This window comes from Vibrio sp. 14G-20 (genome assembly GCF_026241515.1).
Lineage (GTDB): Bacteria > Pseudomonadota > Gammaproteobacteria > Enterobacterales > Vibrionaceae > Vibrio.
Genome location: NZ_JAPHPW010000033.1, coordinates 1 through 42,178, shown reverse-complemented (window position 1 = coordinate 42,178; position 42,178 = coordinate 1). Strand labels below are relative to the sequence as shown.

Sequence of the window (42,178 nt, the reverse complement as noted above, 5' to 3'; positions counted from 1 at the left end):
ATCAGGCAGTCCATCGTTGTCATCATCCAAGTCAGCATTATTACCTTGACCATCGTGATCAGTATCAATCGTTTCGGTTTTATCTAATGGGAAAGCATCGTCCTTATCAGAGACACCATCACCATCGGTATCACTTAATAATGGGTTTGTACCGTTTTCTATTTCGACAGTATCAGGCAGTCCATCGTTGTCATCATCCAAGTCAGCATTATTACCTTGACCATCGAGATCGGTATCAATCGTTTCAGTTTTATCTAATGGGAATGCATCGTCCATATCAGAGACACCATCGCCATCGGTATCGCTTAATAATGGATTGGTGCCATTTTCTGTTTCGATTGTATCAGGCAGTCCATCGTTGTCGTCATCCAAATCAGCATTATTACCTTGACCATCGAGATCGGTATCAATCGTTTCGGTTTTATCTAATGGGAAAGCATCTACACGATCTGGCACGCCATCGTTATCATCATCATCATCCTCTGAATCCGGTTGATTATCACCATCCGTATCAACTGAACATACGCCTTCATCATCTTTAGAAAAGCCATCAGCACACGTAGACGGTACTATCGGTGTTGCATCGATTAATTCTGATTTTGTAGGATCTAATGGAAAGTCATCTTCACTATCTGGAACACCATCGTTATCATCATCGTCATCCTCAGAATCCGGTTGATTATCACCGTCCGTATCAACTGAACATACGCCTTCACCATCTTTAGCAAAGCCGTCAGCACACGTAGACGGTATTATCGGTGTTGCATCGATCAATTCTGATTTTGTAGGGTCTAATGGGAAATCATCTTCACTATCTGGTACACCATCGTTATCATCATCGTCGTCTGCATTATTACCAATATTGTCTGAATCTGTATCTAGCCATTCATTTTCATCTAATGGAAAAGCATCATTCGCATTAGTTACACCGTCGTTATCAGTATCGGCTACACATATAGTCGATCCATCAACACGAATGAAACCATCACCACAGTCTTCATTTTCATCAATAGGAATATAAACAGGCGGAAGGTCTCCAATATCTATATTGTTTTCATCTGAGTTTGCATAATCAATTGAGGTTTTTATCTCAGCATTAACTTGAATCAGTTCATCTGTAAAATCTGAATTTTCTGCAGGTTCTTGAGATATCGCTGAAGTTTCTGCCGGCGTTTCAGGTAGGACACCGGACGCAACAATATTAGTAGCTGCATATAAAGCGTCGTCATGACCACTTTCAATATAATCACCAAGAACATCTTTAGGATTAATACCTAAGGATATGGCGACTTGAACTATCGCAGTATCTAAATCATTGCCACTTGAGGATAGGCTTTTACTTTTTGCTTTAGATTGCAATAAATCTAAATGCACTAAAGTAGATAACGGAGTAATTATATGCTCACCTGCAGGTGCAGACATTACATAATCTAACGCGACTAAATCATTAGTTGATTCATCAATAGTTAAAAGCTTATCTGCCTGTACAACGACCGAAAATGAAGATGGCTCATCAATATCTGTCACATCAAGTACAGCTAAACCCGAATCACCTGAAGTCGAGATTGGTTCATCATTGTCATGTACAAAATTACCATTAACATCTAACCAAACTTTGGCATCATTAAGGTACCCATCAATAACAGTTACATTTATCTCCTGAACTTGAGGCATAGAATCGGTAGAACTACCTTCCCCCCCACAGCCGCTCAATGTAAAAGCTGACACAGCTACAGTTAAAACTTTTTTAGCAAACACAGATATACCTTTGTAAACAGACACTTAAATCCAACTTCAACATTGATAAAAAACACATGATTCACAATTAAAGAAGAATGATGTTACGAATAGAATTTAAAAGATCATAACATTAATAAGGGGTGTTGTCCTTTATTATTTAACAGGTATATTGGGCGGAGTACAATAAGGCTCTTTGTAAACGAGGTTCGGTTACGTTCTGGATAGATGCAAAACACATCATGGCAAGCGTGGGAGAGGCTTTCAGTACTCTGATACAGCGATTGAAACTGCCTTGATGATTAAGGGTATCTTCTCTCTTCCATTACGAGCTCTTCAAGGCTTTATCGACTCTATCTTTAAGTTATTGGGGGTTCCACTCACGTCCCCTGACTACACCTGTATCAGTAAACGCTCGAAGACAGTTCAAGTCAAATATCGTAATAAGTCTAGAGGGGCTATTCGCCATATAGCCATTGATTCGACTGGCTTTAAAGTCTTTGGAGAGGGTGAGTGGAAAGTGAAAAAGCATGGTGCAGAAAAACGTAGAACATGGCGCAAACTGCACTTAGCTGTAGACGTAGATACTCACGAAGCTATTAGGGCGGAAGTCAGTCTTGTAAATGTTGGAGATAGTGAAGTGTTACCGACGTTACTCAACCCACTACGCAGAAAGGTCGCTGCCGTATCTGCCAATGGGGAATATGATACAAAAAATTGCCACGATACTCTGAAAAATAAAGGCCGCACTCCGTTAATACCGCCTCGAAAAACAGCAGTTCTGTGGGAAAACGGGCATCCCAGAAACGAAGCGGTAACAGTTCTGAAAAATGGGACAATAGCGGAGTGGAAAACTGAGTCTGGTTATCACTCTCGTTCAATATCTGAAACCGCAATGTCCCGATATAAAAGACTAACAAGCGGTAAATTGAGCTTGAGATGTTACGACGCTCAAGTGGGCGAAATCATGGCGAATGTCAAAGCGATTAACAAAATCATAGGACTAGGTATGCCTGTTAGAAGCTAACGGCTAGCGATGCATGGTGTCGTTGATCTTCAAGCTGATTTGATCAACAACGCCGGTATATTGAATAAAATATCAGTTAACGACAAGTGTGGCCTAGATCAAAAGGAATACTATCTATAAACCCTCACTTATTTAAGGTTAAGTGTTTTTTATACTATCAGTCATACATTCATTAATATAGGCTTTAACAATAAGCCTCACTAACTGTATTGATAAGTAATACTGGCCACTGTTTTATATTTATACCTCACATAAGAAAATCTATAGCAAATTGATACAAGTATATTACGGCCGATAAAATGCTCTAACGCACTTTGGGGCATTTTCACGCTAGAAAATGCCATGTATTAAATTTCAGATTGTGACGCTTTTGGACAGAAATGTGTTTCGGAGAACCAAGTATTAGCAAATCACGAATTAGCATAAGTATGGAAAGTCACTAAGCTCACTGTCCTGTATTATTTTCACACAAATCTGACATTGATGAATGCCATAAGCTATCGATATAAACATCGATATATTGTATTATTACATCCGTATTTATACTTATTAGGATTTTCTATGTTGATTCACGAATTTTCGAATAAGGACGTTACCGCTGAGCATGTAATTTTAGCTCAAGCAATACTAGCAGGGACTGCTCAAGGTGATAAAAGTAAAGCACAGCGCTTTATGATTTTTGTAAATGAGATTCCCGATGCGCCGACTGTGCAAAACCTGATTCCACGCTTTGGTCAATTTATGAAGCGCTTTAAAGCCAGCTGACATTCAGAATACGTTACACAGGGATGTGTAATTAAGATCACCAATTCCCCCCTAACCACTACCTACTTTTAAACTCTATCTGGCCTTATGCTCGATCTAGATCTAGCCATTGTTGTCGGAGGACAATAGCGTTTGATCAATTTTAAAAACGTTTCTGGACAGAAATCAGTTTCGCAAATCAGAACATTAACATGTCATGAATTACGTGAAGTATGGAAAAGTCGCTTAACTTGATGTCTAGCATTGATGATGCGGATCAGTTGGATGAACGTCTATCATTCAAACAACTCATATACGTTTTTTTGCATCACGTACTCGATAGGTTTTGCTTCCCATCGGAACACCAGTACTTAATATCATCCATTTAAAAACCAATTAGTTATTCCGTAAAATTCCAAAAAAAGAGCCGCTAAAAAGCGGCTCTTGATCTTCAAATTATTCGAATCCGTTCAGATTACTCTTTACCGAATACGTTGTTCTCTTGCTCTTGTACACGGATGAAAGTCGTACGCTTAGTTAGCTCTTTAAGCTTTGCTGCGCCTACGTATGTACAAGTTGAACGTACACCACCAAGGATGTCAGAAATTGTGTTGTGAACTGAACCACGGTATGGAAGTAGAACAGTTTTACCTTCCGCTGCGCGGTACTTAGCAACACCACCTGAGTGCTTGTCCATAGCCGACTGAGACGACATTCCATAGAACTTCATGTATTGCTTACCGTCTTGCTCTACTACTTCACCGCCTGACTCAGAGTGACCAGCTAGCATGCCGCCTAGCATTACGAAGTCAGCACCGCCGCCGAACGCTTTAGAAACGTCACCCGCACATGAACAGCCACCGTCACCGATGATCATGCCGCCAAGGCCGTGTGCTGCGTCGCCACATTCGATGATCGCAGAAAGTTGAGGGTAACCTACGCCTGTTTTAACACGTGTAGTACAAACAGAACCAGGGCCGATACCAACCTTAACGATGTCTGCGCCAGCTAGGATTAGCTCTTCAACCATGTCACCTGTTACAACGTTACCCGCAGAGATAACTTTTGTCGGGAATTCAGCACGTACTTTTTGTACGAACTCAACAAGGTGCTCTGAGTAGCCGTTAGCGATATCGATACAGATGAATACGAACTCTTCGCTAAGCGCCATGATCTTCTTAACTTTCTCGAACTCAGCTTCAGACGTACCTGTTGATACAAAAACGTTGTTTAGAGTTTTCTTGTCTGCTGTTTTAGCAAACTCAGCCCACTGCTCTACTGTGTAGTGCTTGTGTACTGCAGTCATAACACCGTGCTCTGCTAGAGCAGTTGCCATTTCAAAGCTTGCTACCGAATCCATGTTAGCTGCAATTACTGGAGTACCAGACCATTGACGACCGCTATGCTTGAATGTAAAATCGCGGGTTAATTCAACTTGAGAACGGCTCTTAAGGGTAGAACGCTTCGGACGGAAGAGTACATCTTTGAAACCTAACTTAAGTTCTTGTTCGATACGCATGGTGTTTTCCTTGATTCATAAAATTATGTGTCTCTCGCGAAATGCGTAGTAAAACCGTTGGCAGACGAGTTTACTTTTCTTCGGACACAAAAAAACCGGAGCGTTGGCAGACGCTCCGGTTTTCAGCATTATAGGTCGTGATTTACTAACAGCAAGTCTGATATTTCATTTTTTTTTATGCTATCCTCTCGAAGATTCCATATCTAGTAAAACCTCCCAAGTAATACTTTCCTACTAAACTCTTACTAATTAACAACTTAGCGAACCAATCACGCAAACGCTGTCGGTTTATTGCGCAATCGTTTTCCTTTCTTGTTCACACAATATCGACTTCATTTAGCAAATATGTGAAGAAAGTGCCTCGATATCACATAAAAATCACACTTTTCTCCAACAAAAAAATGCCTTTTTTCTTAAATAAATTCGATTTTTTCCAAATTATTTCTGTTTTCGACCAAATTCAGCAAACTCATCGCGCTGTTGGCTAGCATCAAGTAGTAAAAATACACCTCAATTCGCTCTATCTTGAAGGCACGATTCATTTGGTTTTTAAAATTCAAAGTTCGCCCTCTATTAAAAGCCACCTAAAACAACAAAATTTATAAACCACTAACAGCCGAGATCATGCTTCTTTGCCACCTAGCAGTTCATTCCATCGAGATTCTAAAGGGAAAAGGTTCGAACAAAGAGAGTTCGCTGAGCTGAAAAACAGAGTAAATGGTGGGGATTTGTAGTGAGCAGACGAAAAAGATCGAAGCCTTTAAGGTCAATTGAAGAATAGAAAACAAAAAAATGACTAAGGTGATTCACCTTAGCCATTTCTATTTGATGTTTGAATTGTTGTTGCCAAGCTATTGAGTCATAGAACTAAGATAGGCTCTAGCCCTTATTAGACATCAAGGCTTCTGCCGTTGCATCCTGAATAGACAAGAACAATGAGGTAACTTGGCCTGTTGGCGAGCGCATCGGGTTAAGCGTCACGTTCTGATACATGAAATCGGCCTGTTGGGTTACAGGCCTAACGTTACGACACTTAAACAGATAAGGCCTTTGTTGCCATGTAATGAAGCTGCGACAGCCTAAATCGTAAACCGGCTTAGTCTTAAGCCTAAACCACTCTTCAGGGATTTCAGGGAACAGTTCAAAGATAGACTTACCAATCGCATCATGCGATTGCTTACCGCTATGGTGCGTCATGAAGCCATTCCAAACTTGTACCTGAAAGTCACGGTTAATGACCACCAGCCCCATATCGACGTTTTGAACCATGTCCACCATCCAGTGGAACTGTTCAAATTCAGCAGGAAGATTCAGCATATTAAAACTCCTCCATTAGGTAGGCCAATTTGTTGTCTAGAAGAGGCAAAGACTCATCAACGAACATAAATAGAAGGTCACAACGGATGGACGTGCCGTCGATGTTGTAGCTGACTTCGAACGTCATGGTCTTTTTAAATGAGCCGCTAGTATTTTCGATGACCGAGTCGATCGAGATATGTTGGCCTAGTAGAACAGGCGAACTCTGGAAGAAACGAACTTCTGATTGCTCCCCTAACCCATTCAAGAATGAGCCGACTAAGATGTTCGATACATCCATCAGCAGCTCTAGTTCTTCTAGCTGCTCGCTTTCTGTTGGCACCTTCATGAGCTTCTTAAGGTCGCTCACACTGGAATCACTCAACAAAACTAGCGCTTCACCTGCAATGCCTTCTCCGCTAAAGCCTTGGCAAACACCCGATACTTGGTCGTTGTCTGCTAGGTCACGAAGTGCCATGTGCAATTCGCTCACTTCGAAGATGTTCACATTCGGCAATGGTAAGTGAACAAATACATTAAAGTGGCGCGCTAATGCATCAGCTGCACGGCCTATCGCAACGTTCGCCACTTCCATATAGATGTCACGTCGGCGAAGTATTGGGAGCTCTAAAGGTGAAGGCGTAATGAGTTGAGGCTGTTTTGGTGGCTCAACATGCTCACGTAAAATGGCTTTTAACGCTTCTTTATCAATCGGCTTTTGCAAAAACGCTTTAGCACCAAGGTCCATGACCTTCTGCTGCGCTTTTGGTTGGATATCACCAGAAACAACCACAACAGGCGTGGTATCACCTAAACGTTGCATCTCTTCCAATGTGCCATAGCCATCTAATTCCGGCATAGTGAGGTCGAGGAACATCAGTTTGAACTGGTTTTGAGCGAGCTCTTCAAGTGCATTAAGCCCATGAACAGCAAAAGTTATATCTGCATTTAGAGAACTAGGCAGTGATCGAGCCATCTGCTTCCTTGCTAACGCAGAATCATCACATATAAGAACTGGGAACGACATAAATGCACCACCGACAAATTAAAGCTAATTCGGACGAGTGTAACAGAACATTATGGTATCAGGTACGGGGTGAATGGATTTATATGTAGATTATTAGTAAGAATGATGAAACAAGCAGGTGAGCTATTAACTCGCATTATTCTTTATGAAAAACAATATGCTACAAAGATAATAACAACTCGATATTGTGGAGTATTAACACTATTTTATTAAATCAAAGCCTTAATAAGTCGGTTTATTAAGGCTCGGTTTGCTCATACATTTATCGCTTCTATATATCCAATACAAGAGAGCGAATACAAGATGTCTTATACATCAGAGTAAATGTAAACAAGCTAGAACTGGTATGACGGCCATAGGATCAGTAATGCGAAACGTATCACCACAGCAAACACCAATAAAGCGATGCCTAAACGGTACCATTTGTATTCCGCAATATTCATTGGGATACGCTTGTAAAACATAGTAATCACGCCCTTCCAATCGCTACTGCGTCTTCCATATTGCATCATGCTCGTCAAAACAAACAGTGCGCCAAGCACTAGCATCCCTTTTTCAGCCCAGAACAATCCAACTTCCATTTGTGTAATCCTTGATAAAACGGTGAGCAACTCAAATCATTCTAGTCACCTTTGTTCGATGTTTCTGTAAGACCAAGGTCTAACTCGTTCTGTGTCCACGAGAACATATCTTTCTGAATATAGGTTTCTTAACATAACCAGTTGGACGAACTAAACTGAACAGCGTGTTCATATCGAGTTCAGCTTGCTCACCTATACTCTTGTTTCCACTAACAGGAGAAACTCAATGAAATCACTGAAAAAGTCGCTTTGTGTATTAACTGCTTCAGCTTTACTCGTTACCGCTCCGTTTGTGAGTGCGTCAACACCACAACAACCGCCACAGCCAGCGCTTAGCCCACTGCAAATGGTTATTGCTTCTTTGAATCTAACCGAAGAGCAACAAGCGGAAGTGTTCTCTCTTGTTGAAGATTATCAATCCGATCGAACAGAGATTGATATGGATAAAGCGATAGAGCTTAAGAAAAAACAGATCTCCCTAGTAACTCAGCCAGAATTCGATGAAGCTGAGATGGAAAAGGTCATTGATACGGTTCAAGCAACCGAAAGGTCGATGGTGATGCAAGAGATGCGTCTTAAGAACAACATTTACAATGTGTTGACTGAAGAGCAGAAAGAGCAATTCAAAACCATGATGAAGTCTGCGCTGTCTGGTGGAAAGTAGTTTGGTAGAGAATAGCCTGGTGATAAGTCATCTGGTAGAAACTAGCGACCCCTCATCCTGATATTGATTCACTCCCCCCAAGAATCTATTAGGGCGTGTTGATCTTTCGAGCTGATTTTTGCAGCGAGTTGCTGGGTATTTATACAAGGCAGAGACTTTGATGTGTAGCTAGCCTACATGAGAAGCCGATAACGCAGTAGAAATGACCAGCAAACGCTGCCCAGAGGGTTCGGCTAAAAGCGTTTTACTCTTTGTTGAGGGAGATTTGCTTAGAATGACTAGGCTACTTCTCCCTCGCCGCGATTAAAACGCTTTTATCTCGAACAAAATTTAACCACGAAAGATCAACACGCCCTAGATAAACTAAAGCCACATTGCTGTGGCTTTTTTGCGTTTCAATTAAGCTTAAGAGTAAGCTGAACAATCCAAACCCGACGTCTTGCTGTTCTTGTTAAGCACGACCATCAAATGGATAAGCAGCAGAATACCTGTCACACCTAAGCCAACACCAATCCCGCCCCAGATTCCGGCAAGCTCGAATTTTGGCATCAAGTACCAAGCAGCAGGCAGGCCAAACGCCCAGTAACCAATCGCTGTCATCACGGTTGGCATTGAGACAATTTTCATCCCTCTCAACAGGTTAATCGCCAGTAGTTGCCAAGCATCAACAATAAAGCACAGAGCAACGACCCAAATAACTGAAGCCAACAGTGAGGTCATCGCACCCGTGCCATCGTCTAACTTGAAGATAGAGGCGATCATCTCAGGCCATATGATAAACACAACCGACAACGCCACACTCAACACCGACACCAATATGAAGCTTTGAATCGAAGTTCTCTTTATCCCTTCGTAGTTACCCGCGCCAAAATCACGACCAACCAAAATCGCCGCAGCTTGTGAAAAACCAAAATTGAAGTTCCAAGTAAAGCTTAAGCATTGCAGCAGGATTTGGTGCAAGGCTAACGAAGCAATACTGATCGTCCCTGCCATCAAAGTGCCGCCGTAAATTAAACCGTGCTCAAGTAACGCCGCCAAACCGATAGGTAAGCCCATTAACAACAATGGGCTCATCAATCTAATAGAGTACTCTTCGGTATTGAGCCAAGGGGCGAACTGTTTGAATTCGTCACGTTTGAACACCCAAACCGTGTATCCAACCATCACGATAAATGCCGCGATAGCCGTGCCCAAGCCCAAGCCTGTTAAGCCCATATCTAACTGGAACGTGAGGAAGTAGCTCACTGGTACATTCAGAATCACAGTGATAATCGACATCACGAGAATAGAACGCACATTACCAAACGCACTGGTTAAGCCACGCAGCACCAACAAGATAAGTGAAGGCAACATCACCCATTTTAGGGCATGCACATATTCCATCGCTAAGGTGATCACTTCTTGAGGTTGTTTCGCCGCTTCCAACACCAGCGGAGCAAACCAGAAGCTCGCCATTAAGGTCACGCTGAGCACGAATGCCAACATGGTTGCGCCTTTCACCGCCAATCTAATTTGAGTATTACCAAATTCTGGACGTGCGACGCGCTGACCATAAGCAATAGCGATCAAGTTCGCGACACAACCGACTGTGCTACTCGCAATAATAAAGATGAAGAAGTAAATAGAGGCACCTAAGCCACCAGCCGCAAGGGCTGGCACGCTGATTCGCGACATCATCCAAACGTCAGTAAGGACTAAAGCCATGGATATCAGCTGTGAAATGATCAAAGGGAATGCAAGAGTGAGTATTTTTTTCATGAGCGCCTCAGTTAATTTCGCCCAAAATACGATCGATGGGGCTGGCGTTCAATTGATAAATTTGCGACTCTAACATTCCAAAAACTCATGCGAACGAATTATGACCCCATATCCTAGCTTGCCATCATCCCATAATGGATTAAAAGCCTTCGAAGCGGCTGCAAGACTGATGAGCTTTACGTTGGCTGCCGAAGAGCTGCATGTGACACAAAGTGCGATCAGCCGTCAGATCAAACAGCTTGAAGATGAGCTGAACGCATCTTTGATCATTCGGAAGCATCGAGCGATTGAATTAACAATGCAAGGTCATGATTTGTATGTCGCTTTGCGTGAAAGCTACGGCAACATCGAATCGGTTATCGCTTCTTGGAGTGAGCCGAAACAGAAACGTATCGTGATAAAAGCAACCTTAAGCTTCGCTACGCGCGTGTTGATCTCTAAGGTTCGCGAATTAAACGAACGTTACTCTGATTACGAGATCGTGATTGTTCCTGTAATTGAAGAAGATGAAGCAATCAACAGCAGCGAATACGACTTGTTGATCTTCCACACTCGATTCAAAAAACGCTATGACAACGCGCCTGACATCACTTTCTTGCGTGAAGAGTTCATGGCGCCAGTCTGTTCTACTAGCTTAACGAATTCTGCCAGTTTAAATAATAAAGATACTGACCTCGATTCGATCTTAACCATGCCAAGGCTACACCCGACCTTAGATCACCATGATTGGAAAGTATGGTTGGCCGATGTCGAATTCCCACCGAAGAAGCCTGTCAGAAATACCAGCTTCCTATCTTTGGATATGGCACTCAGTGCCTGCTTATCCGGTGAAGGCGTGACGGTGACGGATCTGCTTTTGGTTTTGCAGGATCTGCAACGCGGTTTCTTGTATTGCCCAGAGAATGCCAAGATCCAGAACAGTGCTTGGACCTATTTCATCCACCAGCGCACTCACTCACCTGTGATCAGTGGTTTGATTGATTGGCTTAAAATAGAGACGGCGAAAGAGATCGAATTGTTGAAAGTGCTATCCCATCAAAATCATTGGTCTGGTGTTATTGAAGACCAGCACTAAACACAAGCTTGCGCCAAATGAATAAGCCGCAACATGTGCTGCGGCTTATATTAATGAAGTCATCGTTCTTCGTTTAAATGGCTAAGTGGCTTAACTCGATAGCACTACAACTTAAACATACGCGCACTGCGTGGTGGTAAGTTGAAGGTGTGATAACGAGAGGTCACGGTTTCTGTCGCGCTGCTTAATACGTCTTTGTATTGAACATTCCAATTGAACTCATGCTGGTAAGTATCTACTGTCACGCCACGCGTTTCGCCACACTTGTTAATACCAACAACGCCTTCTTTGCCACGCTTGAACAGCAAAGTACATTGGTCGCTCCAAATCATGGTCATTGATTTGCCTTGCATCGCGTTGTGGAAGCTCAACATGTTCTTCATTGTCGAACTATTCCAAACATTGCCCCAACGACCGTTATCCTTATCTTCAGAATCAGGAAGATCATCGCTGTAGATCAACGGTGTGCCACCATCTTTACCAAGGATATAAGCGTAAGCGAGCTGCTCATCTTGTGGATCCATGATCTGATAACGGAAGCCGTCATTAGTTGGAATATCATGCGTGATGGCGAAAGTGATCGAGCGGTTATCATCCAAAGCTTGGCCGTACGCTTTTGGATCATGCAGTTGGTTTAAACCGCCGCTCATAGAGAAGGCAGATCGGATCGAAGCAAACAATGGGAAGTCATACGCAGAGTGATTGGTGTTGTTTAAGTATGGCGCTAAGAATGACTCATAGCCGCCGTTCCCTGCTCCACCACTGGTAATCACCTCACCAAACACGTGCATGTTCACTGTAATTTCAGACGTAAACACTTGATCGATTTGGTACTGGCTCATGTGTTTCACTGCATCAATACGGAAACCTTTGATGCCCATGTCCTTTAACGCTTTCAGGTATAAACGCTGTTGTGACACGACCCAGTTGTTTGGATCCAGATCTGGAAGACCCACATCACCATCAGCCCCACACAAACGCCAGTATTGAACATGGCCAGGATCGTTCCAATCTGAAATACAGCCCGCGGCATGGAAATCGTTAGCCGAGACAAAACCTTGTGCTAGGTTGCCAAACAGAGTTTGGTCAGCATAGTAGCTTGAACGGCTAGCATAATCGGTTAGCACTTCAGTGCCCGGGTAATCCAAATCACTTCGCTTCCAGCTTTCATTCGCCATATGGTTCAGTACTACATCGGCGTAAACATCGACGCCCACAGCTTTGAGTGCGGTGATCATTGCGGCCAAATCTTGTTTATTGCCCAAAGGAGAATCAATGGTACGCAAATCCTGAGGCTGGTAACGTGCCCACCATTGGCTGCCACTGGATTTCATTGCCGGAGCAACCAGCACTTTCTTATAACCGGCTTCGGCTATTTGGTTGGCATTGGTTGTTACATCTGAATACCTCCAGTTGAAAGCATGCAGAATGGTGTCGGCATAAGTGGCTGAACTAAAAGAGCAAAGCGCGAGTGTGGATATGAGTAGGGTATTTATTGGTTTCATAGAACATATCTCCCATTATAAATTCATAAGAATGATATGAGTGATAAAGACAATTAAAACGACGGATAAATCAGAGTTGAATTAGCGTCACCTTCTGTTGATATTGATTTTATAAATTTGAGCGATGTTCGATCTTATGTGAGGAAAATAGGATGCTCGTTTAATGATCTTTTCAACGAATTAAATACCCCAACAAGATGTCACGTGCTCATAACAAAGTGCAAAATTAAGCTTTAATCTATTGTGCGCCAAAAGACAAATGAGAATTAATTGAATCAAGTTGACGAGAACAAGACAAAGACTTTGGTCGCCTCTCCTAAACTAAGCTATCATTCCTTCTCCCTCTACCGATTGATATTTTTATGCCTTCTTTCTCTTTTTCAATGATCCCTATTGGGGTTCGATTCATGATCCTTTCTGCTTTTGGATTCGCACTGATGTCAGCTTGTGTGAAATACATCAGCAACTACGGCATACCTGTATTTGAGATCGTTGCAGCAAGGGCGTTGGTGTCATTGATCATCAGCTACATCGACGTAAAACGAAAAGGCATTTCGATCTGGGGTAATAACAAACCTCTGTTGTTCGTTCGAGGCGCAGTCGGCACCGCAGCACTGATGTGTGTTTACTACGCCGTGACCACGTTACCATTAGCAGAAGCGACCATTCTACAATACGTTCACCCAGTATTTACCGCTTTGCTAGGTGTGTTATTCCTGAAAGAACGCGTCCAAAAATCGACCATGATCTGCATTGCATTCTGTCTTGCAGGACTATTAGTAATGGTACAACCAAGCATGAACAGCGGCGCAAGCAGCGAATTGCCTTTGTTCAGTATTATGGTGGCGTTATGTGGCGCGTTTGGTAGCTCAATCGCTTATGTGATTGTGAGAAAGCTGAGCCAGACGGAAGACAGTTCTGTCATCATCTTCTACTTCCCACTGGTTGCCCTGCCAATATCGACAGCCCTTATTTGGAACGACTTTGTATGGCCAAGCCTATTCTTAACCGTGATGTTAGTGTTAGTCGGGATTTTCACGCAAATCGGCCAATACGGTTTGACCAAGGCAATGCAGACACAAGCAGCGGGCAAAGCTTCGGCTTACTCTTACGTTCAGATTGTCTTCTCGGCACTATTAGGCGTGTGGATCTTTAATGAAATCCCATCGGTTTGGACTTATCTGGGTGGTGGATTGATTGTCACTGGTGCGCTCATTAACGTGTTTGGTAAACAGCTATTAGTACCGTTCAAGGCTAAATAAGTAACCCACTCAATATCAGCTAATAAATAGAATCTAAAAAGGGCATTGCGGAATATTCCACAATGCCCTTTTTCATTTCTTCTTACCTAACTATTCCGCTAGCTTGTAGCATTGCGCAGTTTAGGGTCATCACTTAGGTATTCAACGAACTCGATTTCAAAGCCTGCCGGATCCACAAAGTAGACATTTTTTCGATAAGGTTCTTCGGCACCGGGTTTGGCAATAGGGAAGCCCGCATCAATAAGACGTTGAGTGACGCTTTCGATATTATTGGTCACATAAGCGAAGTGTGCGAGGCCAACAGAATGCCCTGCCAAATCTCTATTTTCGCCCTCACCGTGATCGCTCAATGCGATATATTGGTATTCGTCACCAAAATGCAGCCAGTTACGTGGCTTGCCTGACCATTCACCTTTTCCTTCATCACGGACATACCAATGAGGGAACGCCGCTTTATAGAAAGTCAGCATTTCAGGGATGTCTTTGACGACTAAATTCACATGTTCAAGTTGGATCATTCTTCTCTCCTTAAAGTATTCTCGTAAGCAACGTTGCACATACTAATAGCTCAAGTTAAGTTGAGGTAAAGCATTAATTTGCATTTATTTCGAGAACGTTCTTAGAGCTTAAATCATCTTATTTTGATGCCATACAAATCTAAGTTTAGACGACCTCTGCCAATGTGACGTTTTTGGAATACGGAGTAACTGAAAGACAAGCTATTATGACTTGGGCTGATTGACCTCAACATCAAGTGGCGCTCTGCTCTTCAAGCTAAAACACTTCTTCCATTTAATCGGCATCATAGGAATAACGATGAGGCTGATGCCAACCAGCGTTAGGATGTCTGGAATCTCATCAAACCACATCACGCCAAATAGCGTCACAAACACCAATCCTGAATACTCTGCGAGTGCAATTTGGTTTGCCGGTGCTTTTTTATATGCCACAACCACCAGCGCATGATACCCAAGTACGAACAAGTTGATTGCCATGATCCAACCAACATGGCGCCATTCGATCGCGGACCATGTTGGCAGTGCGAATACTAGCGCGAGCGGCAACGTCATCACGCTAGTCCAAAATAGAGTCGAGATAATATGTTGCTCTGCGTTCAGACGCTTGATCAAGATGTTACCCACTCCCATTGCTAGCGCGCTGCCTAAGCCTGCAATCGCCGCCCAATGAAATTGCTCAGGGCGTAAAACGATCAATACGCCGACAAAGCCAATCAGTGTCGCAACCACTTTTGATGATGTTGGCCTTTCTTTCAACAACACAATCGAAAGAGGAAGCATAAGGATCGGTCCAACATAGAACATCGCGTTTGCTGTCGCCAAAGTAAGGTGCGTGATGGCTATCATCGCGCAACCACTTCCCACTAAGATAAATTGAGCTCGTAAGAAGTTAATGCGACAGCCACCTTGCATACGCGTCTCTCTCGGTAACTTTAACCAAAATGGAAGTAACAAGATCACGCTCAATACTTGACGGATAAACACATACTGGAACGTAGGGACTTCACCATTCAGTATCTTCAACGATACGTCTGAAAAGGACGCAAGTAGGTTTGCGAACACCAAAAGCAAAATGGCGTGGTTAACAGCTTTATTCATACGGAAGCAAGGCTACATATTTGTCATACAATTATGGGCGCACATCATACATGAGAATTTAAAATAAGTAAGAACAAAGTTATTGAGATTGGATTAATGCAATTTTGGATCAAGATTCGACGACTAAATCACCGCTCTCAGCCCTACATTTTCCCGTATTAATATTCCCTTATTGACTGATACATCAAGTTACAAATCGCTTTCATAGTAACCAAGAACACTGATCTGGGTTAATAAACTTGTTTCACAATAACCTTACTTTTATTTAGGTCAGATAATTACAAAAAAGGAAGTTACAGTGAAAAAATTATTAGCACTTGGTATTGCAGCAGCAATCTCGGTTCCAGCAGTAGCCGACCACAATACAATCAATGGTATGGATTTCGGTCCACTTGCAAAGTTAGTCGGCACATGGAAATCGGTCGAAACTGGTGGCGTTGATATTTCACCGGGTCAAGAAGGGACTGATGTGGGTGCGGGTGGCCCAGCAGTCACACCGTTTTATGAAGTGATGACGTTTGAGGTTGCAGCAGATGCAACCAATGCCAGCGATCAATATCTGGTTGCTCTGTACTACAAGCAGGAAGTATTCAGAAAGGCCGACGATTCTAAATTCCACGATCAACGTGGCTACTTCATCTACGACCAAAAGAATCAAATCGTGTACAACTCTTACTGTGTGCCTCGCACCACATGTGTCACGGCAGAAGGCCCTGCTGGCGACACAATGACGTTAGTCGCATCTAAGCGCGGTATCGCTGAGTCTGAATACATGACAGACAACGCAACCACTACGGGCTTCACAATGAACATCAGTATTTCAGACGACACGTTGACTTACTCTCAAACAACAGGTTTAGAGATCTACGACAACGCTTTTGCTCACACTGATTCAAGTACATTGGTTAAAGTGAATTAGGTTCAAATACAAACGCCTTTCACAACGAAGTGAAAGGCGTTTTTCTGTTGTACTTGTAACAACAAACAAGTTTAACTCGATTGTGTATCGACCTTAGCATAACGATTGGCTAGCACCGCACAGTAAAAGATCTGAATCGGGTGATAGAGCATAATTGGCAGTAATATCATCCCTAGATTAGGGTTGTGAGCAAATATCACCTTAGCCATAGGAATACCAGCCGCCAAGGTCTTCTTGGTACCACAGAACACAGCTGCAACCTCGTCTTGATGATTGAATCCAACCTTGCGAGCACTCCATTGAATGCCGTGAACCATCACCATCAATATCACGAAACAAATCACCGCTGACACCAACAGCAACATCGGAGAGAAGTCACTCCAAATACCGTGCTCAATGGAATCACAGAAAGCACTGTAAACGATCAGAAGTATCACGTATTTGTCTAACTTATTGACCACTGACTTGTGTTTCTGAGTCCATTCAAAAAGCAATGGACGCATCAACTGTCCGACGATCATTGGCAGCAATAGCATTTTAGATATCGAGATTACCGACTCTATCAGGTTTAACTCTGCGCCCTCTAATCCCATGAAGAGTTGGATCAGTAGAGGCGTAATGAACACACCTAAGATACTAGAAAGCGATGCATTGAATATCGCACCCGGTAGGTTTCCTTTTCCAATCACCGTCATCGCAACCGAAGACGAAATCGTACTCGGCAAAACGAAGAGGTAACAGAAACCAAAGGCCAGAGCTGCAGGCATATAAGCGACAAAGCCTTGTCCAAATATCACCCAAAGCAGTGGATAAACTAAGAAGGTCGCGCTTTGAACAAAAACGTGCAGCTTCCAATTTGAAAGCCCTTCAAGAATGGCTTTGGGAGACAAGCCTAGACCATGTAAGAAAAACACCAAGGCGATGCCGAGAACGGTAACCGTATCAAGATGAAGTACCCCACCCGACTTCCCCCAATCTGGCGTAAAAACAGCAACGACCATGGCCACCACCATCCCTACCAGAAACCATTCCTTTTTCAGTTTTTCTATCATGTTTACACGCACTTTCTGTCGATTCCATTTCAGCCAATAACCCGGCTCCGATGCTATTTATCCTATCGACTCTAATTTTAATTAACCACCATAAATGCAAATTAAGCTCGCCTTTATCTTGAGGGTTAACATCGTTATTCGAGTTTGTTACGCCCGTTTTGCTCTGAATTGATCAGATGTATGGAATGACGATGAAAATATTAGAAAACAGCGGTTTATCGAGAAGATAAGACCCTTTCAGTGATCGGGACATAGAGGCAAACCGTAGGAACATAAAAGCAAGCCGTATTTAGTTTAGATACCAAAATTCAGCCCTTTCTCAATGACGATGCAGCGGGAGCAACATATGAACAACAGAATCACCATTATTGAGTTTCTCAGAGTGTTTGAGTGCATTCGCTCCTCTGGCAAGCAACTGGACAATAAATATCAAGTGGGCGAAATGACGGCTTGGCATGATTACGATGGTTACACCTGTTGGCTAAGCTTTAAAGACGTAACCGTGACGCTGATGTTTCACGGATCGCTGAAAATTGAGTATGACAACGCTTCAAACTACTCTGAATTCATCGAGCATTGTCTGGATATGCTCGCCACTGAACCTTCTCCATAAAACGCGAACAGACTCACTACTAACGGCTAACGGCTAACGGCTAACGGCTAACGGAGAAAATCATGAACGGAACGGCTTTCAAAACGCATTCATTGCTTAAGCACAGACACCTTTTGTGGCTAGTACTCAGCCTCTCTTTTTTATGGTCTAAAGCGTCAACAGCAGGAACTGAGATGATTGATTTCACACAAGCGAATGAACACCAGAAGTGGACAGCAATCAACGATAACGTCATGGGAGGAGTCTCAACAGGCAGGCTTGTTTATCAAGGCGAGACGAGTCAATTTAAGGGCGAATTATCGTTAGAGAATAATGGTGGCTTCAGTTCAATCAACCGCTCTATAGAGTCTATAAGCTCTAAAATGGACAGCGTAGAACTGACGATTGTAGGTGATGGTCGTACTTACCAATTGAGGTTCACAACATGGATAGCTGGAAACAGAACCAATTACAAGCACAGCTTTGAAACCATCAAAGGCGAGCAACTCAGGAAAGTCTTCCAACTAAAGGACTTTCAAGCAGTGTTTAGAGGTCGATTACTCAGCGGAGCACCGGAACTTAAAGCTCAAGACATTAAACAGATCGGCTTTTTGATTGCAGATAAAAAACCCCTGCCCTTCAAGTTAAATCTCACTCAGATTCAATTCCAAACGCTTCAAGAAACTGAGTAAAGCTTTGTTGGAATAAACACAGTAAATCACTTAATAAAAAAACCCTGATGTTTTACCGATTCGCGATAAGTATCAGGGGCTTTCTATTCAAGCGTTCAAGCTGCTCAAACTGTTCAAATAAGCAACGATTCAAATCGTCAAAGTTCTAAATCATTAACGAATAATATTTGATGGCTGTTTTACCAATCGACGCGCTGCTTTCAATACGTTGGTGCGCATCTTTCAGTGTCTCAACACTAAAGCCATTCAATGTGGTGGTAAGCGTCGTTTTGATACGGCCAGCATCAATCAGGTTCGCTGCTTGGAACAGGATATCTTGCTGTTTTTGGATATCGTCTGTGTTGAACAGTGAACGTGTGAACATCAGTTCCCACACAAAACCTGCAGACTTACCTTGCAGCGCCGACAGATCAATTCCGCCATCGAACTCAACAATCGAGCTGATCATGCCTTGTGGTGCAATCAGCTCAACCATCGCATCCCAGTGCCCTTTTGTATCCGCAACATTGAAGATGTAATCGACATGTTGAATGCCTTGCTCTCGCACAGACTCGACAAGGTTACGGTGGTTCGCCACATAATCCGCCCCCATATCCCTTACCCACTTCTCCGTTTCAGGTCTTGAAGCTGTTGCGATAACATTTAGGTTGGTCAGTTGCTTAGCCAGTTGAATCGTAATTGAACCAACACCGCCTGCTCCACCAATGATCAGGATAGACTTTTTCTCTTCAGGACGAACACGCAAGCGGTCAAACAATGCTTCCCAAGCCGTAAGCGTTGCTAGTGGCATAACGGCTGCAGCTTCATCAGAAAGGCTCTTCGGCGCTTTAGCGGTAATACGGTAGTCCACAGCTTGGTATTCTGCGTTAGCACCCATACGTGTTACGTCACCCGCATAGTACACGCGGTCACCGACTTCGAAGCCTTCAACGTCAGCACCTTTGCCAACAACTTCACCGACTGCGTCATAACCCAACACTTTTGGTTGTTCGAGTGTTTTGTCTTTGGCACTACGAATACGAATTTTTGCGTCAGCAGGATTGATAGAAGTCGCGCTCACTTTTACCAGCAAGTCATTATTTTTTAGTTCTGGCAGACTCGTTTCAAACTCAAATAAACTGTCTCGTTCTGTAATCGCAAATGATTGAGTAAATCCAATAGCTTTCATTTTTGATGGTGCTGACATTGTGCTTTCTCCTTGAATTAGACGAGTTAATCTTAGTCAATTCTCACTCTAGATAAACCGCCTAATATTTGAATTATTATCAAATTATTTTTGACAATTAAGCATTTGAAGCTAACTTAGAAGCGATAAGTAGAGATAACCCATCTGCAGATTGTGATGGAGAAATGTCCCAACTCCATGTTTAGAACATAATTCAATACAGGTAGATAACATGCTTCTTGAAGACTTGCAGGTCATTTTAAAGGTGGCGGAGTTTCGTAGTATCACCGCAGCAGCTACCAACCTAGACATGCGCACGGCAACCGCGAGTGCTGCCGTCAAACGAGTCGAAGCCGCACTGGGCGCTGAACTGTTTGTAAGAACCACTCGCCATCTAAGGCTTTCCTCTGCAGGCGAACGCTATTTACCTGAGTGTGAGCAAGCCTTGAAGATGTTAGAGCAAGCAAAGCTCAACATGCGTGAAGAGCTTGGTATTCTGGATGGAGAAATCCGCATTGCGCTTTCTTCTGATCTAGGACGTAACCTCATCACACCTTGGTTAGATGAGTTCTTGCTTGAATACCCAAAGGCGACGCTTCGCACTAGCATCAGCGATAGCAATATCGACTTTTACCGAGATTCCGTCGATATGGCGCTGCGTTACGGCTCCCCGACCGATGCGAACATGTATGGTTTCAAGATATGCGATGTGCCGAGGATATTGTGTGCAACTCCCGAATACTTGGCTGAAATGGGAGCACCAAAACACCCGAGTGACTTAGCACAACACAATGGTTTGCTTTACCAACTCCACGACATGTTGCAAGACGAGTGGCTGTTTAACGATGGTACTCATGATCATAAAGTGAAACTAAAAGGAAATCGCGCTTCGAACGACGCAGACCTTGTAAGGCGTTGGTGTATCGCGGGTAAAGGAGTAGCAATAAAATCTTGTTTAGACATGTCACCTCATCTGCTTTCAGGTGAAGTGGTTAAAGTTATGCCTGAGTTTAAGCCGACCCCTACCGAGCTGTGGTTAGTGTGTCCAAGTCGTCAATCCATCACCCCGACAGTGCGACTACTGAGAGATTTGTTCAGAGAGAAAACTGCTGAGATCCTTTCGCAACTGAGCAAACAAGGCATTATAGAAAGCACAACATCTTAAGATTTAATGCCGCTTAGAGATAAGAAGCAGAGAGACAAAAAAGGCGTTAGCGAACTCAACCCGCTAACGCCTTTCATCATTAGAACATCATAGCTGCATGATGAACCTAAATAATAGAGCTTAGTTTAATACTCTTAATACAAGAGCTTAGTTTGACTCGTCTTCAACATCGCAGTCAGCACAGCACTGAAGAGCAATCTCATGTTCGAAGGTGATGGTGTCTTTACCTTCTTCTACTAGCTCTGCGATTTCGTCTGCCACTTCTTTTTCATCATCCGCTTCGATCCCGCTTGCTAGCTCTTCCTCTGAATAGCCGAAGAAGTTCAGTAGTAAGTACTCACGTGCTTCATCTTTAGTACAAACCACGTCTGCTGAAAGATCAGGAGTAACCTCGCCTTGTGCAAGTGTCGCTGTCACTTGTGCGATAGCATCCTCTTTCATCGCAGGCGTTAACCAACCAAGATCAGTACTTACTGTCGTTTTTTTACAGTCGAAGCAAGGCAGTTGGTGAAAGTAGTATTGAAAGGTAGTCATAGGTAATTTCTTCTTTAAATGTTGTATAGCGAGATTATGCGCGTTTTGTAGCAAAATACTATCTCAATCACAACCTGAAACCGCTTCATGCTGAGTATTTTTACCAGCGCCGCGCAAGCAGATGTGATCATTCGATAAAAGCGCTGTTTTACCTATGCTTACTCAGCTTTACGCTTGTTTACATTTGTACGGGTAATATATGCCTCATCAAATAATAAGCGTGGCACCTCACAATTGCTTTGGCTCTTGCTTAGTTTCGTCGTTCCAGCTATCAGCTTTGAGTTCACGGCTTACTTGGCTACTTAGCTCGGATTTGTTTGAAATGACTTTGTTTTCAATTAACTTACTTGCACTTGGCTTATTTTGAACCACGCTTATTTAAATCACCCATTTCGGATACCCAATCAATGATCATCACAAAATATCAAGCCCTTGCCCTTTCATCGGTTGCTTTGCTCGCAATAGGCTGCTCACCATCATCAGATACGCCTTCGGTCAGCAACATCAGTGATTACCAAGGCTCAGCGAGTATTACTCAAGGTGTGGCTACCACCGTTGAATCGAATCTCTTTGAGTGTGCAAACGGACGTAGCCGAGTGGCGGGTGTCGGGGAAATTACGGACTCAGAAGGAAAGGTTTGGACGGTTCCAGCCAAAAACAACTTTTCAACAGGGCCAAAAGCCTTTGATCTTTATGAAGAGTGCTCAAACACTACGCCAAGCAGCCTAGCCGAAGTCGATCAAAGCTCTGTACCTGTAGCGATAGTTGATCAAGACGGTGAGGAAATAACAGGCTATATTTTTGCCGATAACTATTTCGAACTTTATATCAACGGCAAGTTAATCGCGGTAGACACCATTCCTTTCACACCGTTTAACTCAAACATCGTCAAATTTAAGGTGAAGAAGCCTTACACGATTGCGGTGAAAGTGATTGATTGGGAAGAAAACCTAGGTCTTGGCAGCGAAGATAACCGCGGAAAGGCATACCACGCTGGTGATGGTGGCTTTATCGCGAGCTTTAGTGACGGAACCGTGACAGGACCAGAATGGCAAGCACAAACCTTTTATACCTCACCGATTTATGACCTGACTTGTTTGAGTGAAGTCGACGAGAAGCGTCTTTCTGAAAGCTGCACCACGGAAGGAACTGACCACGGTCAAGATGCCTACGCCGCTCATTGGGAAACACCAACCAACTGGATGAACCAAGAGTTCGATTCAACATCTTGGCCTCAAGCATCGGTATACTCAGAAGACGATATTGGCGTAAACAATAAAAAAGCGTACATGAACTTTATCGAAAAATTCAGTGGTGCAGGCGCAAGCTTTATCTGGTCGACAAATGTCGTTCTCGATAATGAAGTGCTACTGAGATACGAAGTTAAGTAGCTTTATTCCTTTGTAAGCAAGCCCAGTCACGAGTATGACTGGGCTTGCTACTCAAACAGCTTGCTGGTGTTTCTAATTCACAGCGAACCTAATCCTAATCTTGAATCCTTCCATTACGACGAAGTTTGCGAAGTATTGTTTGCTCCACGTGACTTAGCTTTGTAATTGTGTAACCAGCAACAAAACAACCCGATGCACAGCCCCCAAAATGCACTGCCGATCCCCAGTAAATTGGTGCCAGAAGCAGTGAATAAGAAAGTAAGCAGTGCAGGCTCTCGATAGTGGTTGTCTGCCATCGAAACAGCTAAACAATTCATCAAGGTCGGCATCACCGCTAAGCCAGCAACCGCAATAACAATCTCGGAGGGCACGGCGCTAAACAGCGACACAAATGACATCCCCATCACGCCAGCTAACAAGTAAAACCCGCCCATACAAATCCCCGCCATATAACGTGTCTTTGGATTACTATCCGCATTAGGGCCCATGCAAATAGCGCCCGTAATCGCTGCAAGGTTATACACAAAGCCACCAAACGGTGCGAAGATCAAACCTGTCACCCCGGTGGTGGTAATGATCTTCGATGAATCGACTTGGTATCCGTTCGCTTTTAGAACCGCAAATCCCGGTAAGTTCTGTGAAGCCATCGTCACTATAAACAATGGGATACCCACACTGAACAACGAAAAGAACTCAAAATCGGGCTTGATGAACACTGGGGTCGTTAATCCCATAGTCACCTGACTGACATCGAGTTTGCCAAAACCCACACACATAACCAGTGCGATAATGAAAATGCTTGGGATCAGTAAATTTCCTAACCGCGCTTTCGCCAGAATAAATACAGCGAGCATGACCGCTACGACTTGCGCCTCTTCCATTAACGACGTGAACAAACCCAAACCGAATTGCAATAGAATCCCCGCGAGCATCGCAGAGGCAATCGATGTTGGGATCTGTTTTAGGACTTTCTCAAACATCCCCGCTAATCCAACTAACGTGATCAACATCGAACTGAAAAAAAACACGGCCACAGCCTGATTCATTGTCAGCCCTTCAAGAGATGTGATTAACAACGCCGCTCCAGGCGTCGACCACGCTGTAACCACAGGCTTCTTGTAATGAAACGAGAGCAGTATTGTGGTTATCCCCATGCCAATTCCCAACGCCCAAAACCATGACGCCACTTGTTCTTCGGTTGCTCCAGCACTCATTGCCGCTTGGAAAATAATCGCCGCGGCGCTCGCATAACCAATGAAAACAGCGATAAAGCCGGTACTGACGTGAGAAAATTTTAGCTTAATCATGTTAATTTTTTCCTGCGTGCGTTATAACGTCCATAAACCAAACCTAGCACTGTGCGCTATAACGCACAACTTATTTGTAAAAAACTTGTAGAGAAAATATGCAAACAGAAATTAAAGTTGGCGTTAACTTGAAACGCCTTCGCCAAGAAAAAGGCTGGAGCTTAGACAAAACAGCAAAAGAAACTGGCGTCAGCAAAGCAATGCTAGGACAAATTGAACGTGGAGAATCCAGCCCGACAGTCGCTAAGCTCTGGCAAATAGCTTCTGGGTTCGAGGTGTCACTTTCGAGTTTTATAGCTACTAGCCCAAACAGTGAACTGACGAGTTTATTCAGAGACGCAAACGAACTAAGACACGAGGAATACAACATTGGCTTTTTCGTCAGTTTGTTGTTTCCTTTTGAGGAAGCACTAGGATTTGAAATATTCGAACTCACCCTAGCACCCGATTACCAGCATGAATCCGCCCCACATAACGCTGGCGTCACTGAGCACATCTTATGTATTTCAGGAGAGATGGCCGTGATGTTTGATGATGAGTGGCATACGTTACGCGCAGGACAAGCCGTTCGCTTTAATGCTAACCAGAGCCATGGCTACAAAAATATCGGTGAAGGAAACGCCGTATTTCATAATGTGATTCACTACCCTAATAACAAGCAATAGTGCCGGATTTGGCGCTAGCGTATGTTTAGCTCTAACCGGATCTTTAGTGCTAACGAAAGAGCTGGCAGACCACTGGCTGTTACTAACTTAAAGCGACTATACGTTGACGACCATGTTGCCATCTTCGGCTTGATAACGCGCCCATAGTTGAGAAAGGTTTTCTTTATTAAGCTGTATCTCTTTTTCTTTCAGAAACGCTTCGTTGTGCAGCTTCGAATACGACCGCTCAGCAAGATCACAGCTAAATGTAACGATGGTTTTTCCTTTCCCCATTCTAGCCGCAGCGTATAGTGCACCTGCTACGTTCAATGACGAACTGCTTCCTAGAAGAATACCGTCATGATCCGCAACAAGTCGGGATATCGTCACCAAATCCTGATCGGGAAGCGTGATTGCACGATTGATTTTTGCCTGCCTGAAATTTTCAACCGTTCGCATGATCCCTATCCCTTCCGTGAACGAACTTCCCGTTGATTGATAGTGTCCATTACGTAGAAACGAATAAATGCCAGACCCATTTGGGTCAACTAACCAAGTTTCGAGATTGGGTTTCTGCTCAGATAGATAATGTGAGTTTCCGGCAATGGTTCCACCAGTCCCTACCACAGAAACTAGAGCATCAATATTCCCTTGGGTTTGCTGCCATATTTCCGGTCCAGTATTTAAATAGTGCGCTCGATAATTACTGAGATTTTCGAACTGATCTGCCCACCAATAATCTTCATTTTCGACACCGATCCGTTTAGCCGTGTGGTAAAAGTGTTCAGGGTTTGCAAAAGGACAAGGGTCGACCAATAACAGTTCAGCGTTATAAAGCGAGATCATACGCTCTTTCTCTTGTGCCTGCCCTTTTGGCATCACCACCAACATTTTGTAACCGAGGGATTTAGCGACTAGAGCAAGGCCTATTCCCGTATTACCAGCAGTACCTTCGACGATTGTCATTCCCGGCTTAAGCTTACCGGCTTCTATTGCATCCATAACCAACTGAAGTGCCGCTCTATCTTTAATCGAACCACCCGGGTTCTGGTGTTCGCACTTAATAAGAATCTCACAACCTGATATCTCTGAAAGACTGTTGATTCTAACAAGATCGGTATCGCCAATCAGTTCACTGAGATTGTTTGCAATATGGGCAAATGACATCGCGACTCCATTTATTTGTTGAGGATAAGTTTGTTCATCGATTGGGTTGTCGATGATCATAAGCGTAGCTCTGGGGTCTGCTTAGTCAAGAAGTGCCGGAATTGAAAAGACTCTCATTGTCCAAATAGCAATTATAATTAGGGGTGACCGATTAGATTGAGGGCAAAAAAATGTTTCTAAAAGAGAAAAAAAGCGGTGACCTCGTAGACGTAATTGAAATGACTAAATTAACCAACTTATTTCAAGACAGTATCGAAGGTCGGTTTCAAGCAGGTGAAGAACAGCAAGACCCTGAGATGTTTAAAAAATCTGAACTGATGTTTATGTCAGGGGAAGAGTTACCTCGATGCTGGACAGATCCAAACTACCGCTCAGGGACTAAATAACCTTAGCGCTTCCAGAGCACCCGATGAGTCGCAATTGAAGCTCTGTTCTAAAACTGTTTGACGAACGCCTTATAGGCTATCTCCCTGTTAAAACGTTCAGACGCAACTTTACTAGACACAAAAAAGCGAGCCACTTAGGCTCGCTTTTCAATTGTTTCTTATTACTTAAGCCGTTGCTTAGATTACAGAAGCTCTACCGACTGTTGAGCAATAACGAACTCTTCGTTAGTTGGGATAACCATTGCTACAGCATCTAGCATTTCAGACTTCGCGATGATGCCTTCAGCACCAAAGCGAGCGGATTCGTTACCTGCTACATCTTCAACAAAACCAAGAATCTTAAGGTTGTTTAGGATCTCACGACGAATTGGTAGAGAGTTCTCACCGATACCACCAGTGAAGATGATGCCGTCTAAAGAATCTAGCGTAGCTAGGTAAGAAGCAACGTATTTAGCTACACGGTAAGTAAACACCTCAAAAGCCAGTTTAGCGCCTTCATGGCCCTCTTCCATTGCTTCTAAAATGCCACGAGCATCGCTCGTAAGACCAGACACGCCTAGGAAGCCAGACTCCTTGTTCAGAGAGTTGAAGACTTGCTCTTGTGACCAACCTTTCTTAAGTAGGTACTCGATAATGCCTGGGTCTAGGTCACCACAACGTGTGCCCATCATTAGGCCAGAAAGCGGTGTGAAGCCCATAGAAGTATCAACACTGTTGCCGTCTTTGATAGCACATACAGATGCGCCGTTACCTAGGTGAACAGAGATGAAGCTCGATTTCTCGATTGGCTTGTTAACCATTTTCGCAGCTTCACGGCTAACGAAGTAGTGGCTAGTACCGTGGAAACCGTAACGACGTACGCCGAAGTCTGTGTATAGCTCTTTTGCGATTGCACCAGTGAATGCACGTTGTGGCATTGTTTGGTGGAAAGCAGTATCAAATACAGCGAACTGAGGTAAAGAAGGGAAAGCTTCAATTGCAGCACGGATACCGATAGCACCTGCTGGATTATGAAGTGGAGCTAGGTCAGATAGGCTTTCAATTTCGTTCGTTACTTCTTCAGTAATGCGAACGGTTTGAGTGAACTTCTCGCCGCCGTGAACGATACGGTGACCGATAGCCACGATATCAGCAGTGAATCCTAGATCTTCCATCAGGCCAACCAATTTGCCAATGGCAATTTTGTGGTGGTTACCCTCACCTTGAATGGCAATTTCAGTTTTCTCGCCTTGATATTTCCAGCTCATACGAGCATCTTCAAGACCAAAACACTCCCCTAGGCCACTTAATACTGCTTCACCAGAAACAGAATCAATTACAGCAAATTTTAGGGATGAACTACCCGAGTTAATAACCAGAACAAACGAATTAGACATTGGATATGGATCCTGTTTCAGTACGAATTGGATGAAGTGTTTACTTCAATTTTAGTTAAGCCCATTATTCAATAATTTTTGAATCTTTCAACTTTTGTTTTGAAAAAATCACCAAATGAACACAATTAAGTTGATCTTAGTCATCAAATTATTTATTTCGAGAGTGGAATTAAAAAATAGTTGAATAAGAAAATTAATGAACAGGTGACGCAAACGTGTGCTCACGTTATTTTTAACTTGGTTCAGTTAGTTAGAGTAACTTGAACAAATGTAGACAATCCGCCTAGAAAACAGCCACCCATCCCTTTTTTCTCCTGATCATTACCGGTAACTTTCTTACTCGATTTATAAATTGCTCAGTGTTTGCATCAAAAAGATCACAGTGGTTGAGAATAGTGAACGACGATACCTGATCTTCTTTTGGTTACCTTCGAGCACAACTTTGCGATTAGATGCACTGTAACGTCGCTTAGATTGTCTTCGATCTTTGCTTTAGCATCTTGTAGCACGTTCTTTTAGTATAAGCTTAGAACGCGATACAGCGAAGTTTAGGCGCTAAGATTAGTTATTGGGGTGAAGCTTAGAGAGGTAAGCTGACTCTATATCGACCCCACCAAAGATTAAGTTCAAATAGCAGGCACAAAAAAACCGAGCATTATGCTCGGCTTTTAAATTCAGTGTTTAAGCTGTTCGTTTATAAGCACTTGGCTTGTAAGCTTCAGCTTAAACTAAAGGCTGATTAACCTTCGTTGCGCTCTGGACGACGACCGCGGTTGCCGCCATTGCCTGCTGCGTTGCCATGGCCACGTTCGCCACGGTGGTTACCACGGTGATCGCCACCACGGTTACGATCGAAGCGACGCTCGCCATCACGACCACCAGCTGAGTTACCATCACGTGCGCCATCACGGTTGCCACGGTAGCCACCACGACCGCCATTGCCACCTTCACGGTTACCACCTTCGCGATTACCGCCTTCACGGTTACCACGGTAGCCGCCACCATCACGACCGCCACGACCGCCGCCACGGTTGCCATCACGACCGCCGCCGCCACGACGAGGCTCACGGAAGTCGTTGAAATCAACAACTACAGCGCCAGCTTCTTTTTGACGAATACGAAGTTTGCTTAGCTTACCAGCAGTTTCAGAGTTCATTGCTTTTGGCAGTTGAACGTAAGTAGAACCTTGGTCTAGCTTGATAGCACCGATAGAACCTTTAGTTAGGCCAAGTTCGTTTGCTAGTGCGCCAACGATGTCTTTAACCTGAACGCCTTGCTCACGGCCAACTTGTAGTTGGTACGTATCCCAATCTTGAGTATTGAAGTTACGACCACCGCCATCACGGCCATTGTCACGATCTTCACGACGCTCTTTGCGACGGTTCTTATCACGCTCAATAGCAGCGATCATTGGGTCTTCGCCAACGTAGAATAGAGGGCTCTTACCTTGCTGACGCTTAAGAAGCATTGCAGCTAGAGTAGCAGCATCAACTTCTAGAGATTCTTGTAGAGTAGAGATTAAACCTGCGAAGTTTTCTAGAGCTTTGCTCTCTTTCTCAGTTTCAAGCTCAGCGCCAAGCTTAGCAACACGTGCAGCAGCAACTTCGTCACGTTGTGGAAGTTGGATTTCTTCCATTTGAGACTTAGTTACACGCTCGATAGTGCGAAGCATACGAATTTGGTTAGTGCGAACTAGTAGGATCGCTTTACCTTTACGTCCAGCACGGCCAGTACGACCAATACGGTGGATGTAAGATTCAACATCGAATGGGATGTCGTAGTTGAATACGTGAGTAATACGTGGAACATCAAGACCACGAGCTACAACGTCAGTTGCAACTAGGATGTCGATTACACCTTGTTTGATGTGATCAACAGTGCGCTCACGTAGAGACTGAGGAATATCACCGTGCAGTGCAGCAGCTTTGAAGCCACGTGCAGATAGCCAGTCAGCTAGACGCTCAGTATCTTGACGAGTACGTACGAATACGATTGACGCGTCAGTTTCTTCAGTTTCAAGTAGACGAGACATTGCTTCGTCTTTCTCTACGCCTTTAACAACCCAGTAATTCTGCGCTACTTTATCAACTGTGTGGTTAGTACCAGCAACGTCAACTCTAGCCGGGTTACGTAGGTAACGGTCAACAATAGTCTTAACCATTGGAGGCATAGTTGCAGAGAAAAGTACACGCTGTGCAGTTTCTGGAGCTTGCTCTAGGATCCAAGTAACGTCATCTACGAAACCCATTTTTAGCATTTCATCTGCTTCATCAAGAACAAATGTGTGTGCTTCATCTAGGTGTAGACGGTCACGAGTTAGTAAATCTTTAACACGACCTGGAGTACCAACAACAATGTGAGCACCGCGGCTTAGAGCACGCATTTGGTCAACAATTGAAGCACCACCGTAAATTTCAATAACTTTAAGACCGTTGATGTCACGACCTAAGTTTTTGATTTCCGCAGCAACTTGAATCGCTAGCTCACGAGTAGGAGCCATGATGATTGCTTGTGGTTTATGTTGGTTCAGGTTGATTTTGTTAAGTAAAGGCAGAGAGAATGCTGCTGTTTTACCAGTACCAGTCTGTGCTTTACCTAGTGCGTCACGGCCTTCAAGAAGAAGAGGAATAGCTGCTGCTTGGATTGGAGTCGGAGAAACGAAACCCATGCTATCAAGAGCTGAAAGAATGTTATCGTTTAGGGCTAATTCATTAAATTGAATTACAGATTCGGACATTGGGATCCCACTATATATAAGTAAACAAAAGGTCCCGGGAGCTCTATCAATTCCAATACTGATCCAATCAGATACTGATTCCATTCAGAGTTACGAAGCAGTAATAAAACACTTCAAGCCATTAGGGACGTCTAAGGGAGGCGGATTATTCCCTAAACGCATAAAAAAAGCCAGAAAAAATTGAAATACATCACATATTTTTCGGTTTTACATCAATACTGGCTATCATATCGTCAAAACTTGATGAATATCTCGTCATAGCACCAAACTTCGAACAAATTGACGTAGTTAAATAAGAGGGCAATTAATTTGCGCTCACTTCGCCTTTCAGTAGTAATCAAGCCTCGCAATGATTATAGTGTGCTCAATTGTCCTCGATAGATAAAAGTCAAATGTTTCAAGATAATCCTCTACTCGCTCAACTCAAACAGCAAATCCAAGAAACCCTCCCTAAAAAGGAAGGTACAATCAAAGCCACTGAAAAAGGCTTTGGTTTTCTCGAAGTCGATAACAAGACCAGTTTCTTTATCCCACCTCCATACATGAAGAAATGTGTACACGGTGACAAAGTTATTGCCATCATTCGCACAGAGAAAGAACGCGAAGTAGCAGAGCCTGAGGAATTGATTGAACAAGGCCTTACTCGTTTTATTGCTCGAGTGAAGTTATTTAAAGGTCGTTTGAACGTCGTTCCTGATCACCCGCAACTGAAAAAGCTGCAATTTAAAGCGAAAGCAAAGAAGGGCCTAAACCCTGAAACGCTTAAAGAAGGTGACTGGGTTGTTGCTCATATCGTTCAACACCCATTAAAAGGTGACAATGGCTTCTTAGCTCAGATCTCTGAGAAAATCACAGACGCTGACGACAAGATTGCACCTTGGTGGGTAACACTGGCACAAAACGACCTACCAAACAGCGAGCCAGAAGGTATCGATGATTGGAAGATTAACGATGACGCCGATCTTGAACGTGTAGACATGACGCACGTTCCTTTTGTGACTATCGATGGCGAAAGCACAAAAGACATGGATGATGCGCTTTACGCGAAAAAGAAAGAGAACGGTGACTTTGAGCTAACTATCGCAATTGCTGATCCAACAGCTTACATCTCTCCAAATGATGCAATGGATAAAGTGGCGCGCGAACGCGGTTTCACTATCTACCTTCCTGGTCGTAACATCCCAATGTTGCCTCGTGATCTTGCTGACAACCTATGTTCACTGATCGAGAACGAAGTTCGCCCTGCCCTTTGCTGTACAGTAACGGTATCTAAAGATGGCGTTATCGGTGACGACATTAACTTCTTCGCTGCGAACATCAAATCTCACGCTCGCCTTGCTTACGATAACGTATCAGACTGGTTAGAAACAGGTGCATCAGAGAAGTGGCAACCGTCAGAAGAAATTGCTGCGATTGTTTCTGATCTTCACCAATTTGCTCAAGCGCGTTCAGCGTGGCGTTCAGCGAATGCGGTTGTGTTCCCAGACCGCCCTGACTACCGCTTTGAACTTAGCGAAGATAACGATGTTGTCGCTATCCACGCTGACATGCGTCGCAGTGCGAACAAGCTGGTTGAAGAGTCTATGATCAGCGCGAACATCTGTGCGGGCCGAGTACTAAAAGAAAACTTCAACCAAGGTGTGTTTAACTGCCACTCTGGTTTCAAGGCTGAGAAAGTAGCTGACGTTCTTGAACTGGTAAACCCGCAGGCGGAAACACCATTCACTGAAGAGCAGATCGTCTCTCTGGAAGGTTTTGCGACTCTGCGTCGTTGGTTAGGCTCTTTAGACAACAGTTACTACGACAACCGTATTCGTAAATTCCAAGCGTACAGCGAGATCAGCAATGAACCTGCACCACACTACGCGATGGGATTAGACATTTACGCGACGTGGACATCTCCAATTCGTAAATACGGCGACATGATTAACCACCGTATGCTTAAGGCTCACATCCTTGGTAAAGCGCCAATTCAAACACCAGACGAAACCATTGGTGATGAACTTGCACTGCACCGCCGTCACCACGGTATGGCTGAACGTAACGTTGGCGATTGGTTGTATGCTCGCACTCTAGCGAATGCTCCAGTTGAAGAAACTCGCTTCCAAGCAGAGATCTTTGACATTAACCGTGCTGGTATGCGTGTGCGCTTACTTGATAATGGTGCAGCAGCGTTTATCCCTGGCTCTCTCATTCTTAATAATAAAGAGAGAATAGAGTGCAACGGTGATATGGGCACTGTATCTATCGATAAAGAAATGGTATACAAACTGGGAGACGTTTTAGAAGTAGTTCTCTCAGAAGTTAATCAGGAAAACCGTAACTTGGTAGCAAAGCCTACACAAGTATTTGCGGACTTGCCTAGCGAGCCTGAAACGACAAATGAAACCGAAGCCTGATTTCTGATAGGGTTCACTTCTAAAGGCGCTAATTATTAGCGCCTTTTTTGTAAATGTCTCATGCTTAAACAATACTAAAACCAATAAGCAACTCGTTTACAACGTCAAAGAAGCGCACTATGTCATCGATAACAGTTACTCAATTTAGAAACTTTATTCCCAGGAAACGAGAACGTTACCCTGCCTCTAAAAACGGTATCTTTATGGTATCGAAAGGCAGTATTTCTTTTGTGTTACCCAATGGGACTCAAGCCTCGTTGCAAGCCGGAGATTTCACCCTTTATAATTCTGGTCAGATTAAAGACATCAGCGTTAACACTGAAAATGGTGAATTCAGCGCAACCTGCTTAGATTTTGATTTAGATATTTTCCAAAAGTTCATTAACCAGTTCAGCGATTTAGAATCCACTCGAATCCCAGATAAGTACATTAAGTTCAATCAAACGGATACCGAGATCTGCCAGTTGAAAGATCTCATCATGTCACTTGCTCATTCATCGAACCAGAATGACTACGCACTCACTCAATTAGGCTTAAGTTTGCTGTCTTTGATGGTGGAACAGTACCCTTCTCTACTGGCTATTATTGCTCGAGCTTCAAGGTTGACCGTGACCCAAAGAGTCATTCACTACATCGAACAAAACATTGAAAACAATATCTCTTTAGATACGCTCGCCAGTTACATGGGGATGTCACCGGCTACGCTTAAACGTCGCTTATCGGCTGAAGATCTGTCGTTCTCAAACCTATTAAAGATCAAACGTATTGCTCATGCGGCCACTCAGCTAAGAACATCGGATAAGTCGATCACTCAAATCGCGTATGAGTCCGGTTTTAAAAGTGCCGCTCACTTCAGCACTGCCTTTAAAACGTATCATGGCAAAACACCAAAAGACTTCCGATCGTTAGTGGCACAAGCACAACTGCAAAGCATAAAGCAGCAAGTTTAAACACATAAATTGATATGAACGTATTCGCGGTGAACTGGTGTAAACCAAGTGGCTTCAATATTAAGCCACTTGGATGTGAGATGAGATCATTTGGCTTTGGGATTCAGTGATTGAGTTTTGAGGCTGCGTTATTTGGCTATGAGATTAGTTTGTTAAGCTTAGAGACTAGGCTATTTGCTCTGCGAGCCGATCACCAGCACGCGTGAAACCAAAGTAACTATGACCAGAAGTACGATTTCGGGTCTTTTTCAATTTCAGCTAAAATAGCATCAAGATCCTTCGATTTAGGTAGGTAGGGATAAGGCCCCCAATTGACGGAGTCAGTTTCGACATCACCTTCAAGTGGCACCATCACTAACCAACAAGATAACGACTCATCAAAAGTCACGCAGGCGATCTCGTTTGTATAATCGCTATGAGATGAGTCGAGTAAATAATGCGCCTGAGAAAACAGTACACCGCCCTCACACTCTTCATATAGAGATTTGCCTAGCTCTACCGGTAAATTGCTATTTCGAGAAGTACAGAGCCTTTCAGCTCCAATTAACAGACGATTCAGTTCTATATGAATAACGGACATAACACCCCTTGTAACTTCATAGAAACTTCTAAGTAGTGAATTCCTCTACTTAGCCTAGGACTCAACGAACATTTTAGCGAACCAGCAAAAACAAAATACCCGCTCTGCTCCCAGAAACGAATCCTTATCTCCTAAGTTATCTTACTTTCAAAAACGAATCCGGTAGCTATACATCGAGCATATAGAATTTCACAAAAGTGTCATATAACCGACCTATCATATGCGACAAATGTTATTAACTAGGAGTTGTTTATGTTACGAGTCGCGCTTGCCTCTCTTTTATCCTTAGCCCTGTCTTCTCATGCTGCTTTGGCACAAGAAACCACTATTTCGGGCTCCACTTCGGTATCACGAGTGATGGATGTATTAGCTGAGGAGTACAACAAGACTCACCCTGATAACTATATTGCGGTTCAGGGTATTGGTTCTACAGCAGGTATTACCATGGTTAATAAAGGTGTCTCTGACATCGGTATGAGCTCGCGTTATCTAACCGACCGTGAACAGGACGAGAAGTTGAAGGTATTTCCAATTGCCTTTGACGGCCTAGCTGTCGTAACTAACCGCTCGAACGCTGTAAGCAATGTTACACGAGAGCAGCTGTTCGACATCTACAAAGGTAAGATCACGAACTGGAAAGCTGTGGGTGGCGCAGATCAGCCTATCGCAGTTGTCACTCGCGAAGCGTCTTCTGGTTCACGCTATAGTTTCGAAAGCCTGCTTGGTTTAACGAAAATCATTAATGACCGTCTAGTATCTGATATCAACCCAAATAACTTGGTTGTAAACAGTAACAGCATGGTTAAAACGATTGTTAACCATAACCCGCATGCAATTGGTTTTATCTCTGTTGGTTCGATCGACCGTTCAATTAAGGCGATTACATTTGAAGGCATAGAACCAACATCTAAAAACATTGCCAACCACAGCTATGAGTTGGCTCGCCCATTCTTGTTGCTGCACAAAACAGGCTCAGTTTCTGACGAAAGCAAAGACTTCATCAAGTTCGTGAAGTCAAAGCAAGGGCAAGATCTTATCGAAGAGTACGGCTACACACGCATTAAGTAAGTGACGTACCTTTATCGATCTTATTAGCTATGCTAATGATGTCGATTTGATAGGACACAAACAAAAAGAGAGAGCATTAAGCTCTCTCTTTTTTTGAATCTTTATAAATCGCTTCTTTACAAACCACTTAGAAGTGAAGTTGAATCACCGAAACAATAATAGCGCCAGGACGACGAATGCCTTCGATTTCTACGCGGATTTCGCGCTCGATCTCTAAGCCTTTCTTAATTGGCGTCACTTTTGTTAGCGTACTTTTAGCACGAACGTTGCTGCCTGATTTTACAGGGTATGGGAAACGAACTTGGTTAAGACCAATGTTTACAACCATCTTCGCTGTTGGGAATTGAGACTTGTCAGGGTCAACACTGTCAGTCAATCGAGGAAGCAGAGATAACGTTAAAAAACCATGTGCGATGGTTGTTTTGAACGGAGAGTCTGTTTCTGCCTTAGAAGGCTCAGTATGGATCCACTGCATATCTTCAGTCACAAGGCCGAACTGGTTAATACGGTCTTGACTTACATTGATCCAGTCGCCAGTATGGATGACTTCACCGATCTGCTGATTAAGCTCGTCAAACACAAGCTGTGCTTCAGGCTTTAATACGATCGGTTGCTCCACAGGCATCTCTGGTGCATCTTCGTTTACTGCAGGTTTGTGGTGATCACGAACCCACGCAAAGAAATGGCTATTTTGTGTACGATTAAGAAAGTCACCCCAGTAATCTCTAAGAGCTGGAGACATCCATTGCATAAACTCTGAGTGTTGCGAAGACACGCTGTCGCCTCGGTGTTTAAATAAATCAATGACTTTCATAAGAACCTCAATGCACAAAAAATTTCAATATAACTTGGTAATTTTGAAACACTTCACACTATTGTGCAAATGTTTTCGAGCATACACCCGTTAGCTGAACCTTGCTATTTTTATAATAAACAGACACTTACTAATAAAACATCATTTTATTACAAAGCCCAATTTAGAGTGTTAGCTCTATCACATAATAAACATTTGATTATATAAATAGCGTTTTTATTCACAAGTGGAATAAAAAAAGGCTTAGCACGATGCTAAGCCTCAGTTTTTATAAGGGATTAATTTTCACAAGGAATTCGTTTGGGGCTTACTTTTACAAGAAAGCCGCCGTCCTTGAAATTAACTTATCCTATTCGTCATCCAGTGGAATCAGTTTGGTATTACCACCGTGTGCCTTCTCACGCTTACGTTGCACGAATGCATAGAAGCCAGGGATTAGGAACGTACCCGCCAGTAATACACATAACAGACCGCCGATCAGTGAAATACCCAGAGAGTTCTGACTCACGTGACCTGCGCCCGCAGCGAAGATAAGCGGGAAGATACCTAAGATGAACGACCAAGACGTCATGTTCACAGCACGGAAACGCAGCGTACCGCCCTTCACCGCCGCGTCTTCAATCGGTGCGTCTTTCTCTTCACGCTCAACCTTTGCGAATTCCACAATCAAGATTGCGTTCTTCGCGGCCAAGGCTATCAAGAGAACCAAACCTATTTGTGCATAAAGGTTCAGCGGAGTGCCCGTTAGATTCAATGCTAAGAAGGAGCCTAAGGTTGCGACAGGTACCACGAGGATAATCGCAATCGGTATTGTCCAACTCTCGTATTGAGCCACCATAAACAGATAGATGAAGATCAGAGCCAGTGCAAAAGCAAAGATCGCTTGGTTGCCTGCCAATACTTCTTGGTAAGCCATGCCTGTCCATTCGTACTGATAACCCTGCGGCAGTACATCAGCCGCAACACGTTCCATGGCAGCAATCGCATCACCGCTTGAGTAACCCGGCGCTGGTTGGCCTTGGATTACTGCACTGCGGTACATGTTGTAACGCCATGCTACATCTGGTTCAAAGATCTGGTCGTAAGTCACCAATGTGCTTAACGGGATCATCTCGCCATTAGACGAACGCACGTGGAATCGTTGAAGATCATCCATGCTGCTACGGTGTTCACTGTCAGCTTGCATGGTCACGCGGAAGTTCTTACCAAACATGGTGAAATCGTTCACGTACAGTGAACCAAGATTACCTTGCAGCGTTTGGAATATTTCCGACAACGGAATGCCTAATTGCTGCGCTTTCTCACGGTCGATATCGACATAGTAATGAGGAACGTTGGCACGGAAAGTGCTGAACGTGTGTGAAATCTCAGGCTGTTTGTTCGCCTCAGCAATCACGTCATTCATTACCATCGCCAGATCAGTTCGGCTACGGCCTAATGTATCTTCAAGAACAAATTCGAAACCAGAAGCAGCACCCATACCCGGAACGGCTGGAGGTCCCATCGCAAATACGATCGCCTGAGGCAGTTCAGTGGCTGCTCGGCCGTTAATACGTTGCGAGATAGCTTGTGCGGAATGTTGACCATCCAGTGCATTACGCATATCCCAATCATGCAGCTTTATAAATAGCGACGCGCCATTCGAAGCAGAAGCGCCCGTCATGAATGCGTAGCCGTTAACCAGTGTCACACCATCAACACCCGGCTCTTGCTCAACCATCTCTAGTAATTGCTCAGTCACATCTTCTGTACGAGACAGTGATGCCGCGTCGGGAAGCTGCACGTTAACTAACAAGATACCTTTATCTTCTTGAGGTACGAACGCCGTAGACGTTGTTTTCGCGAAGTAAGTAACAGCAGCCAAAGCAACAACGAAGAAAGTGAACAGCAGAACGCCTTTCTTAACCAAGAAGCCAGCAATTTGACCGTATTTGTTAGTAACGGATTCTAGACCACGGTTAAACGCTTGGTACCAACGAGCTGTGTTACCACCGCCCTGCTTAAGAACCAATGAACATAATGCTGGTGACAACGTTAGTGCGTTGATAGAAGAGATAACAACGGCGATACAAATAGTCAGGGCGAACTGACGATACATAATGCCGGTAATACCTGGCAGCATCGCCACTGGGATGAATACCGCAAGTAGAACCAAGGTAGACGTAATGATCGGACCCGTTACTTCTTTCATCGCGATAAGCGTGGCTTTACGCGGTGAAATCGTTGGGTCTTTAGCCATCGTGGTATCAACGTTCTCGATAACCAAGATCGCATCATCTACTACGATACCAATCGCCAATATCAAACCAAACAGAGTCACCGTGTTGATGGTAAAGCCCGTCATCTGCATGATGGCAAACGTACCGATCAAAGATACCGGAATCGCGACTACTGGAATCAAGGTTGCACGCGCACTACCCAAGAACAGGTAAGTAACGGCGATAACCAGCAAGATAGCTTCGATCAGCGTTTTTACTACCCCTTTAATCGACTCAGCAACGAAGACTGTCGTGTCGTAACTCGCTTCATAAGCAACGCCTTCAGGGAAGTTTTTGCTTAGGTTGTCGAGCATCGCCATTACGGCTTTACCACTTTCCAGCGCGTTAGCGTCTGATTGAAGTGACAGCGTTACGATTGAAGCGTCTTGACCACGGTATTTACCATTGCCGTCGTAGAACTTTTTACCAAGCTCAACACGTGCAATGTCTTTTAGGTAAACCGTTGAACCGTCTTGAGTTGCACGAAGAACAACATTTTCAAATTCATCAGCCGTTTCTAGTCGGCCTTTTGTTACCAAGTTGAATTGTACTTCTTGTGCGTTGTTATAAGGTGCAGCACCAATACGGCCAGCAGCAACTTGAACGTTCTGCTCTGCTAACGCGCGATTCACGTCAGAGGTGGTAATATTCAGGTTAGCCATTTTCTCAGGATCTAACCAAACACGCATTGCGTATTCACCGCCACCCAATACGTTAACTTCACTGATGCCCTTCACACGAGCCAATTGGTCTTTAATGTTTAGGTTAACGTAGTTGATCAGGAATTGGTCGTCGTACTCACCGTTTGGCGAATAGAAGTTCAATACCATCAAAAGGTCTGGTGAACGCTTTTTAACGGTGACACCCACCATTCGAACTTCTTGCGGAAGTTTCGATTCAATTTGAGCAACTCGGTTCTGAACGTTGACCTGAGCCATATCTGGATCAGTACCAACATCAAAGGTCACGTTAAGGTTGTATGAACCATCATTAGCACTCTTAGAAGACATGTAGATCATATCTTCAACGCCGTTAACCGACGTTTCTATGGGGTCGGCTATCGCCTGTTCTACTACTTCAGCACTTGCACCTGTGTAGAATGCGGTAACACTTACAGAAGGCGGGCTGATTTTTGGATATTCCGCCACTGGCAAGATAGCGAGAGAGATCGCACCCGCCAGCGTTAAGATTATGGATATTACAAGGGCAAACTTCGGCCTTTGAATAAAGAAACGACTCAACATAAATAAGCCCCTTACTCAGCTTTTTCAGCAGCAGGTTGAATGCGAACAGACATACCATTACGCACACGCTGTAAGCCTTGAGTGATAACTGCATCGTCCTTCTCTAGTCCAGAGTGAACAATCACACCACCTTCAACCTGACGACCCATCTCGATGTTTCTACGCTCAGCCACAGGTGCCGCTTCGCCTTCAACTAACACCATAACAAAGTCGCCTTCAAGGTCGGTTTGAACCGCGCGGCGAGGAATTGTGACGACATCAATAGATTGTTTCTCACGTAGATCAACACGAACGTGCTGGCCAGGAAGTAGTTGCTGCTCTGGGTTATCGGCAATCGCACGCATCGCGATCGTACCAGTGTTTAGGTTGATACGGTTACCCAAGAAATCGAGCTGACCTAGGTGTTCGAACGCTTCACCATTTTCAAGCATGATTTGCACTTCAACACGATCTGAATCGCTGCTGCCGTCACCTTCAATTCGGTCCATACCTAATTCAATACGCTCACGCTCACTAATGCTGAACGATGCATGGATTGGGTCTAGGCTAACCAAAGTTGTCAGTACACCTGAAGACGGTGAAACTAGGTCACCTTTACTTACTTTAGTGTCACTGATTCTTCCAGAGAAAGGCGCGATAATTTGGGTGTGAGAAAGTTGGACATTCGCGGCGTTTAACTGAGCTTGGCTTGCTTCTAGCTGTGCTTGAGAACCTAATAGGTTTGCCGTTAATGCATCAAATTCCGATTGAGAAATACTACCTTTAGGAAGTAGGTTCTTACCACGGTTGAAATCAAGTTCGGCTTTTTTAAGGTTGGCATTCGCTTGAGCAACAGCCGCTTTCGCGCTTGCTACTTCGGCTTCAAACGAAGAAGGTTCAATCGAGTAAAGCAATTGACCCTTTTCAACCATTTGGCCTTCATTAAAATGACGGCTTTGTAGGTAGCCAGAAACCTGCGCTGTAATAGCCGTGTCTTCAACGGCTTCTATACGACCGATATACGACTTACTTTGCTGGTGAGAAACAACGCTAACATCCTGTACAGCTACGAGAGGTAAAGATGCTTGCTTGGCATTTTGAGCATCTTGCCCACACCCAGCAAGAATAAGAGAGCTTGCAAGAGCCGTAAGGATCAACTTTTTACGCATGGTTATACCGTCACTTATTAGTATTTGAACAGCATAAAATTTACGTAACACAATTACTTCAAATGTCCGAGGAATATCAATTATAACTAGCTAAAGTGTATCAATATGTTAATTGAAACCAAGTGCTTATAAAGTAATTACAAACACGCTACAATTCCTAAGTAAATCAATCTCTCAGCTTTTGTTCTCTATGGATATTGTCTAACATAATGTATTGTCAGGCAGATAAGCATTCACATTTAATTGTTAAGGAATTCTCATGATTTCAAAATGGGCTAAACGTTTCTATCAAATGGCGGAATTGGTCGGTTCTTGGAGTAAAGATCCTTCAACTCAAGTCGGCGCCGTAATCACTAAGCACAACCGTATTGTTTCCGTTGGTTTTAATGGCTACCCACATGGCGTGTCTGATAGTGCGGATACTGATGACAGAGAGATGAAGTACCTCAAGACACTTCACGCTGAAGAAAATGCGATCTTATTCGCCAAGCGTGATTTGGACAGCTGTGAAATCTGGGTGACGCATTTCCCTTGTCCAAACTGTGCAGCAAAAATCATCCAAACAGGTATTTCAGCAGTACATTGCCCAGAGCAAAGTGAAGATTTCCTTTCTCGCTGGGGCGACAAGATTAAAGTTAGCCAAGATATGTTTGAGCAAGCTGGTGTAAAAGTGGATTGGTTACCACTCGCTGAATTGGACTAACATTTAAGCTGAATTTCGGATACAAAAATGTATGGTCCGCCCCGTTATTGCAACTACAATTAAGTAATAACGGAGT

At 43.8% G+C, this 42,178-nt stretch carries 34 protein-coding genes and 2 pseudogenes; 16 read left to right on the top strand and 20 right to left on the bottom strand.

What is annotated here, in order from left to right:
* Nucleotides 1–1,758, bottom strand: a pseudogene (locus OQJ75_RS20615) (hypothetical protein); the annotation flags it as partial.
* Nucleotides 1,759–1,910: 152 nt separating this feature from the next.
* Between OQJ75_RS20615 and OQJ75_RS20610 the strand changes: the two are divergent.
* Together OQJ75_RS20610 and OQJ75_RS20605 are read left to right on the top strand one after the other, a co-directional pair.
* A pseudogene (locus OQJ75_RS20610) lies at nucleotides 1,911–2,764 on the top strand (IS5 family transposase); the annotation flags it as partial.
* 561 nt (nucleotides 2,765–3,325) lie between these two features.
* Complete coding sequence (locus OQJ75_RS20605; protein ID WP_102462594.1) at nucleotides 3,326–3,529, top strand: pyrophosphatase; 204 nt, start codon at nucleotides 3,326–3,328, stop codon at nucleotides 3,527–3,529.
* A 454-nt stretch (nucleotides 3,530–3,983) separates the two neighbouring features.
* Here the strand turns inward: OQJ75_RS20605 and OQJ75_RS20600 are convergent, their stop codons facing one another.
* The 4 genes from OQJ75_RS20600 to OQJ75_RS20585 all read right to left on the bottom strand — a co-directional run bounded on the left by OQJ75_RS20600 (nucleotide 3,984) and on the right by OQJ75_RS20585 (nucleotide 7,931).
* Complete coding sequence (locus tag OQJ75_RS20600; protein ID WP_265974414.1) at nucleotides 3,984–5,027, bottom strand: GMP reductase; 1,044 nt, start codon at nucleotides 5,025–5,027, stop codon at nucleotides 3,984–3,986.
* 879 nt (nucleotides 5,028–5,906) lie between these two features.
* Nucleotides 5,907–6,344 carry a PAS domain-containing protein gene (locus OQJ75_RS20595; RefSeq protein ID WP_102433974.1) on the bottom strand — a complete coding sequence of 146 codons (438 nt, stop codon included), beginning with the start codon at nucleotides 6,342–6,344 and terminating at the stop codon, nucleotides 5,907–5,909.
* 1 nt (nucleotide 6,345) lies between these two features.
* A complete protein-coding gene (locus OQJ75_RS20590; RefSeq protein WP_010430576.1) occupies nucleotides 6,346–7,350 on the bottom strand; it encodes a response regulator in 1,005 nt (334 codons plus the stop codon).
* Nucleotides 7,351–7,685: 335 nt separating this feature from the next.
* Entirely contained in the window at nucleotides 7,686–7,931 is a 246-nt protein-coding gene (locus OQJ75_RS20585; protein WP_029223306.1) for a hypothetical protein, read from the bottom strand.
* Between the two features lie 226 nt (nucleotides 7,932–8,157).
* Here OQJ75_RS20585 and OQJ75_RS20580 point away from each other — a divergent pair, with 226 nt between their 5' ends.
* A complete protein-coding gene (locus OQJ75_RS20580) occupies nucleotides 8,158–8,595 on the top strand; it encodes a Spy/CpxP family protein refolding chaperone (protein WP_248391759.1) in 438 nt (145 codons plus the stop codon).
* 405 nt (nucleotides 8,596–9,000) lie between these two features.
* On the opposite strand, the gene OQJ75_RS20575 is transcribed toward OQJ75_RS20580, so the two are convergent.
* Nucleotides 9,001–10,353, bottom strand: a complete 1,353-nt coding sequence (locus OQJ75_RS20575; protein ID WP_265974415.1) for an MATE family efflux transporter — start codon at nucleotides 10,351–10,353, stop codon at nucleotides 9,001–9,003.
* Between the two features lie 100 nt (nucleotides 10,354–10,453).
* Between OQJ75_RS20575 and OQJ75_RS20570 the strand changes: the two genes are divergently transcribed.
* On the top strand, nucleotides 10,454–11,428 hold the full coding sequence (locus OQJ75_RS20570; protein ID WP_265974416.1) for a LysR family transcriptional regulator: 975 nt from the start codon (nucleotides 10,454–10,456) through the stop codon (nucleotides 11,426–11,428).
* A 104-nt stretch (nucleotides 11,429–11,532) separates the two neighbouring features.
* On the opposite strand, the gene OQJ75_RS20565 is transcribed toward OQJ75_RS20570, so the two are convergent.
* Nucleotides 11,533–12,933 carry an alpha-amylase family protein gene (locus OQJ75_RS20565; RefSeq protein ID WP_265974417.1) on the bottom strand — a complete coding sequence of 467 codons (1,401 nt, stop codon included), beginning with the start codon at nucleotides 12,931–12,933 and terminating at the stop codon, nucleotides 11,533–11,535.
* Between the two features lie 362 nt (nucleotides 12,934–13,295).
* On the opposite strand from OQJ75_RS20565, the gene OQJ75_RS20560 reads away from it, so the two are divergent.
* Nucleotides 13,296–14,195: a DMT family transporter gene (locus OQJ75_RS20560; protein WP_265974418.1), complete on the top strand. Its 900-nt coding sequence runs from the start codon at nucleotides 13,296–13,298 to the stop codon at nucleotides 14,193–14,195.
* 98 nt (nucleotides 14,196–14,293) lie between these two features.
* Here the strand turns inward: OQJ75_RS20560 and OQJ75_RS20555 are convergent, their stop codons facing one another.
* The gene (locus tag OQJ75_RS20555; protein WP_017065925.1) at nucleotides 14,294–14,713 is read right to left on the bottom strand and encodes a VOC family protein; all 420 of its coding nucleotides are present in this window, start codon (nucleotides 14,711–14,713) and stop codon (nucleotides 14,294–14,296) included.
* Between the two features lie 204 nt (nucleotides 14,714–14,917).
* The gene (locus OQJ75_RS20550) at nucleotides 14,918–15,811 is read right to left on the bottom strand and encodes a DMT family transporter (RefSeq protein ID WP_265974419.1); all 894 of its coding nucleotides are present in this window, start codon (nucleotides 15,809–15,811) and stop codon (nucleotides 14,918–14,920) included.
* Between the two features lie 298 nt (nucleotides 15,812–16,109).
* On the opposite strand from OQJ75_RS20550, the gene OQJ75_RS20545 reads away from it, so the two are divergent.
* Complete coding sequence (locus OQJ75_RS20545; protein WP_265974420.1) at nucleotides 16,110–16,730, top strand: heme-binding beta-barrel domain-containing protein; 621 nt, start codon at nucleotides 16,110–16,112, stop codon at nucleotides 16,728–16,730.
* 71 nt (nucleotides 16,731–16,801) lie between these two features.
* On the opposite strand, the gene OQJ75_RS20540 is transcribed toward OQJ75_RS20545, so the two are convergent.
* On the bottom strand, nucleotides 16,802–17,782 hold the full coding sequence (locus OQJ75_RS20540; protein WP_265974421.1) for a bile acid:sodium symporter family protein: 981 nt from the start codon (nucleotides 17,780–17,782) through the stop codon (nucleotides 16,802–16,804).
* A 346-nt stretch (nucleotides 17,783–18,128) separates the two neighbouring features.
* Between OQJ75_RS20540 and OQJ75_RS20535 the strand changes: the two genes are divergently transcribed.
* Nucleotides 18,129–18,395 (top strand): DUF3081 domain-containing protein, encoded by a 267-nt coding sequence (locus tag OQJ75_RS20535; RefSeq protein WP_265974422.1) that lies wholly within the window; start codon nucleotides 18,129–18,131, stop codon nucleotides 18,393–18,395.
* A gap of 62 nt (nucleotides 18,396–18,457) precedes the next feature.
* Nucleotides 18,458–19,066: a CIA30 family protein gene (locus OQJ75_RS20530; protein ID WP_265974423.1), complete on the top strand. Its 609-nt coding sequence runs from the start codon at nucleotides 18,458–18,460 to the stop codon at nucleotides 19,064–19,066.
* A 145-nt stretch (nucleotides 19,067–19,211) separates the two neighbouring features.
* Here the strand turns inward: OQJ75_RS20530 and OQJ75_RS20525 are convergent, their stop codons facing one another.
* Nucleotides 19,212–20,252, bottom strand: a complete 1,041-nt coding sequence (locus OQJ75_RS20525) for a zinc-binding alcohol dehydrogenase family protein (protein ID WP_265974424.1) — start codon at nucleotides 20,250–20,252, stop codon at nucleotides 19,212–19,214.
* A gap of 211 nt (nucleotides 20,253–20,463) precedes the next feature.
* Between OQJ75_RS20525 and OQJ75_RS20520 the strand changes: the two genes are divergently transcribed.
* Nucleotides 20,464–21,396, top strand: coding sequence for a LysR family transcriptional regulator (locus OQJ75_RS20520; RefSeq protein WP_265974425.1), 933 nt, complete (start codon nucleotides 20,464–20,466; stop codon nucleotides 21,394–21,396).
* A gap of 147 nt (nucleotides 21,397–21,543) precedes the next feature.
* Here the strand turns inward: OQJ75_RS20520 and OQJ75_RS20515 are convergent, their stop codons facing one another.
* The gene (locus OQJ75_RS20515; protein ID WP_265974426.1) at nucleotides 21,544–21,930 is read right to left on the bottom strand and encodes a hypothetical protein; all 387 of its coding nucleotides are present in this window, start codon (nucleotides 21,928–21,930) and stop codon (nucleotides 21,544–21,546) included.
* A gap of 407 nt (nucleotides 21,931–22,337) precedes the next feature.
* Between OQJ75_RS20515 and OQJ75_RS20510 the strand changes: the two genes are divergently transcribed.
* Nucleotides 22,338–23,321, top strand: coding sequence for a hypothetical protein (locus tag OQJ75_RS20510; RefSeq protein ID WP_265974427.1), 984 nt, complete (start codon nucleotides 22,338–22,340; stop codon nucleotides 23,319–23,321).
* A gap of 113 nt (nucleotides 23,322–23,434) precedes the next feature.
* Here OQJ75_RS20510 and OQJ75_RS20505 read toward each other — a convergent pair whose 3' ends face one another.
* Nucleotides 23,435–24,628 carry a benzoate/H(+) symporter BenE family transporter gene (locus OQJ75_RS20505; RefSeq protein ID WP_265974428.1) on the bottom strand — a complete coding sequence of 398 codons (1,194 nt, stop codon included), beginning with the start codon at nucleotides 24,626–24,628 and terminating at the stop codon, nucleotides 23,435–23,437.
* Nucleotides 24,629–24,726: 98 nt separating this feature from the next.
* Between OQJ75_RS20505 and OQJ75_RS20500 the strand changes: the two genes are divergently transcribed.
* A complete protein-coding gene (locus OQJ75_RS20500; protein WP_265974429.1) occupies nucleotides 24,727–25,293 on the top strand; it encodes a helix-turn-helix domain-containing protein in 567 nt (188 codons plus the stop codon).
* 96 nt (nucleotides 25,294–25,389) lie between these two features.
* On the opposite strand, the gene OQJ75_RS20495 is transcribed toward OQJ75_RS20500, so the two are convergent.
* On the bottom strand, nucleotides 25,390–26,439 hold the full coding sequence (locus tag OQJ75_RS20495) for a cysteine synthase A (protein WP_265974430.1): 1,050 nt from the start codon (nucleotides 26,437–26,439) through the stop codon (nucleotides 25,390–25,392).
* 170 nt (nucleotides 26,440–26,609) lie between these two features.
* Between OQJ75_RS20495 and OQJ75_RS20490 the strand changes: the two genes are divergently transcribed.
* Nucleotides 26,610–26,825: an acetyltransferase gene (locus OQJ75_RS20490; protein WP_265974431.1), complete on the top strand. Its 216-nt coding sequence runs from the start codon at nucleotides 26,610–26,612 to the stop codon at nucleotides 26,823–26,825.
* Between the two features lie 182 nt (nucleotides 26,826–27,007).
* Here the strand turns inward: OQJ75_RS20490 and OQJ75_RS20485 are convergent, their stop codons facing one another.
* A complete protein-coding gene (locus tag OQJ75_RS20485; RefSeq protein WP_265974432.1) occupies nucleotides 27,008–28,201 on the bottom strand; it encodes an acetate/propionate family kinase in 1,194 nt (397 codons plus the stop codon).
* Nucleotides 28,202–28,940: 739 nt separating this feature from the next.
* Entirely contained in the window at nucleotides 28,941–31,022 is a 2,082-nt protein-coding gene (locus OQJ75_RS20480; protein WP_248376704.1) for a DEAD/DEAH box helicase, read from the bottom strand.
* A 308-nt stretch (nucleotides 31,023–31,330) separates the two neighbouring features.
* On the opposite strand from OQJ75_RS20480, the gene rnb reads away from it, so the two are divergent.
* Nucleotides 31,331–33,337 (top strand): exoribonuclease II, encoded by a 2,007-nt coding sequence (gene rnb / locus OQJ75_RS20475; RefSeq protein WP_265974433.1) that lies wholly within the window; start codon nucleotides 31,331–31,333, stop codon nucleotides 33,335–33,337.
* Nucleotides 33,338–33,456: 119 nt separating this feature from the next.
* Nucleotides 33,457–34,287 (top strand): helix-turn-helix domain-containing protein, encoded by an 831-nt coding sequence (locus tag OQJ75_RS20470; RefSeq protein ID WP_265974434.1) that lies wholly within the window; start codon nucleotides 33,457–33,459, stop codon nucleotides 34,285–34,287.
* A gap of 217 nt (nucleotides 34,288–34,504) precedes the next feature.
* Here OQJ75_RS20470 and OQJ75_RS20465 read toward each other — a convergent pair whose 3' ends face one another.
* A complete protein-coding gene (locus OQJ75_RS20465; RefSeq protein WP_265974435.1) occupies nucleotides 34,505–34,867 on the bottom strand; it encodes a DUF3024 domain-containing protein in 363 nt (120 codons plus the stop codon).
* A gap of 252 nt (nucleotides 34,868–35,119) precedes the next feature.
* Here OQJ75_RS20465 and OQJ75_RS20460 point away from each other — a divergent pair, with 252 nt between their 5' ends.
* Nucleotides 35,120–35,935 (top strand): phosphate ABC transporter substrate-binding protein, encoded by an 816-nt coding sequence (locus OQJ75_RS20460; RefSeq protein ID WP_265974436.1) that lies wholly within the window; start codon nucleotides 35,120–35,122, stop codon nucleotides 35,933–35,935.
* Nucleotides 35,936–36,062: 127 nt separating this feature from the next.
* Here the strand turns inward: OQJ75_RS20460 and OQJ75_RS20455 are convergent, their stop codons facing one another.
* From OQJ75_RS20455 to OQJ75_RS20445, 3 genes are all read right to left on the bottom strand, one after another.
* Nucleotides 36,063–36,749, bottom strand: a complete 687-nt coding sequence (locus tag OQJ75_RS20455; protein ID WP_265974437.1) for a MaoC family dehydratase — start codon at nucleotides 36,747–36,749, stop codon at nucleotides 36,063–36,065.
* A gap of 349 nt (nucleotides 36,750–37,098) precedes the next feature.
* The gene (locus OQJ75_RS20450) at nucleotides 37,099–40,251 is read right to left on the bottom strand and encodes an efflux RND transporter permease subunit (protein ID WP_265974438.1); all 3,153 of its coding nucleotides are present in this window, start codon (nucleotides 40,249–40,251) and stop codon (nucleotides 37,099–37,101) included.
* An 11-nt stretch (nucleotides 40,252–40,262) separates the two neighbouring features.
* Complete coding sequence (locus tag OQJ75_RS20445; RefSeq protein ID WP_265974439.1) at nucleotides 40,263–41,399, bottom strand: efflux RND transporter periplasmic adaptor subunit; 1,137 nt, start codon at nucleotides 41,397–41,399, stop codon at nucleotides 40,263–40,265.
* A 259-nt stretch (nucleotides 41,400–41,658) separates the two neighbouring features.
* Between OQJ75_RS20445 and OQJ75_RS20440 the strand changes: the two genes are divergently transcribed.
* Nucleotides 41,659–42,102 (top strand): dCMP deaminase family protein, encoded by a 444-nt coding sequence (locus tag OQJ75_RS20440; protein ID WP_248376711.1) that lies wholly within the window; start codon nucleotides 41,659–41,661, stop codon nucleotides 42,100–42,102.
* Nucleotides 42,103–42,178: the final 76 nt, after the last annotated feature.

Coding starts and splice junctions, on each gene's coding strand:
- OQJ75_RS20605 (WP_102462594.1), top strand. CDS start 3,326: ATGTTGATTCACGAATTTTCGAATAAGGACGTTACCGCTGAGCATGTA.
- OQJ75_RS20600 (WP_265974414.1), bottom strand. CDS start 5,027: ATGCGTATCGAACAAGAACTTAAGTTAGGTTTCAAAGATGTACTCTTC.
- OQJ75_RS20595 (WP_102433974.1), bottom strand. CDS start 6,344: ATGCTGAATCTTCCTGCTGAATTTGAACAGTTCCACTGGATGGTGGAC.
- OQJ75_RS20590 (WP_010430576.1), bottom strand. CDS start 7,350: ATGTCGTTCCCAGTTCTTATATGTGATGATTCTGCGTTAGCAAGGAAG.
- OQJ75_RS20585 (WP_029223306.1), bottom strand. CDS start 7,931: ATGGAAGTTGGATTGTTCTGGGCTGAAAAAGGGATGCTAGTGCTTGGC.
- OQJ75_RS20580 (WP_248391759.1), top strand. CDS start 8,158: ATGAAATCACTGAAAAAGTCGCTTTGTGTATTAACTGCTTCAGCTTTA.
- OQJ75_RS20575 (WP_265974415.1), bottom strand. CDS start 10,353: ATGAAAAAAATACTCACTCTTGCATTCCCTTTGATCATTTCACAGCTG.
- OQJ75_RS20570 (WP_265974416.1), top strand. CDS start 10,454: ATGACCCCATATCCTAGCTTGCCATCATCCCATAATGGATTAAAAGCC.
- OQJ75_RS20565 (WP_265974417.1), bottom strand. CDS start 12,933: ATGAAACCAATAAATACCCTACTCATATCCACACTCGCGCTTTGCTCT.
- OQJ75_RS20560 (WP_265974418.1), top strand. CDS start 13,296: ATGCCTTCTTTCTCTTTTTCAATGATCCCTATTGGGGTTCGATTCATG.
- OQJ75_RS20555 (WP_017065925.1), bottom strand. CDS start 14,713: ATGATCCAACTTGAACATGTGAATTTAGTCGTCAAAGACATCCCTGAA.
- OQJ75_RS20550 (WP_265974419.1), bottom strand. CDS start 15,811: ATGAATAAAGCTGTTAACCACGCCATTTTGCTTTTGGTGTTCGCAAAC.
- OQJ75_RS20540 (WP_265974421.1), bottom strand. CDS start 17,782: ATGATAGAAAAACTGAAAAAGGAATGGTTTCTGGTAGGGATGGTGGTG.
- OQJ75_RS20535 (WP_265974422.1), top strand. CDS start 18,129: ATGAACAACAGAATCACCATTATTGAGTTTCTCAGAGTGTTTGAGTGC.
- OQJ75_RS20530 (WP_265974423.1), top strand. CDS start 18,458: ATGAACGGAACGGCTTTCAAAACGCATTCATTGCTTAAGCACAGACAC.
- OQJ75_RS20525 (WP_265974424.1), bottom strand. CDS start 20,252: ATGTCAGCACCATCAAAAATGAAAGCTATTGGATTTACTCAATCATTT.
- OQJ75_RS20520 (WP_265974425.1), top strand. CDS start 20,464: ATGCTTCTTGAAGACTTGCAGGTCATTTTAAAGGTGGCGGAGTTTCGT.
- OQJ75_RS20515 (WP_265974426.1), bottom strand. CDS start 21,930: ATGACTACCTTTCAATACTACTTTCACCAACTGCCTTGCTTCGACTGT.
- OQJ75_RS20510 (WP_265974427.1), top strand. CDS start 22,338: ATGATCATCACAAAATATCAAGCCCTTGCCCTTTCATCGGTTGCTTTG.
- OQJ75_RS20505 (WP_265974428.1), bottom strand. CDS start 24,628: ATGATTAAGCTAAAATTTTCTCACGTCAGTACCGGCTTTATCGCTGTT.
- OQJ75_RS20500 (WP_265974429.1), top strand. CDS start 24,727: ATGCAAACAGAAATTAAAGTTGGCGTTAACTTGAAACGCCTTCGCCAA.
- OQJ75_RS20495 (WP_265974430.1), bottom strand. CDS start 26,439: ATGTCATTTGCCCATATTGCAAACAATCTCAGTGAACTGATTGGCGAT.
- OQJ75_RS20490 (WP_265974431.1), top strand. CDS start 26,610: ATGTTTCTAAAAGAGAAAAAAAGCGGTGACCTCGTAGACGTAATTGAA.
- OQJ75_RS20485 (WP_265974432.1), bottom strand. CDS start 28,201: ATGTCTAATTCGTTTGTTCTGGTTATTAACTCGGGTAGTTCATCCCTA.
- OQJ75_RS20480 (WP_248376704.1), bottom strand. CDS start 31,022: ATGGAATCAGTATCTGATTGGATCAGTATTGGAATTGATAGAGCTCCC.
- rnb (WP_265974433.1), top strand. CDS start 31,331: ATGTTTCAAGATAATCCTCTACTCGCTCAACTCAAACAGCAAATCCAA.
- OQJ75_RS20470 (WP_265974434.1), top strand. CDS start 33,457: ATGTCATCGATAACAGTTACTCAATTTAGAAACTTTATTCCCAGGAAA.
- OQJ75_RS20465 (WP_265974435.1), bottom strand. CDS start 34,867: ATGTCCGTTATTCATATAGAACTGAATCGTCTGTTAATTGGAGCTGAA.
- OQJ75_RS20460 (WP_265974436.1), top strand. CDS start 35,120: ATGTTACGAGTCGCGCTTGCCTCTCTTTTATCCTTAGCCCTGTCTTCT.
- OQJ75_RS20455 (WP_265974437.1), bottom strand. CDS start 36,749: ATGAAAGTCATTGATTTATTTAAACACCGAGGCGACAGCGTGTCTTCG.
- OQJ75_RS20450 (WP_265974438.1), bottom strand. CDS start 40,251: ATGTTGAGTCGTTTCTTTATTCAAAGGCCGAAGTTTGCCCTTGTAATA.
- OQJ75_RS20445 (WP_265974439.1), bottom strand. CDS start 41,399: ATGCGTAAAAAGTTGATCCTTACGGCTCTTGCAAGCTCTCTTATTCTT.
- OQJ75_RS20440 (WP_248376711.1), top strand. CDS start 41,659: ATGATTTCAAAATGGGCTAAACGTTTCTATCAAATGGCGGAATTGGTC.